This window comes from Bdellovibrionales bacterium, assembly GCA_018266295.1.
Taxonomy (GTDB): domain Bacteria; phylum Bdellovibrionota; class Bdellovibrionia; order Bdellovibrionales; family Bdellovibrionaceae; genus JACMRP01.
The window spans coordinates 1,204,207-1,257,204 of sequence record JAFEAQ010000011.1; the positions used below are offsets into that span (position 1 = coordinate 1,204,207).

The following is a 52,998-nucleotide window of genomic DNA, read 5'->3' on the forward strand; positions in this document are numbered from 1 at the left end:
TTTTTCAGTTCCTCGGTCACGAACCGTATTCGTGAATTCAATAAGCAGAATCGAGTTCTTTTTCACGATACCCATCAAGAGCAATAAACCGATCATCGAATACATATTGATTGACTGCCCCATCGCCCACAAACCGAAGAAAGCTCCACTAAAGCTAAACGGTAAGGCCATCAAGATCGTCACCGGATCGATGAATGAGTTGAACTGACTCGCCAGAACCATGTACGCGACGAAGAGGCCCAAAACCAATGCAAAGATCAAACTTTGGAAAGATTCTTGGAACGACTTCGCGTTACCCCCTTGGGCGATCATGTAACCAGGTTTCAAAACACGCTTGGCGATCTCTTCCACCTTGGTCATCGCCGCTTGCTGTGAAACACCGGTTTTTAAGTTGGCGCTGACCGTGATCGCACGCTGACGATTTGAACGAGAGATCGACTGCAAGCTCTTCTCGGTTTTTTCAGTCGTCACTTGCGTGATCGGGATCAAATTTCCGCGCGCATTACTGATCATCAATGATCGCAACTCTTGTTGCGGCGGTAACTGCGAGTCTAATTTCACTTTGATATCATAACGGTGACCACCCTCTGGATACTCCCCGACTTTGACACCACCGATGAGCGCATTCACAGAGTTACCGATCGCTGCCACACGGATTCCGCGATGAGCTGCTCCGATACGGTCAGGAACGATTTGAATTTCAGGCATACCAAGCAGGTAATCCGAGTCAACGTCGACCATCAAACCTGACTTCGTCATTTCTTCCATGATCTCGTCCGCTGATTTTGCCAGCTGGTCCCAATCAGAACCAAGAACTGTGAATTCCACCGGGAAGCCACGGCCTGAAGAGAATCCGCGCATCGACATATCCATCAAGACCGGACGCACATCAGGAATTTTAGCAATCGCCTTACGGGCAATCTGCATGAATTCGGCTTGCGAAAGTTCGTGGCCTGCTTCCGCATCGATTCCGCGCTGACCTTTTGGCTTCAACGATACCATCATCATAATTTGATTGGAGTCCGAAGAGCCACCGGCCCCGAAACCACCGATCACCGCATAGACCTTCTGCACTTCTTGACGAGCCCTAAACCATTTCTCCGCGGTTTCAGCTTGTTGATTCGTGTATGCCAACGAAGTTCCCACCGGCAGCATCAAGCGCGCCATGAACATGCTCATGTCCTGCGCTGGTGACATCTCTTTATTCAAGTTACGGAGAACTGTGAATGAAGCCGCAACAAACACCAACGAAGCGATGAGAACTTTCTTTGGATGGCGCAAGCAGAACTTCAAAGCACCGGCGTACCAATGAACCGTTTTATCCATCATTAATTCGAAAGCACGGCCCAAACGAGTTGTTCTATGACCCACGTGAACAAAGCTTGCACAACGCATAGGAGTGATCGTCAAAGACTCAAGCAATGACAACACCACCGCGATGGAAATCGTCACACCGAATTGCATGAAGAACTTACCGATGATCCCCTTCATGAACGCCACCGGCAAGAAGATCGCCACAACCGCGGCCGTTGCTGCCATCGCGGCAAAGGTGATTTCGCGGGCGCCGATAATCGCCGATTCGATTTTCCCTCGCCCTTGTTCATTGTAACGGAAGATATTTTCAAGAACCATGATGGCATCATCGACGACGATACCAATCGCGAGAGTCAAACCAAGCAGAGTAAATGTATTCAGCGTATAACCCAAGAAGTAGAGACCGATGAACGCCCCGAGCAACGACGTTGGAATAGATAAGAGAACGTTGAAAGTCGCCGACCAGCTCCCCAAGAACATCCAACACACAATGGATGTCAAAATCACCGCAAGACCCAAGTGCTTCACAAGTTCATGCACCGAATTTTCGATAAACACCGAGGAGTCATAGTTGACTGATAGCTTCATCCCTTCAGGCAACTGCGTTGCGAGTTCCTGCATGCGGGCTTTCACGCCACGAGCGACGGCCACCGCATTCGTGCCACGTTGTTTTTTAATACCCAATCCGAGGGCCGGTGTGCCATTAAAGCGAGAGAATCTGCGCACATCATCTAACCCCATGCTGACATCGGCCACTTGTGACAGACGAACCATATTGGTCGGATCCTGCACCGTTTGTCCACCACGACTGCTGATCACGATGGATTTAAATTCATCCACAGTTTTGGCTTCACCCATCGTACGCACGTTGAAATATTTTTTATCGTTTTCAAGAAAGCCACCTGGAAGCTCTGAGTGCTCGTTTTTAATCGCGTCCATGACGTCATTCACAGAAATATTGTAACGAAGCAGATCTTTAGGACGAACACGAACACGCATCACCGGATCTGTGTAACCACCGAGAGTCAGCTCCCCCACGCCGTCGACAGTCGTCAGACGATCTTGCAGGTAGTCTTTTGCGTACTTCATCAGGAATTCAGAATCGCCTTTATCGTAAGTCAAAGCGAGCCACAGAATCGGCTGATCTTCAGGATTGGTCTTAGAAATTGTCGGAGGATCGAGTTCATCCGGCAATTTTCTTTGTGCAGCAGCCACTTTGGCTTGAACGTCTTGAAGCGCGATATCGATATTGCGATCTAGGTCGAATTCAACCGTTACTGTTGCAGAACCGGATTTGCTGGTTGAAGTAATTCTTTGGACACCTTCCACCGTCATCAAGGCACTTTCGACGACGTCGACAACTTGAGTTTCCATGACCTCAGGTGCGGCACCCGCTAACGACAGAGATACTGTCACGGTTGGAAAGTCGACGTCTGGCAATTGGCTAAGACCCATGCGGCTGAAAGAAATCAGACCGAAGCCGATCAAACCAAACATGAGCATCCAGGCAAAAACAGGATTACGAATCGATAAATCCGAGAGCTTCATACAATACACCCCAATACGGAAACCACTGAGCTTCCACAATTCGGTTGTACGCCTGAACTATGGAAAACGTATGGATAACACTGCGATCGTCCAAGATTTTCTCAGAAAAAAAGCGGACTTTGCAGTCCGCTTTTTAAGGGTGCTGGGTATTTTAATTTCCAGTCGCAAAACTAGACTTTGGCTGTCTTGCTACTAGATTTTGAAGTTTCCGGACTTCGCCATCAAAGATTTCATGTCTTTGATAATAATTTCTTTACCGTTGAGCTCGATCAAACCTTCGTTTTTGAACTCCGTCAGGTGACGCGATAAAGATTCATTGATGGTGCTTGCCAACTGCGCAAACTCGTTGCGAGTTAGTTTCAAATTCAAGGAAATGCCAGCCGGAGTTTGCACCCCGAACTTATCCGCCAACACGACCAATTGGTACGCGATGCGCTCTTGAACTGAAGCCAAGTAGTGTAATTGATTTGTAATTTCGTAACTTTCGATATCAGACACGGCCTGCTGAAGGAGCATTTTCAACAAAGGCGACGCCTGCTGAAGTCCGGTCAAAACCACATCTTTTGGATACAACCAGACGGTTGTGGGCTTGATGGCCTTTGCCATCGAAGACGATGGTGAACCTCTTACAAGGGCTTTGTAACCAAAGAACTCACCAGGTGATACCAGTTTGGTAACATACTCTGGGGATGTTGTTCGGCCACGGGTCAAGTTTCTGTTTACAACCACCTTCACCGAACCACTGTGGACATAGTAAAGACCCTTAGACGTGTCTCCCTCTTTATAGAGGATATCTCCTTCCTTGAGCTGAATGATTTCATAGGGTAGCTCCGAAGCTGTTGAAATCACTGTACTACTTTCTGTATTCCCAATAACTCCGACGGAACCCGCATTAAGAACTGTCTGTGTTTGCATTGCAAACCTCCAATGCTTGCATTGTTTATCCGAGTGTTTACGTAAGTGTAAACTGTAGGGTCTATAAGTAGTCGGGCCCTGTGTGAAAAGCCACGCGCTACCGGCGAAGTTTTTGTTAACTTTCAGAGATAAATTTGGCTTGACCCCCCGAGGCATGAGGGCTAGATTTCCGCGAGATTTAATAAACTTTTCCAATAAAATCAGGAATTTAACTATGTTTAAAAACCTCGTATTGTTTTTTACGATTTTGGTATGTGGCATTGGTTCTTCGACACTTTCTTTTGCGGCTCCTTTAAAGGTCGGTTTGGTTCTCGACAAGGGCGGCAAGGATGATAAGTCATTTAACTCTGCAGCCTACGAAGGCGCTACAAAAGCAGAAAAAGATCTCAAAATTGAATTGAAATATGTTGAGGCCACAGACACGAACGCAATTGAAAATCTGCATCGTGCGTTTGCTCGTAAAAACTTCGACTTGGTTATCGGCATTGGTTTCGCGCAAGCCGAAGCGGTTAAAAAAGTAGCTGCACAATTCCCGAATGTGAAATTTGCCATCGTTGATGGCGACATCACTGCACCGAATGTTCGCTCTTTGTTGTTTGCCGATCACGAAGGTTCTTTCCTGGTAGGAGCAGCAGCTGCTTTGAAGTCGAAAGACGGCAAACTCGGCTTTGTCGGCGGCATGGATATTCCACTGATCCGTCGTTTCCAGATGGGCTACGAGGCCGGCGCAAAACACATCAATCCTAAAGCGACTGTCATCACAAACTACATTGGCGTGACGAGTGAAGCTTGGAACAATCCTGCGAAGGCAAAAGAGTTGGCTTTGGCGCAAATCTCTCAAGGTGCGGATGTGATCTTTGTCGCTGCGGGCGCCTCTGGCTCCGGCGTTTTCGACGCTGTTGAAGAGAAGAAGAAACTCGCGATTGGTGTTGATTCCAACCAAAACTGGATGAAGCCGGGCTTTATCTTGACGAGTATGATGAAGCGCGTGGATGTGGCGGTTTACAACACGATTCAAGATACACAGAACGGTAAATTCACTGCGGGTCCGGTTCACTACGGTATCAAAGACAAAGGTGTTGATTACGCATTGGATGATAGCAACAAAAAGCTTCTCACACCAGATATCACAAAGAAATTAGATGATTTGAAAGCTCAAATCACAGCCGGTAAAATCAAGGTTCCTGACTACTACACTCAAGGGAAAAAGTAATTCCCATGTCAGGCCAGCCTGCTGTTGAATTCACTGGAGTTCTCAAACAGTTCGGAGATTGCATCTCGGTTCAGAAGTTGAGTTTTTCAGTTGCAGCAGGCAGCATCCACGCCATCGTCGGCGAAAACGGTGCGGGCAAATCCACTTCAATGAAAATACTCTTCGGGCTTTATCCGCCCGACGATGGCACTTTGAAAGTGAACGGCAAAGAAGTTCACTTTCACTCTCCGACAGATGCGATGAACCTCGGCATCGGGATGGTTCATCAGCACTTCATGCTGGCAGAACCTCTGAGCGCCTTAGATAATATTCTTCTCTTTCAGAAAAACACCAAAGCCTTTCAAAAGCTCAGCCGTCGTGAACACCGCGCGCGCCTGCAAAAGCTGGCCGAAGAATATCAGTTCGATATCAACTGGGATGTGCCGGTTCATCAGCTGTCCGTGGGAACTCAACAACGCATCGAGATTCTAAAAATTCTTTCGCAGGATTCAAAGATCATCATTCTGGATGAGCCAACGGCCGTGCTGACTCCCCAAGAGATTGATGACCTGTTTAAAAACTTGCGTAAGTTGAAAGCCGAAGGCCGCACAATCATCATCATCACGCACAAACTTAAAGAAGTGATGGCCGTTGCCGACGCCGTCACCGTTCTGCGTGCAGGGACTGCGACCGCAAATAAGAAAATCTCTGAAACCTCTGTTGAAGATCTCGCAGAGCACATGGTTGGCCGTAAGATCAAAAATCTTTCTCAGAGCAGCCGGACTCAATTTGCCAATCAGAACTTCGTCATGAAAATGACCGACGTGAATCAGGCTGACAAGCATGGCTCTTTGACCCACGTGAATCTGCAAGTTCGCACCGGCGAGATTGTCGGCATTGCGGGTGTCGAGGGCAACGGTCAGGATCAATTGATTCAAGCGCTTCTCGATCCGCACAATCTTAAAATCAAAGGTCAGATTGAAATTAAATCTCAATCAACTGTGAAGTTGAATGCCGCTCAGGTGCGCGCTTTGGGTTTAGCGGCGTTTCCAGAAGATCGCTTGCGCTTCGGTGTCATCAGCGAACGCCCGCTTTATGAAAACTTCATCTTGGGCTATCACAACTCTGCAGAGTATGCCCGCTTTGGCTTTTTGAATTTCAAAAATATCTTTGTAAAAACCAAAGCGGCGATGGAAAAATTTGACGTTCGCCCGCGCGATATTCAAATGCAGATTGGGCGTCTTTCTGGTGGTAACCAACAGAAGCTTGTCGTTGCGCGCGAACTGCAGAACAATCCTGATTTTATTTTAGCAGCCAAGCCCACGCGTGGCGTGGATATCGGTGCGATTGAATTTATCCATGAACAACTCTTAGAAGCCCGCAACCGCGGTGCTGGCATTTTGCTGGTCTCTTCTGAACTTGAAGAGTTGATGACTTTGTCAGATCGTATTTTGGTTTTATTCAAAGGACAAATTGTAGCCGAGTTCCTGCGCAACAATCAGTATAATGAGATTGAAATTGGCGCGGCAATGGGAGGTCATGCGTGAAGAAGACTTTTGCAGGCTTCCTCCTCGGACTCGTGATCGCTTTGTCATTGACGTTGCTTGCGGGCGAAAATCCGTTTCATATCGCAGGCATTTTGTTTAACAGCGCTTTTGGCTCCCGTTATGATTTGGGCCTGACTTTGTTCTATACAACGCCGTTGATTTTCTGCGGTCTTTCTGTGGCTCTCGCTTTCCACTCTGGATTATTTAACATCGGTGGCGAAGGCCAGCTGACGATGGCAACGATTACTGCTGCGGCGATTGGCGTCTTCCTGCCAAACGTGCCCTTCCCTGTGGCTCCTATTCTGGCATTGGCGGGAGCTCTGACGATGGGTGCTTTCTGGGGCTTCATTGCCGGTTGGTTGCGAGCGGTTCGCGGCAGCCACGAAGTTATTGTGACTATCATGCTGAACTTCATCGCCGCAGGTCTTGCAAGCTGGTTCACCTTGCGTGTGATTCCAAATCCGAATTCACAAAATCCTGAGACGGCTCTTGTCGGTGCCGGTTATCTTTTAAAAGACTACGATTTGGTGGCGAAGTTCTTCCCGGATACTCCGGTGAGTGCCGCCCTGGTGATTGCGATTTTTGTCGCCATCAGCGTGTGGGTGCTTTTGTGGAAAACGACTTTTGGTTATGAGCTCCGCACTGTGGGCGCAAATCCTGAAGCCGCTAACCGCGCCGGGATCTCTGAAAAGAAAATCCGCATCTGGGCGATGGGCCTTGCCGGCGCGCTGGCGGGCTTTGTGGCTCTGGGTGAAGTGATGGGAAGTGCGGGCCAGTTTAAAGTCGGCTTCTCTGCCGATTATGGTTTTATCGGGATTGCTGTGGCGTTGCTTGCTCAGAACAATCCGATCGGCGTTATTTTCGCCGCCTTCTTGATGGGCGCTCTTCACAAAGGGGCTTCCGACCTGGATCTTGAAACAACAACGATCACTCGTGATTTTTCTAAAATCATTCAGAGCTTGATCATTCTTGGCGTGGCTTCACATGGCTTGTGGGTCTGGAAAGCACGCAACAAGGGAAAGAAGCACCAGTCATGAGTGATACTTTACTAGTTCTTCTTTCTTTGCTGTTAGCGGGCCTTCGTATGGCAACTCCGATGATCTTTGCCTCTATGGGCGGCTTGATGAGTGAACGCTCTGGCGTTGTGAACATCGCGCTTGAAGGCTTTATGCTGACCGGCGCTTTTGCCGCGGCAGTTGTTGCTTATTATTCCCATTCTGCGTGGGCCGGCTGGGGCATGGCTTTAGTCGCCGGCTGTTTGATCGGCGCGCTGTATGCATTCTTTGTCATTGAGCTAAAAGCGGATCAAATCGTCACGGGAACGGCGATTAACATCCTCACTGTCGGAGTGATGCCGTTCTTAACGAAGATTCTTTTTAATTCGACAGGTTCGACTCCGGGGCTTGCACTCGAAGATCGTTTTAGCTTTGAGCCGACAGTGATGGCCTTCGTCCTCGTTGCAGGTGTGACTTACTGGTTCTATCAAACGCACTCAGGATTGTGGCTGCAGTTCGCGGGCGAACACCCTGAAGCCCTTTCTTCTGCCGGTGTCAGCGTTCGCAAAGTCCGTTGGTTCAGCGTCATCACCAGCGGCGCTTTAGCTGCCATGGGTGGTGCGAGTTTATCTACATTTTTGGCGTCTTCTTATTCTCCGATGATGACCGGTGGCCGTGGCTTTATGGCACTGGCCGCTTTGATCTTTGGCCGCTGGAAACCACTGCCGGCACTGGCAGCGTGTTTGTTCTTTGGTCTGACGGATGCTTTGCAAATTCGTTTGCAAGGGGTTGCGATCGACGGCGTGGAAGTGCCGGTTCAGTTTATTCAGATTTTACCTTATGTTGTGACAATCATTGCGCTTGCGGGCTTCTTTGGCAAAAGTGAGGCTCCTAAAGCATTAGGAAAGGTGTTGTGATGAAAACTCTTTTAGCTCTTTTGACAGTCGTAGGACTTTCTTCTCAAGCTCATGCTTGGGGCGGACGCGGGCACGCAGCCATCTGCGAGACAGCCGTGTTCTTGGTCAAAGAACCAGGTCTTAAGGAATACTTAAAAAATAAACCGCAAATGATGGGTCATCTTTGTAATATGCCGGATTTCTACTGGCGTTCATTCCCTTCTGAAATGACGAAGCTTGGAAATCCAACACACTTTATCGATGTTGAGATCACTGGCTTGAAAGTCACTGAAGTACCTACAGATTTCAAACAAATCGTTGAAACTTATACGGGCAAAGAAAACAAATTCAAAAAAGGCGCAACAATCTACAACGTCCCTTCTGAGTTCGGCTCCGTTTGGTGGCGTGCAGATCAGTTCTATCGCCGCTTCTTGACGTTTGGTAAAGACTTGGCAGCTGCTGAGCCACCAAAAAATTCTAAAGAAGAAACTGACGACAACCTTCCGTACAATAAGGCCGCCTACGAAATGGCAGTGAGCCTCGGGTTGATGGGCCACTTTGTTGGTGATGCTTCTCAACCTTTGCACAACACCGCGGACTACGATGGATATGCGACAGGCCACGGTGGCTTGCATGCTTACTATGAAGACCAAGTTGTCAGCGAGTTCGATGGTGATCTTCAAGCCCGCGTTTTGAAAGAAGCCCGTGCGATGAAGAATCCAAAGTTCTTAAAACCTAAAACGGTCGTCGAAAAAATGAAGGTTTTGAGCGAATCATCTATGGATGAGTTGAAACTGATCTTCAAACAAGACCCGGTTAAAAAGCCTTCGACTGTTGTGAATGAAAGAGGCATGGACATCCGCAAAGCGGCGGAACGTGAGAGTGCTGCCGTTGGCTACAAGAAATTCAATAAGATCATCGTCACTGAGTTAGCTCGCTCTTCTGTGTTGCTTGCTCACCTCTGGGATGAGGCCTATGCCGAGGCCGGCAAACCGGCTTTGGCTTCTAGCAAAATCTATAAATATCCACTGACAGTCGAGTTCATTGCCCCTGATTATTTGCCGGCAAAAGAAGAACCTAAAAAAGACGAAGCAAAGGCAGAAAAGAAGTAATCTGCCTTAAATCCTCAGCCAGCCCACGAAGCCTCAAGTCGCAAACGTTCATTCTGGGGCTGGCGCAAGGATAGTTATTTTAAACCCTCTCGGAAAGCTAACCATGAACGGCGCGATTTTCTTTCTTTTGGTCCTGGGGACCGCAACTGCTTATAGTGCAGATAACAACTGCCTGATGAGCGAACATCAGCAGAGCAGCTTGATCCTTTCCGAAGGTCCCAAGGCCTTGCTTTCGCAAACCACATCCGATTGTTTTCAAAGACTCTTCAAGGACGAGCTGGAACTTCTTCAGCGCCACGACTCTCCATTGGCTCAGGACCGCAAAGGTATTATCCAGAAGATGCTTCTTGCAGCGACTCGCGAAGAAGATGCCACAAATACCAACCACGAATAATTAGTAGCTCGCCACCAAGGTCGTCAGGAAAATTGTATCTGTTCTTTCTATCCCCGGCGGCGGTTCGTTCTGATACTTGGCAAGATAACTGACCTTCAAAGCCAACATCTGCGACAGCACCGCCGATACAGAGGCCTCTGCATTCACCAAATAAGCTTTGTTATCCGTCAAATTTGGTAAGTACTCGATCCAAACTTTTGCATAGCTGGTCTTATCGATGCTTTCCTGCATCTCGGTATAGAAGCGGAGAAAACTGGCATAGGTGTTTTCACCGTAGGTGTGGGTTTTGGAGTAACGGTAACCGGCTTCACCAAGCCAGTAAAAGTTGTCGCGCTTTACGAAGTAATACTTACCGCCGAGATCGAGGGAATCACGTTGAATATAGCCTGCGTAAGGATCGGCTTCGGACTTGTAGCCTAGAAACGCCGAGAAGGATTCGGTAATGATGCGGTCATAGCGAAGGCCCGCATCCCACGAAAGAGCGGTCTCAGTATCGTGGTCAGTATTACGAAGATAGCGACCGGCTAGAGTCCACTCATCCTTACCGATCAAATACTTATTCTCGGTCTTTGCGGCAAGACTGTTGGTGCTTGTGTTTCCGCTAGTGGTCGTGTTGCCGAGTTCAGAAGAACCCCGAAAGCCCTGCTTATCTTCTGCGGACTGAGCGTGAACAAAAGTGGTGGTCAGTAGGATGGATAGAATCAGCAACGAACGTTTCAACATGAGGTTCTCCTTTGTTAAGAACCGATATGCCAAAACCCAAAGGACATGACAAAGAGAAGGGCCGGAATTTGCGCAGAAACAAGGACTGAAAAAAACAAAAGGCCCTGTGTTTCCACAGAGCCTTCGTCACTTTAGACTTAAGTTCTTATTAGAACATGTAAGTCAAAGAAGCGTTCGCCATCAAGTTGTTAGCATTGATAGCACCAGTTCCTACAGAAGCAGGTACTGAACCCGCAGCTAATGTAGAATCAAGAGTGAATTTGTTGAACTTCATACCAGCACCAACAGCAACAGTTGTGTTGTTTGCGATGTTTGAAGAAGTTTCACCCGCGTTCACTTTTGTAGAACCCAAGATTACGTTTTGTTTCGCAGAAGCACGAAGAGTCAACCAAGAAGCCGCATCAGCCTCAACACCGAGGATGAATGGCAATTGAGTTTGTTCTTGAGTGAAAGCATTTTGAATCGTTGTATCCAAAGCACCAGGAGTGATGTCTTTCGCTTTAGATTTGAAACCGATGTAAGAAACTCCGTAGAAGAAGTTCATGCCATCAGCTTTCATTGTATCGATTACGCCCACTTCGTATTGAGATTGCTCGATAGTCACTGCAGCAGTTGTAGCTACAGGAGATGTCAAAGCCAAACCTTCCAACTTAGCACCGTCTTGGTAGTAAGTACCGTAGACATACATAGTATTAAACCAGTAGCCGCCAGTTACTTTAAAACCAGTTGTACCTTTGTAAGTAGAATCTGCATTTGCACCAACAGTTGCAATACCGATGTTGTTACCAGCAGTACCAGTTGCGTTGCTGCCAAGACCCAAAGTCAAACCAGCATCCCAGTTAGAACCGATAGCCCCGATACGAACGCCCATTGCGTCTTCTTTTTGTTGGCCGCCAGCAGTTTTTGGCTCAGCTTTAGAGTAGCTAAGAGCAGCGCCCCACTTAAGATCCATAGCTTGGAAACCGTACATAACTTCGATTGGGTTGATTTGACCAGCATAACCCATCAAAGATCTCATTCTTGTAGTGAATGGAGATCTTCTACCCATGTAGAAACCGATTTTGCTGTCGCCGTAAGACTTAACAAAACCACCTTCAGCGTCTGGGCTGTAAAGTGTAATACCTGTTGTTGAACCGTTAGTGATGACGTTCTCTGGAGTGTTCGCACCAGTTCTGTCAACAGTAGCAGAAGTCGCACCCATTTCAAGAGTCGCAAAATCGCCCAAAAGGTATGATTTCGCTGGGTTGTCGAAGATAGATTGCGTGTCAGTTACGCTAGCTGCGTTTTGCAAAGAAGCCATACGTGCTTTAGAAGCAAACGCAGGAGCTGCCATTACCAAAACTGCTGAAGCTGTAATTAGTGATTTAAACATTTCATAGCCCTTTCAAAGTTGTAAACTTTTAGCAAAGTCAAAAGGCCCACTTTTGTGGGCCTTATAGACTGACTATTTATATTAGAAGTTGTAAGTCAAACCAGCGTTTGCCAACAAGTCTGTACCGTTGATTTTACCAGTAGTTTGACCTGCCAAAGAAGCATCAAGCATGAATTTGTTGAACTTGATACCTGCGCCAGCAGAAACTTTAGTGTTGTTAGCCAAAGTAGCTGTTTCGCCTGCAGTGCCTGAAACCGGAGTAGTTTTAGTAGAGCTCAACAATACTGTTTGAGTTACTGAACCACGGAGAACCAACCAAGAAGCTGCATCAGCTTCGATACCCATTGTGAATGGAAGGTTAGTTTCTTCAACTTTGTTAGCTTGCTTGTCGTTTTTTGTATCCATTGAGTAAGCCAAGCCCCAGAAGAACTCGCCGCCGTCTACTTTAGTAGAGTTGATAGCACCCAAAACGATGTTGCTGTTTTCGATGTCATGAGTCGTGTTACCAGCATTTTCTGATTTACCGCCACCCATAGCGTAGCCACCGTAGAAGTACCAAGCATCCATAGTGTAACCAGCGCGAAGATCAGCAGAAGATTTGCCAGTCCATTTAGTTTCAGCACCAGAAGCACCGATTTGAGCTGTATCAGTCAAGCCGAGACCCAAGCTAGCATCCCAAGCTCCCATTCTCATACCACCAGTCAAACCCATAGCAGATTGCTTACCGTTAGTAGTGTCTTTGCTATCGTTGTTTGAGTAGTTCAAACCAAGACCCCAACCGATTTCGCCAGCTTTAGCTGAGTAGAACAAGTTGATTGGGTTGTTTTCGATTGGCAATGTGTTCAGAGCTTGTTGTCTAGTAGTAGTAGCAGTGCCAGTGTGACCTACATAGAAGCCCCAACGTGCATCACCCATAGCGCGAGCAAAACCAGCTTCAGCACTTGGTTGAGTGTTTGAAGTGTAAGTGTTTGTAGCACCAGTTTCGAATGTAGCCCAAGTACCCATCAAGTTAAGATCGGCTGGGTTTACAAAGATAGTTTGAGTGTCAACCAAGTGACGAGAGTCACTCAAAGAAGACAATCTAGCTTTAGTTGCGAAAGCTGAAGTAGAAGCGAGTGTAACCGCTGCAAGAACAAGTAGCTTTTTCATTTCGTATCCTTTCGTTGCAATTATAAATTTATATTTCCTATAAATTTTTAAAATCCATTTTCGGTACACAAAAAGGTTAATAATCAAATAAACCTAGATCAATACAAAAGTTGAACGTCCTTTCTTAAACCTCTTAAAATTGCTGCGTTTGCGAGCAAAAAGGTGTGACGAAAAACCCTCATCTGCGCTCAAAAGAATTTTCTTGCGACTCCGTTTTCAGAATGAAATTTTCAGCATATTTAACGACAAAAGACTTCATTGTCCCCATCATTAAAAAAATCCGCAAACCCGCTGTGCTAGCCACTTTGAACGCTTTCTTTGCACACAAATTTCTTTTTAAAAAATCACACGAATGCTTCCATATTTTGAGTGGAACAAACGGCGGTTAAGAATTTGTCTAAATTTGCATTTGACGCGAAGGAACAAGTCTAGAATTATTGCACTAGATCAAGGTCGAGTTCCGCGGTGCATTTTCGCCAAAATATCCGTAAAAGCTTTCTCTTTTTAAAATCCTGGACCAAGGTCCAGTGACTTTTGACAGGCACATCACCCAGATCGCTTCGTGACTTATGGCTCGACCATCCCCATGATGAAGATAACTATGTTTAAAAAGAAATTCCTCCAAGGCACGATCAAGCGACACCCAGATGGATTCGGATTCTTCATCCCTGACAATCCAGAACACCCCGATGTCTATATTCCCCGCTCTTCCATGGAAGGGGCTATGACAAGCGATAAAGTAATGATCGATGTCACTCCAGAAAGAGGCGGCGAACGCTTCCGCGGCGAAATCATCCGCATTGTCAGCCGTGGCTTCAAGCAAATCGTCGGTGCTTTTCATGTCATTAATGAGAAACAAGCCATTATTAAAGATGAGGGCAAGGGCTGGGGCGAAGATCTCAAGATCGCGCTCACAGATTCTATGGGAGCTAAAGAAGGCCAGCTCGTCACTGCACAGATCCTCACCTATCCAGAAGATGGCAAGAAATTCACCGGCAGAGTCACTGAAATTATCGGCGACGCAATGGATCCGATGAATGACATTAAACGGGTGATTGCCGTCAATAATATCCCGCAAGAGTTTTCACCCGCGACTTTGGCTGAAGCGAAAAAATTTCCAGCGCAACCGAGCGAAGCTGATTTCAAAGGACGCCGCGATTTGCGCCCGCTCAATTTGATTACGATCGACGGCGCTACTGCAAAAGACTTCGACGATGCCGTTTACGTAGAGATGAACGATAAAGGCTTCCTACTATATGTTGCGATTGCAGATGTGAGCCATTACGTCCGTATCGGCACATCTATGGATAAAGATGCTTATGAGCGTGGGACGTCCGTTTACTTCCCGAATTTCGTGGTGCCGATGTTGCCGGAAGCTCTCAGCAATGGACTTTGTTCTCTGAATCCGCATGTTCCAAGACTTTGCCTCGTAGCTGAAATGCAGTTTGATTTCAATGGCAACACACTTCGCACGGACTTTTATGAAGGTGTCATGGAAAGCAAAGCGCGCGTCACCTACGGGCAAGCGCAAGACGTGATCGACGGTATCGGCGACGAGAAATTCAATCACGTTAAAGAAAACATTCTTCGTTGCGCGGATCTCGCAAAAATTCTGATGGCAAAACGTTTCAAAGAAGGCTCGTTGGATCTTGAGATTCCAGAGACAGAACTTGAAATCGACGGCTCCGGCGTACCGATTGATATCATCAAATCAGAGCGCTTGTTTGCTCACCGCTTGATTGAAGAAATGATGTTGGCGGCAAACGTTGCTGTCGCGACGTTCCTCGATAGCCGTAATGTCCCCGCTTTGTACCGTATTCATGAACCACCGAATGAACAAGCCATCAGCGTTCTCGAGAAATATCTTTGGAACTTCGGCGGCAAAACAAAACTCGGTACAGATAAGCTGCAAAAACGTCTGACCAAAGCCCTCGAAGAATTCGAAGGCAAACCTCAGGCACAAATTCTGAATATTCTGACTTTACGTTCAATGAGCCAAGCAAAGTACAGTTCAAATAACGTCGGCCACTTTGGTCTCGGCTTTGAATACTATGCGCACTTTACATCGCCCATCCGCCGTTATCCGGATTTGATTATCCATCGCCTGCTGAAAAATCAGGTAATGCCGAACTCCGGTTACCGCCTGATGAGCGAAGAAGATCTTGTTTCAGCAGGAACGATCTTGTCAGCAGCCGAACAGCGCTCAACAAAAGCTGAACGTCAGGTTCAATCGATTAAAAAAGCCCGCTTCATGCAGAAGTTTGTCGGCCAAGAGCTCGAAGGTATGATCAGCTCGGTCGCGAAGTTCGGTATTTTTGTTCTATTGCGTGAATATGATTGTGACGGCCTTGTTCGCACGGATGATTTGGGCGACGATCGCTTTGAATTCGATGAAGAGCATTTACGCCTCTTCGGAAAACGCAGTGGCAAGGTCTTTAATATCGGCGATATGGTTCGTATTCAGGTGGCGGCAGCAGATCCTGAACTGGGCCAAGTAAACTTCTTGCTCGCGGAGGGCGATAATGCTGAAAAAGGCAAAACCGCCGACAAAGAGAAAGCGGAGCCAAGTCTTCGTCCCCTCTTCAACCGTGGTGATAAGCGCGAAGGGCAGAAACAGAAATTCGAGCCTCGTCGTCCACAAGGTCGTGGCGATAATCGCTCTGAATCAAAACGCGGTGGCCGCCCAGAACGCCGTGGAGCTCCAAGAATAGAGTACAAGCCCGAACGTTCAGATAAAGAAGAAAGCTCTGCGCCTGGAAAACCAAAATCTGGCCGCGAGTTCTTCTTTAAAGGGCAAAACATGTCAGTTCCTTCGTCGGCCCGCTCTCGTAAATTGCAGTTTGCCGATCGTTCAAAACTAAGTTCTAATGAAGTGGTCAGCGACGAGGAAGATTTTGAATCAAGACCTCCTCGTCAGGAGATCAAGGGTGGCCCTTCTAAAAACAGGCAGTCAGATCGGAAAGACTCTCAAAAACGCGGCAAGGCTTCGGATCATCGTGGGGGTGTTCGCAAGGCACGGGTTTCACGGGGTCGCCGAAAAAATAAAGCTCGGTAAGTTCATTGTCGAGCGCCTGAGTGCGTCTTCTGATCTTGAGAAACTGACGATTCCTGAGCGCCTGCGCATGAGCTTCGAAGAACTAGGGCCCACTTTTGTAAAGCTGGGTCAGGTTCTTGCTTCTCGTCCCGATCTTATTCCTGAAGAATACACGACCGAATTCGAAAAACTCCATGACCGCGTTCAAAGCATTCCGTTTGAAGTGGTCGAAGGCGTTTTGAAAGAAGAATTCGGTAATTCGCTTTATCAAAAGTTTTCATTTATTGATCCAAATCCCCTCGGCGCTGCGAGTATCGCTCAAGCTCATTTGGCGAAACTTGCAACCGGCGAAACCGTTGTCATAAAGGTGCAACGTCCTGGAATTATTCAAACCATCAATGATGATCTGAATGTTCTTTATATGTTGTCGGAGCTGCTGACGGCTTATGTGCCCGAGACACGCGCTTACAATCCGACGGGGATTGTCGATGAGTTCTTTAAAACTCTCGAGCTTGAAACCAATTTCATCGTTGAAGCGAACAATATCCGCCGTTTCTCTGAAAATTTTGCGGCCCACGATGATATTAAGATTCCAAAAGTTTACATGGACCTCACCACCGAGCGTGTTCTGACTTTGGAAGCCCTCGAAGGGATTCCGCTTAGTCAAGAAAATGCATTGAACCAAGAAGGTATCAACGCTCAAGAACTCATTCGTAAAGGTCTTCGCGCCTACATGAAGATGGTTTTTGCTGACGGTCTTTTCCATGGGGATCTGCATGCCGGCAACTTCTTTGTCCTTCCGAACAATCAAATTGGTTTGATTGATTTTGGCGTTGTCGGCCGCTTGAACAATAAAACTCAGGCTGCGGTTGCGAACATGCTTCTGGCACTTTCCCGTGAAGATTATGACCGCTTGGCTTATGAGTACGTAGATCTTGCGCCGTTTACCGACAAAGTGAATGTGGACCTGTTTGCCAAGGATTTGCGTGAGCTGATTGCACCTTACTATGGACTGACTTTGAAGAACGTCAACCTTGGACGTATTTTGATGTCCTCTTCTTCGATTGCAGCTCGTCACCACCTGACTCTGCCGACAGAATTGATGCTGTTCTTTAAATCGATAGTTTCAATCGAAGGTATCGGCCGCCGTATCATTCCGGATTTTGATTTCCTGAAGTATGCCATCGAAGTCGCCAACGAACTCGTTAAGCATCAGGTGGATCCAAACAAGATGATGGGGGAAATGGCTCAGGTTCTGCGCGAATCGAAGAACTTCATTCACGCACTGCCTCGCCAAGCCAACTTCTTGTTGAGAAAAATCAATAGCCCGGCCCATGCCTTTCGTTTGAACGTACCTCAGGTTGATGATCTGAAGCGCTCGATTGAGGTTTCTTTCAATTTGCTCTTTTTGGGCGTGATTATCGCCGCATTGATCGTCAGTGCTTCTTATATTTTTACTCAACCCACAGAAAATCACATCAACGGCATGCCGACGATGAGCTTTGTTCAGTATATGTTTGCCCTCGGACTCGGAATCGTCGCATTTTTTAACTATATTAAAAAGTAGGTCTATGCAGCAGCTTTATTACGAACTCAGCGTTTTAGCCAAAGCGATTCACTTTAAAAATCTTTCAGCGGCTGCGATTCACGTTGGATTAAGCCAGCCACAGCTGTCACGTATTATCGCTCGCATTGAGGATGAGTTTAAAGTCATTCTTCTTGATCGTTCGGCAAAAAGAAAATCCAGCTGGACGCCAATTGCTTTTGAAATGGCCGGCATTTTTGACCGCTCCATTCGCCGCCTTGGGACGGAACTTCAGGGGCTGAGCCAGAATAACGCTGTGGCAGAGATTCACATTGGCACTCTCGAAGGGATGGCGGACTTTGCCATCGATACTTCAAAGGTTTGCTTTGAAGATGTCGGTATTAAGAAGATCAGCCTTGATATTTATGACCTCAATGAGCTGGATTCAAATTTCTTGGCTGGCAACTTGGATATGATTTTTACTTCAAAAATCCCGGGCCGTCAGAAATTCCGCTATTTGCTTGAAATCGGCTCTCAGGTCCTTGAGAAAATCAGCAGTAATAAAAAATTCGGCGTGTTCTCGACATTTGAGTTCGGCCGTTCACAAAAGAAAGAGCTCGAAGGCTTTGAGCACCTTTTTATTTCAAACTCGCTCGCGGTTCGTAAAGCGTGGCTTGAAAATGTCGGCGGGGTTGGGTATGTCCCCTCAGAGACTCGCAAAGGCAAAGTGAAAGAACACGAACCGGTCTTCTTGATTGGTTCAGAACTGTTAAGTCCCATACTCTGGGAAAAGCTTGAGTCCGCTCTTTCTAAGAACTAATTGTTTTCATTCAGAAATCTCGAAAAAGAAAAGGCGCTGCTATCAACAGCGCCTTATAGACTTTTAACATTTCGTTCTATCTGGATTGGAGTTTCCTGAGCCCTTCTTGTTACTTTGGAAAGACACTAAAGGAGGAATGATGAATGCCTCTAAAAGTCTTTTTCTCATTCAAGCAGATCAGCTCTTTCACCCTCGCTATCTCAAAGACCACCGTAACGATTTGTTTCTAATGGTTGAAGACCGCGCACAGCTGACGGCCTATAAATATCACAAACACAGACAAGTCTTTTATATATCAGCGATGCGGCACTATGCCCATGAACTGAAGCATTTAGATTTTAATCTGGTCTACATGGAGCTACCGGAAACCAACGGTCTTTCCTATGAAAAAGTTGTAAGTCGTGTTCTCAAAGAAAGTGGACTGCAAAAAATAACGAGCTTTGAAATTGAAGACAAAGAGCTTGAAAAGCGCCTGCAGACATTCTGCCGCCAGAATGGTTATGAACTCGAAGTCAAAACCACTCCGTTATTTTTAAATACTCGCACAGACTTTAAAAACTACTTGGAAAAAAACGTGCGCCCATCGATGAAAAGCTTCTACGAAGAGCAGCGACGTAAGTTCAAAGTCTTGATGGAGCCCAACGGTGAACCCATTGGCGGCCAGTTCCGCTTTGATGATGAAGAACAGTTGAAGTGGTCTCACGCCAACGGCACACCGAAAATTCCTATTTCCGTTCATGACGATATCGACCACAGCGTGATCAAACTGGTTGAAAGAGAATTTCCAGGTCATCCCGGCGAAGCGTTGACCTCGTGGTATCCTGTGACTCGTGAAGCGGCCGAGCAAGCGCTGGATGACTTCTGCAAATACCGCCTGCCTGAATTCGGGCCCTATGAAGAATCGCTCTGCCCCAAGGAGGATTTTCTTTTTCACTCCGTCCTAGGACCCTTACTAAACGTCGGCCTACTGGCCCCGGACGATGTGATCAACAAGGTCTTACAACACTCAAAAGACAATCCGGTTTCGCTGAACTCCCTAGAGAGCTTCGTTAGAAAAATTCTCGGCTGCCGCGAATACGTGCGCGGGATCTATCAGAACTTTGATGAGTTTCAAGAACAAAGTAACTTCTGGAAACACCAACGCCTGCCAAATGAAAACTGGATCAAGGCAAAAACTGGAGTTCCTCCGCTGGATGATGCCATCGAGAAAGCCGTGCGCTTGGGCTACAACCACCATACGGAGCGGCTGAAAATTCTTTGTAATATGATGAACCTTTCAGAGCTACAGCCTAAAAAAGTGTATGACTGGTTCATGTCGATGCACGTCGATTCCGCGGTCTGGGCGATGGGACCTAATGTATATGGAATGGGACTTCATTCGGACGGGGGAATATTTTCAAGCAACTTGCCAATTTGCGGATCGAACTACTGGATGAAGATCAGCAATTACAAAAAAGAAGATTGGTGTCATGAAGTCGATGGACTGTTTTGGCGATTCATTGAAAAACATTATGATTTCTTTGAGAAAAACCCTCGACTCACGATTATGACGACAAACCTAGAAAGAATGCAAAGCGACCGTAAGGAGATGCTTTGGAAAGCGGCCGAAGCCTTCCTAGCCCGAAACACAGTTTATCCATAAAAAAAAAGCCCTGGTTCCCCAGAGCCCTCGAAAAGGTACCAGGTCGCTTTTCCGGGACGCAAAGCGACACGAAACAGGACCTGGCACTTATTATTAGCCCAACAACTTTAAGGCAATTTGCTGTGAGTTGTTTGCTTGTCCTAATACTGAGACACCTGCTTGCAACAAGATATTATTTCTTGTCATCTCAGAAGTCTCGGCAGCAACATCCGTATCACGGATACGAGAGTTTGCAGCAGACAAGTTCTCATCAGCGACTAACAAGTTGTTAGAAGTCGATGTCAGACGGTTTTGCATGGCGCCGAAATTCGCCCGGATCGCATTCACTGAGATCAAGGCGTTATCGACAACGTCCAAGCTCAATTGCGCTCCTTCTTTCGTCGCAGCACTTTCCGCCGTGAGTCCCAAGGCATCGAGTGAGGCATTTGCTGCCGCCGCGTTGAAAGAGATGCGGTCTTTGAATGGATCGTTGTGAGTACCGACTTGGATGTCGATAATTCCACCGGTTCCGTTCAAGAGATCATAACCGTTGAAGTTCGTTGATTCCGTCACACGTTGAATCTCAGATTTTAACTGCTGATACTCCACGTCCAAGAATTTTCTTTCCGTATCGCCGATCGTATCAGAAGCGGCCTGGACTCCCAATTCTCTCAGACGGATGAGCATATTTGAAACTTCATTCAAACTGCCCTCTGCTACCTGCACAAGGGAAATACCATCGTTGGCATTTCGATTGGCTTGGCGCATACCGCGGATTTGCGCTCTGAGGTTTTCAGAGATCGCAAGTCCAGCAGCATCGTCTGCCGCTTGGTTGATCCTCATACCTGATGACAATCTTGCCATCGAAGTATTCATCGATCTTTGCGTGTTGCCCAGATTCTTTTGGGCATTCAGCGCAGCGACGTTCGTAGTAATTCTCATACCCATATTATCCTCCTTGTAACATCTGATCCTCCGGTGATCTTTGCCATCCCTTGGCAATGAGGCACATCCTTGCGCCTGCTAGTTATTTTGTTTTCTTACCAAAAATCAAAAACTCTAAATTAAAACGACAAAACGAAATCTTGGCTTAAGATTTCTTCCGACATCGGAGCACATTCTATGCTTCGAAGAGATGAAAGTTCCTTGCTACGAAATGCGTCCATGCATTTCAAAGAGATAAAAAAGCAAGATCCTTGTATGTACTAACACTCTCAACTTCGGCTCGGTCCAAAAGGCTTCATTCTTAAAGCCAGAGACTTCGCTTCTGCGAGCTCAAATTCATAAATCCATTTTCAATTCTCTATTTCCATTTTCTAAATATGGGGTTGCGTGAGCAACCCCATGCGCAGGAAACAGATTTACAATACAGTCAGCATGTTACGTGTAACAAGCCTGGGCTATTGAGGGTGATCTTGAAGTTATAAAGTCAAGATCGGGAACCTGGGTCTAGCCAGAGTTAATTAATTAACCCTGGAAAGACTTGTTCAAGAGTCCAAGTGCTACGTTAGCTTGCTGATTCGCTTGTGCTAGGACGGATGTACCGGCTTGCAACAAGATATTATTTCTAGTCATTTCAGATGTCTCTTCAGCGACGTCGACGTCTTTAATACGTGAGTTAGCTGCAGACATATTCTCGACGCTGACTTGGATGTTACTAACGGTCGATTGCAGACGATTCTGAATCGCACCGAAGTCCGCGCGCATCGCAGAGACCGACACGATCGCATTATCGATCGCAGCAAGTGCATTCTGCGCTGACGCTTTATCAGCGACGCTTGTGAGATTTACGCCCAGGGCTGCTGAGCTTGCATCTGCTTTCGAAGCATCGAAAGAGATACGGTCAATTTCAGGATTATTTCTAGTACCGACTTGGAAGTCCAAGATCGATCCAACACCTGCTAAGAGTTGAGTTCCGTTGAACTCTGTACCCTCTGCGATACGATCGATCTCTGAAGTGAGCTGATCATATTCCACGTTCAGGAATTGGCGCTCTGTGGGCCCAACAGTATCAGAAGCGGCTTGTACGCCCAACTCTCTGAGACGAATTAAGATCGAAGAGATCTCATTCATCGAACCCTCTGCCACTTGGACTAGAGAGATACCGTCTTGTGCATTTCGAGCGGATTGTTTTAGACCGCGAATTTGAGCTCTGAGGTTTTCAGAGATCGCGAGTCCCGCGGCATCGTCGCCGGCGCGGTTGATTCGGAAACCCGAAGAGAGCCTTTCCATGCTCTTATCGAGACCTAACTTCGTGCCCCACAGAACTCTCTGTGAATTTAACGAAGCTGTGTTCGTATTAATACGCAAACCCATAATTCCTCCTCCTTGAAGATTCACAAGTTTCGATCCTTGAAACTTGGGGTGCCGTCTTAGCACCTGAATGGGTAGTTACTCTTACCTTACTCATCGGAGCCCCTGAAAAATCCTAAAGTGAGATTTTCCATTTTTGAGAAAATCTGGGCTAAAGACCGTTCAGTTTCGTCGTAGGCTCAAATATATGCGTTTTTAGCGCCAAAATAGCTCTGTAAATATCTCCTGAGTTGTCGCAAATCATGACAGTAAATGGCCGCTTCTTCTTAATGAGCGCGATTCTGGTGGTTTTTGGCTCGGCCCGGGCTTTGCTTTATAGGTAGTTATCCCAGGAGGGATATATGGCAACTAAGAGATACTCACCTGCACGACGCACACTCCAAGTTTTGATCGTTTTCATTCTCTCTGCGATCATCAGCAGAACTGCGTTCGCAGCGACATCTAACGTCGAAAGCCGCGCCCAGCAATACTCTTGCTATTCAAATATGTGAGCGGTAATGTGATTTCCCTATGGAAATCAGAGATCCCGTCCACGGCTCCATTTATTATTCCGAACCCGAAGTTGCTGTTTTAGATACAGCTGAATATCAAAGACTCCGCGCTATCAAGCAGCTCGGTTTTGCTGAATTCAGTTTTCCGGGTGCAACCCACAATCGTTATTTGCATTCTGTGGGCGTGGCTCATCTCGCCGGCCAAGCTTTCGATTCCATTTTCAAAGCTCTGCCATTTTCCAAGAACTCTACACGCCTGCGCCTGCGCCAAGCCTTTCGTCTAGCAGCTTTGTTGCATGACGTGGGTCACGGTCCTCTCAGCCATACATCTGAGTTGGTGATGCCACATGTGGAAAGCTTGAACGTCAAAGTCTACGAACAAAGCATAAAACCAGAGATGCATAAAAACCGTCGCGCGAATCACGAGGACTATACTATTAAGTACGTCACGGATTCTCAGATCGCGGAAACCATTCGTCATGGGTTCCACGACCTTTTGCCAATTCATGTGGCTTGCTTGATCGATAAGACTCTGATTTGTCCCGATGACTTCTTTATGGATAACGGGATTGACTATCGCCCGATTCTTTCTCAGCTCGTCAGCTCCGAACTCGACGTTGATCGTATGGATTACCTCGAGCGCGATTCTTTCTTCTGCGGGACAAACTACGGCAAGATTGATCTTGGCTGGATTTTGCAAAACATGACGGCGCGTATGATGGACGGGAAAATGTACCTGGCCCTCAACCGTCGCGCACTTTATGCTTTCGATGACTTTTTGATTTCACGTCATCATATGTATCTGATGGTTTACTTCCATCATAAGAGCATCATCTATGAAGAGATGCTGAACCGTTATTTAACTTCTCCGGACTGCACTTTCGTCCTGCCTTCAGACATTCAGGAATACACTAAGTACAACGACTACAAGTTGCATGAACATTTGGCGTCAGCTCAAAATCCTTGGGCGCAGAGAATTGCGCAACGTAAACCGTACCGCGTGTTGGTCGAGCTTCATAATACGGCTGAAGACGGTCGCGCAGAGAACATCAAAAAGATTTTGGAAGCTGAAGATATTGATACTATTTGGGCGAGCTCGAAAGCACGTCTATCTAAGTACCATACTGCTTCGGCTGAAGACCGCGCTTTGCAAATATACGTGGTCGACCAGTATGACCGCATGGACAAGGCCACTCCGATTGACCAAACGACGGAGATTTTCTCTCGTTATGAGGGAGCACGTATTATCGATCGTCTTTATGTCGATCCGGACAATTATACGCGAGCTGAAAAGCTTCTTGTGGACAAACGAGTCTAAGCAAACAAAGGGGCCACGGAGCCCCTTCTGTTTTTTTATAGAGCGGGGAACGAATTTTTCCTCATTCCCTTTAGTAGTTCCGCAATTATCCCGATCTAGACCTAGGGAGTGCGATGAAACTACGCCGAGCCTTTACTTTTTTGGTAGTGTCTCTTTTTGCGACATCGAATGCATTTGCAGTCGGAAGTGATGCCGTCGCAAGTGGTGCGGCCGCAAAGGGCGGAGGCGCAGCTTCTTCAGGTCCATCCCCTATCGTCGTCAGTGTTGATGCCATCGCCGCGATGGTTCCGGCCGCTGCCAGTGCGCAGGCGATTCTGACGATCCCCGGTCTTGCGCAGATGCAAGCCGGAAAGGCCGAGTTTGCAACCAGCAACCCTGCTTGCGCCGCTCAACAACTCCAAGCTGAAACTATCTGCCGCGAGAAGACGAATCCCGACCTGCAAAAAACGGCGATGGTGATCAACGGTCTTATCTCTGGAATGAATGCGTTGAATGATTCCTGCAGCACAAGTTCAAAAGTGATGGCTCTCGCCTCAGGGGCATTGACGGCTTACACGGCTGCTTGTGGTATGCTCCGCTTCCGCTGCGAGAAAACTTGTACGACGGCGAATGGGGCTCTGGTGAAAATTCAGGAATCCCTTGCGCAATCTGCAACCTGCGCTCCGATGAACCCCGTTGCGGGCGGCGTGTGCGCGGGAATTATTGCCAAGTACACTGCCGAAGCGACGAAACTGAATGCCGCAGTCACTAAAGAACTCAATCCGGCGGATCCAACGGTCACCGGCGGTCGCCTGAAACTTTGCACACATGAATATGCGGGTCTTTTAATTTCGGCGGGCCTCGGTATCATGTCGGTTGCAAAGACTTTTGCGCAAACAAGCAAATGCGATAAAGACACTAAGGCGGATTCCAGTTCGTCATCTTCGGGTGCTGGATCAAGCACGGGTACAGGCAGCAGCGGTTCATCGTCTTCTGCAACTGTGACTCCTTCACCGACTCCAACTCCTGTCGGCACAGTACCACTCTCTTTGGTTGAGCAAACTGGAACCTACGCAGGAACCGCAAGCTCCGGCACCTCTGCAGAAACAGGCAAAGTAGGACTCGCACCATCAGCGATGGCCCAGAAGAGCCGCGAAACCGCTTCAGCGGTCGCAGCGGATTCTCCGTATCGTTCGTACTTACCTGGTGGCGATAAAGATCCATCGAAGGCTGCAGCTGCTACAGGCAATGCGAACATTCAACGTGAGATTACAAGTGCGAATGGTAAAAACAATTTCGAGAAAATTCGCGAAAGCTTCCGTAATCACAGCAAATCGCTCCTCACGAGTCCTTAATCCACCAAGGATCGTTCTCTTTTTTTTGTAATCATCTCGGGAACAATTGTCACTTATGCAGAAGAACAGACTGTTCCTATCTTCTGGGATCAGTTTAAAGATCCCACTTTAGATATCGTTTCGGAGCCGAGGGATTCCGTTGATAAGTCTTCAGCGTTTCAAGTACAGTGCTCTTATGAAAACACTTATTATTCTTCTTATGATTTCTTCCGCAAGTTTCGCACAAGCGGCAGTTCAGTTCTCTGCCGCTAGTCCACTGAGCAAGAATCAGCAACGTGCCCTGACTCGCGCCCTAGAGACTCGCTGCCGAATCCAAAGCTACACGGTTGTCGAAAGCCGCACGCTTTTGGGTAACGGCAATGTCTACTTCACAAACTTCGCAGTTTTGCGCCCCAATGGAGGTATCTTCAGCCAAATTGATACAAGTATCAATTCAGCTGCACGAGTTCTGTGGGTCCGAGGTCCTCTCTGTCCTTAAGAGAGGATCAGGTTTTGTCCGTTGATGGAAGCTCCGAGGGGGCTCACCAGGAACGTGACTGTCTGAGTGATTTTGTCCGGCTCAGTAATTCTGAGCGAAGGATCGATCTGCTTTAGTTTTTCTAATGCTTCTTTAATCGATTTTGCGCCCGGGTCGTGCGCCAAAATATACTCTTCAGTCAAAGCAATCGAAAGTGTGTTCGCAGTAATGTTGAATTCGCTGACCTGTTTTGACAGTGCCGCTGCGAAACCTTTCAGGCCGGAACGAACTGCCTGAACAACAACATCCTCTTTGACTTTCGCAGACGGCGAATCATTCAAAAGATAAATCAAACGCCCGCGCTTGCGATTTTTGAAAAACGCCAGCACGCCTTGGCTCAAATAGAGCGAGCTCTTCAAATGCTTATCAAACATCTGATCCAAACCTTCGAGAGGTTCGTCCAGCTTCATTGGCGTCGGCTGATTGATCATCAAAGCATCGATATACATATCCAAACCGCCAAACACCTGAGAAGCGCGGCCGATCAAATCTTTGATTTGATCTTTGGAAGAAAGATCGCAAGGCAAGAAAGAAGCACGGCCAAACTTGTCGTTGATTTCCCGTGCATCATTGATTTGGTTAATGAATGGTTGTGGAACCGATTTATCTGGATCAAGAATCACGCAATCTGCTCCTAGACGCGTAAGCCCCATGACAATACTCGAGACCGTGCTGCTCATTGGCCCTGCGATCAGAGCCACTCTTTGATGTAAATTAAAACCCGCGTCCACTCTTAGTCCATTCTCTCGATGATAATTGCAATCCCTTGACCGCCGCCGATGCAAGCGCTGCCCAGAGCATACTTTGCTTTACGGCGATGACTTTCATAAACCAAGTGGTTCATGATACGCGTGCCGGAAGCTCCCAATGGATGGCCGACCGCAATCGCACCGCCATTGACATTTGTTTTTTCAGGATTCAAACCAAGTTCTTTTTGCACGGCCAAGTATTGAGCTGCAAAAGCTTCATTCACCTCAACAAGATCCATTTGCTCAAGCTTCAATCCCGCTTTTTGCAAAGCCAAGCGTGAAGCACCGGCTGGGCCGATACCCATGATGCTTGGATCACATCCCACAGACGCGTAAGAAATGATTCTTGCTTTAGGCTTCATGCCGAGCTCTTTGGCGCGTGTCTCACTCATCAACAATGAGCAAGCCGCTCCATCCACGATACCCGAAGAACCGCCGGCGGTGACAAGACCGTCTTTTTTGAAAACAGGTTTCAAAGTCGCGAGTTTTTCAAGCGTCGTCTCTGGGCGAGGGTGTTCGTCTTTATCGACGACCACCGTGCCTTTTTTGCCTTCGATCGTCACCGGGCACATTTCTTCAGCAAAACCGCCGCGGTCCAAGCACGCTTTATAGCGTTGTTGCGATTGCAAAGAGTATTTATCTGCTTCTTCACGGGTAATGCCATACTTCACTGCCAAGTTTTCAGCGGTGATCGCCATCGGAGTTTTTGAGTAAGCGTCCACCAAGGCCGCGGTCATGTAGTCTTCGAGTTCACCGTTACCCATGCGAATGCCACCAAAACGCATGCTGCGAGCCACATACGGAACCTGCGACATCTGCTCAGTTCCACCGGCCAAAACGACACTGGCTTCGCCAGTCTGGATCATTTGCACAGCGGAAGTCCAAGACTGGAAGCCGCTTCCGCAGAGGCGATTCACCAAAAGGGCACCGACATTGACCGGGACACCCGACTTCAAACCGATGTGGCGAGGAATATAAATCGCGTCCGCTCCAGACTGGATGACATTACCAAAAATCACGTGATCAACTTTGTCTGCAGACAAACCAGCTTGCTCTAAAGTTGCCTTAGCCGAGATGACACCCAAATCCGTCGCTGAAAGATCTTTCAGGACTCCACCAAAAGCTCCAAACGGAGTTCTTTTTCCAGAAATAAAAACGATATTTTCCATAGAATTTCCCAGCCTTATACAGAGGTTTAATCAATAGCGTAATGACAAGTCCTAGTGGGGTCAAATAAAGGGGAGGAAATATTATTTTGTTGTGTGTCGCAAATAGCTGTATGGCGAATAAAAAAACTCAGGAACTAGAGTAAAAAATTGATTTTTAGCAAGCAAGTGATTCAATGGATAGAATGACATTACCTCCAGAAAAACCGACTTCTCCTATTGGCAAAGCGATTCTCCGCAAAGAGGGTCCTCGCAAACTTACTGGCCAGGCCAAATACATCGACGATATTGAATTTGATGGTCTCTATGGAATCACTGTTCGCTCAACGGTGGCCCGTGGGAAAATCAAAGACATTCAATTCGGCAAAGGAATTCCTTGGAATGAATTTACCATCGTCACGGCTAAAGACATTCCGGGGAAAAATTATGTCGCATTGATCTTGCAAGATCAGCCGTTCCTCGCTGACGGCATGGTCAATCATCCTGAAGAACCGGTTTTGCTCTTAGCCCACCCAAATAAATACATGCTTGAAAAGGCTCGCCAGGCGATCACGATCGAATACGAGAAACTCACTCCGGTTTTTGACCTGGAAGAATCTCTGAAAGGCACAACCAAAATCTGGGGCGAAGACAATATCTTTAAGTCTTACTTGCTTGAAAAAGGCAATATCGACAGCATTTGGAGCCAAGCCGAACTCATTATCGAAGATGAGTATCACACGGGCGCTCAAGAGCAGCTTTACATCGAAAACAACGGCATGGTTGCCGTCGCCAATGCCAAAGATGGCGTCACGATCTGGGGCTCAATGCAATGCCCTTACTATGTTCACAAAGCTTTGCTGCCTTTGTTTGGAATGAGCGAAGATAAGATTCGTATCATTCAAACCGAAACCGGTGGTGGTTTTGGCGGTAAAGAAGAATACCCTTCAATTATTGCCGGCCACGCCGCTTTGCTGGCATGGAAATCCGGTAAAGCAGTGAAAATCATCTATGATCGGGCCGAAGACATGGTTGCGACAACAAAGCGCCACCCTTCTCGTACTCGTCACAAAACAGCGGTGATGAAAGACGGTCGTATTCTCGGGATGGATATTCAGTTCGTCATTGATGGCGGCGCCTATGCGACTCTGTCGTCCGTGGTTTTGTCGCGTGGAACGATTCACGCAGCGGGCCCTTATCATATTCCGAATGTCCGTATTGATGCCAAAGCGGTTGCAACCAACTCGCCTCCGCATGGGGCGTTCCGTGGCTTCGGGGCACCTCAAAGTATTTTTGCCCTTGAAAGACATCTTGATCAGATCGCTTTGAAATTGAATATGACTCCAGAAGATCTTCGCAAGAAGAATTTCATTAAAGACGGTCAGAAAACCGCGACCGGCCAAACGATCAATGAAGGCATCAGCATGGATGCGCTTCTAGACCGCGCGCTCAAGCACACGGACTATCACGCGAAACGCAAACAGTTCGCGTTGGATAATACCCACAAGAAAATTAAAAAAGGTATCGGCTTTGCTAGCTTCATGCACGGTTCTGGTTTTACAGGCTCGGGCGAAAAATACTTGGCGTCGAAGGTCGGCATCCAAGTCACCGGCAACGGCCGTGTCGAAGTCCTCGCCGCAAGTACCGAGATCGGTCAAGGGACGAACACGGTCTTTTCGCAAATCGCGGCCGACGCTTTGAATGTCAGCCCTGACTTCGTCGAGATCTTCCAGCCGGACACAAAGCACGTACCGAATTCGGGCCCGACGGTGGCTTCAAGAACCACAATGGTGGTGGGTAAACTCGTACAATCTGCGGCGATTGGCTTACGCCAAACTCTGCAGACAGAAGGCTACATTAAAGAATCCTACAGTGAAGAAGAACTTCGCCAAGCCTGCATCAAATACGTCAAGGACAACGGCGACCTCAAAATCATCGTTGAATATCAGCAACCTCCCGGCATTAACTGGAATGATGAAACTTACCAAGGCGATGCTTACGGTTCTTACGCCTGGGCGATTTACGTTGCCGAAGTCAGCGTCGATACAACCACTTGGGAAACCAAGGTAGATCACTTCATGGCTCTTCAAGAAGTGGGCCGTGTGATCCACCCAGTCCTTGCCGCCGGTCAAATCGAGGGCGGCGTAGCCCAAGGAATTGGTTACGCGATTTACGAAAAAGTCCGCTGGAACGAAGGCCGCATGATCAACGGCACGATGACCAATTACATTATGCCGACAAGTAGTGATCTGCCGACGATCGAAGTGCTCTTCGAGGAAGTCCCTTACGAGTACGGGCCGCGGGGTGCTAAAGGGATTGGCGAACTCCCGATGGATGGACCTGCTCCGGCGATCTTAAACGCCGTGGCGATGGCCACGGGCCAACAGATCAAATCCATTCCGATGTTACCTGAAGATTTAATGAGAGCGAGCCTATGAAAGTTGAATTTAGATTAAACGGAAAAGAAGTCAGCGTGGATGCTCCGCCAATGAAACGTCTTTTAGATGTTCTTCGCGATGAGCTCACCAACACCGGTACCAAAGAAGGCTGTGGCGAAGGCGAATGCGGAGCTTGCTCCGTAATGATGAATCAGGTTCTCGTTAACAGCTGTCTCGTACCGGTGGCCCAATGTGCCGGCGCTGACATCCTGACAGTCGAAGGGCTTGGAACCCAAGAAGATCTGCACCCAATCCAACAAGCCTTTCTGGAATGCGGGGGCGCTCAGTGCGGGATCTGCACTCCTGGCATGCTGATGGCAAGCTTGGAGCTGCTGAACAAAAATCCAAATCCAAGCGAAACACAAATTCGCGAAGGTCTGGCCGGAAATCTCTGCCGCTGCACGGGTTATATGAAGATCTTTGATTCTGTGAAGAAAGCTTCGGAGGTTCTGAAATGAGAGCCTTCGTCCCAGAATATGAAATGAAGACGCCTGAAAGCTTGAATGAAACTCTGCAAATCCTGGCGCGCCATCCAGGCGAATGGAAAGTTTTTGCCGGCGGCACGGACCTGATGGTTGTATTTGAAACCGGCAAGCTTGCGCATAAAAAATATCTCAATATCAACCACATTCCGGAGCTGAAAGAGCTTTTGGTGAATGAAGAAGACGTGTTGATCGGCGCTGGTTGCACCTATCGTCAGATCCAAGACAATCCCGTGATTCAAAAAGAGTTCCCCATGCTCGTCGATGCAGCGAAGCTCACCGGGGCTGTGGCTATTCAGAATCGCGGCACCATCGGTGGTAATATCGCCAATATGAGCCCGGCGGCTGATACTCCACCGGCATTGTTGGCGTACGATGCGGATATCATTCTGCTCTCGACAAAGGGCTACCGCGTTTTGTCTTACAAGTATTTCCACCAGGCTTACAAACAAGCCGACCTTCGCCCGAGTGAAATCATCATGGCGGTTCGCTTAAAGCGCAACCAAGGCATGACTCACGATTATTACCGCAAAGTTGGAACCCGCAGCGCCCAGGCAATTTCCAAGGTCTGTATGGCGGCAACCGCTTCTGTAAACCGTCATCGTAAAATCGAGTGGATTCATATTGGCTATGGCAGCGTCGGACCAATTCCTTTGCGCGCCATCAGAACTGAGCACTTCCTTTTCCAGAAAGAGCTGACACCGGAGCTGATCAAAGAGGCCCGCAAACAGATTATGACGGAAGTGACTCCGATCGACGATATTCGCTCAGACGCTGTTTATCGACGCGAAGTTGCAGGCAACTTGCTCGTCGAGTTTTTAGAGAGTATTAAAGTCTAATGTCATGGGATTGGATTTCAGCGCTTCAAGAATTAAAACAACAGGCCGTTCCCGCGGCCCTTGTCACGATTATTAAAGCCAAGGGATCCACTCCCCGCGATATCGGCACGAAAATTCTTGTCACCGATAAAGAGTTCTTCGGCACCATCGGCGGTGGCCAACTTGAGGAACTCGTCATTGAAAAAGCCCGCGAAATTTTGAAAACTCACCAGGCTCCGGAGCGCGTGCCGTTTCCTCTGTGTATTAAAGCCAACCAGTGCTGCGGGGGTTTTGTGGAGGTCTTTATCGAAACCATCAATACCGGGCCGCAATTACTGATTTTCGGCGCAGGCCATGTCAGCCAGGCCATTGCAAAGACTCTGGAAGGCACTCCGTTTCAGATCCACATGATCGACCCGCGCGAAGAGTGGCTGGAAAAAGCTGGGACTTCTGTCAGTAAGCATAAAGACAGCGGGCTTGAGTTTATTGAAAAGCACGCTCACTGGAACCCTGAAAGAACCTACGCCGTCGTGATGACTTACGATCACGATCTTGATCAAGATCTCATCGAGCAGCTTTCAAAGAAAGATATGAAGTACTTGGGGCTCATTGGTAGCAAGACGAAGTGGCAACGCTTTCAAAAGCGCCTCATTGAGAAATCCCATCCTGCAGAACTCCTCAACCGCGTTCGTTGCCCGATTGGCCTGCCTATTGGCGGCAAGTCTCCTCAGGAAGTGGCTATCAGCTTTGCGGCGGAAATTGTGCAAATACAAAATGAAGTTTTGAAAAACTCCGCAGCTTCCGAAAAATCCCATCACATTTCTCAAGAAGACTCCTGGCTGGAGGAGCTGGGATGAATTTTATTCTGCTCGCGGCAGGACATGGGAAAAGAATGGGCGGCAATAAAGCTTTGATGGAATATCAAGGTCAGCCCTGGATCTTAACTCAGCTGAAGCAGATCACCGACGTCGGCTTTCAAAGTATCACCATCGTTACCAATGCCGAGTCAGAAGCTGCTCTGGAAAAACTGGTGGAAAACCATTCACCGGCAGTTATTGTGCTGACAAATCCTCGCCCAGAACTAGGACCTTTTTCATCATTGCAGCTCGCTATTGCCGCGACTCCGGAAGATGCAAGCTTCGTGAGTCCCGTCGATGTTCCCTTAAAAGCGACAACGCTGAAGAAACTCCGCCAAGCATGGCTTCAACATGGGCACCTCGATGCTCTGATTCCTTCGCATCAAGATCGTAAAGGCCATCCAGTCATTCTTTCTGTGTCTTTGCAACGCGAGTTACTGAAGCTCTCACCTGAGAATCCCGAAGCACGTCTTGATTTTATCCTCAAGGCCCTACCGGAAAATAAGAAAAGGATCTTCAATGTCGAAGATCCTTTCATACAACTTAATTTAAATACTCCTGAAGATTTAGCAGCCTTGGCTCGGTGATGATGGCACGGTCGTCGCCGGAGTCGGAGTCACACGCGGAGTCGCCGTCGGTGTTGCCGATGGGCGCGGCGTCGGTGTTGGCGTCGCCGTTGGAGTTGGCGTCGGAGTTGGTGCCGTGCCTGCCGCTCCATACAAATCGACACAACCCGCTACGTCGTCAGCTCTGAGCATCAGCAAATACTGAACGTCGTGATAAGGGTTCGCATACATGATAGAAGCGCTCACATCAGAGTGAGCAAGACCCAACATATGACCTAATTCATGATTCGCAACCGCACGCAACGTCGTTGCATCACGAACCTGAGCAATATTGAAATTCACATCGGACTCGCTGATTGTTGAAGGTGTCGTATTCCCTCTGAAGTAACTGTAAGTGATGCCTGTTGCACCGTTTGCATCACCCCAAGCGACAACGTTCGTACTGTCACCCGTAGATGGCGTGGCCCCCTTCGTCGTTTCACCCATATAGTTGAAATTGATATTACAAACGCTGGTCCAATAGGCCATACTGGATTTGATCGTATCAAGTGCGGTAGAGGCCATGCTCGCAGGAGCGCCCGTTGGATTGTAGTACCAGTTGATCACGTTGGTTTTCCAGCGCGGAGCTTTTGCCGGATCGCCTTGATTGTTGAGATAGAGTTTTTCGCTGAAGTTCGTTGCTTCACTTTCTGGAACCAAAACCTGAACGTGGTAGTCGCCATCTTTGACTTGGGCGACGAGCACATCTGGATCGACTTTGCAGCCTGAAGAAGCTAAATCAGCGGAGTTTTGAACCGCATTGCCAGCATCACGCGAAGAACAGTTATTGAATGCTAAGAGAAGTGTCGCAGTCCCGACTGCCATGCAAGTCAGATACGACTTCTTTCGTAACTCCACTATTCCCCCCAAAAGAACGATGGAAACAAACAAGAATGAATAATTAAAATTTTATCGGAACGTGCAGGAGACTACCAACCCCATTTGATGCCAACTGTGCTGACATCGCCTTTTGCTGAGCTGCTAGTGTGATTAACGAAGAGATCTTTATTGAAAACCTTGTCTGAGAACTCAACCACTGTTTCAGCGGCCTTTGCATCGTAGTTGAACACGGCGTTCAACCAGCCTGTGTACTGAAGCTTCGCCATCGCTTGCAAGGCAAGGATTTGCATCGAGAACTTATGCTCGACACCTTTTGGCTCATCAGATTTTACAGTGATATCCGCTGACATCTTCTTTTGAACAGTCGTTGCCGTTTGACCAATCACGCTGTCTTTAACTTGTGCTGAGTTGAACCAAGTTTGAACGCTACGGTCAGCGATTTTAGCAGCAACTGTGTTCATGTTGTCAGTTTGCGCCATGTCCATTGGAATCACCTTTTGGACATCTTGATCAGTGATCTTATCAGCGGCTTGCTCGTTCTCCATTGGAACGGCCAAAGGCTGTGTGTTGGCAACTGTGAGTTTTGCCAAGGCTCCCTGAGATGCTGCTAAAATTGTGAGTGTCACTATTGCTGTCTTAATCATATACACGTCTCCTTCAAGAGTCGGGCCAGTGTCATTTTGATTTTAAACGCAATTAAACGCTTGTTCGGTCTCAGCTCAAATATAAGGTGACCAGTTTTGTTGCAGTCACTGTTAGTTTTTACAAAACTGTACGAACTGACACCACCACCTCATTGTGAGGCAAAATCCGCTTATTTTTGAGACTTTTCCTCTGAAATCGCGAATTCCGTACTTCAACTTGAGACGCTCTCGATGCTCCTTTTAGAAGTTTGGTCGCAGGGACGTTTTGCTCCCGAAGAGCGTGGCACTGTTTTTGTAATCACCGAAATGCGCTGAACAATCAGCACCACTTACAAGAACCACTAGGGGGAATACAATGAAACTAACAACTGCCGCTTTAACGGCGCTTTGCTTTTTGGCTCTGACGGCCTGTAAAGACTTTTCTGGAAATCTCGTCGTCGATCAAAAATTGACTCTGGTTGACGGTCGCAGCACCGTCGATGTTCAACCGGGCACTTACAATGGCCAAATCAAAATCCAAAGTAAAAAGAAGATCAAATTGGAAGTCGCTCTTCCCCAAGGTAAATCCACTTTCGTATTTAAAACTGCTGAAAACTTGAAAGAACTCCACTCTGGCCAGCGCATCCAAATCGCGTCGAGCGTGAGCGGTCAGCCCTACAATGTGGACGGCAAATACGATGTCGACTACAGCTCTTCTGGCGACTACAACGGCACAGAATCGTGCACGTACTATACAACTGAATACCGTTGCCACGATGTGCGCATTCCAGAGCAATGCGACACCGTGACGGAGTGTGATCCACACAATCCAAGCCAATGTGCCACACGTTCACATTGCAAAGGCGGCGGCTATCGCACCGAGTGTGGCGACGAGCAAGTCAGCCATTACGGTTCACAAAACGTGACTTACAGCTACGACACAACGACTGAATCCGTCACATTGCAATTGCTCTCAGCCGGTGGCCGAGTAGCAGCAACATTCCGCGGATCTGATTCAGATTCTTCAAAGAACTACAGCTACCGCAGCGAGTGCCGCTAGTTTTAGACATAAAAAAACCCGATCGCGAGATCGGGTTTTTATTTTATTCATCCAAGATGAAGTTGATAGGATCCACTGGCGTGCCATTGATCCTCACTTCGTAGTGAAGATGCGGGCCTGTTGAACGGCCCGTATTTCCGACCGCTGCAATGACGTCCCACTTAGAAACTTTTTGACCGACTTGAACGTAAATCTGCGACGTATGACCAAAGCGCGTGCTGACACCGTAACCGTGGTCAATACTCACAAGCTTACCATAACCTTGATCGTAACCCGCGAAGCTCACGACACCATCCGCCGGTGCATAGACCGGAGAACCTGGAGCTGCGGCGATGTCCAAGCCCGCATGCATCGTTGCTTTACCCGTAAACGGTGACACACGGTAACCGAAACGAGAGGTCAACCAACCGCGCGCCGGTTTGATATTTGGAGTCGCATTGATCAAACTTTGGCGCTCAGACAAGCTCTCCCAAAGATCGATCACACTTTGTTCTTTTAGCTGAGTTTCGCGCACCGCTTTATCGATACGAACCACCAAAGACGCGTAATCTTTGGAAGGCGCCGGCTGTTCAGCCACTTCGCCTTTGTTCTCGTTCAAAGTTTGTGGAGCCTCAAAGACTTCATCCTGCTGAGCCATCGCTTCGCCGGAAGGACGTTGCTCCATCGGTTCGTACTCTTCGACCTGCTGACCCGGAGCTGGTTTTGGTCCCATAGAAAGCTTTGTCACGCGATCTTCAGCATCGATGTTGGTGATGAGTTTCAATTTTGTCGTGAAAGTTTTTACGCGCTCAAGGCTGTTTTCAAGTGAGCTGACTTTGCTCTCGACGACTTGGAATTGCTTCACAAGCTGAGCATTTTCACTGCGAAGACGCTTGTTTTCAAGAGACTGAAGGAGCAAGCCGAAGTAGTCGACCATGCCGGCAACGAAAACGAGAATAACGATGGCACCAATGAAGCTCGCCGCTTTCATCCAAACTGACGAGATCACCAACTTTCGGGTCTGCCCAGTCTGATTACTGACGATAAAAAATGTGAACTTCTTGCCTGAACTACTCATGCCAACTCTTAACTACTTCGATTCCTGGAAATTCAAAATCAACACCGTGACGTTGTCATCCCCGCCATTTGCCAAAGCTTGATCTACGCAAGTTTTGACAGCTTTGTCAGGGGAATTCTGATTGAGGATCTGAGAAATTTTTTGATCCTGCACTAAACCCGATAAACCGTCGGAGCAGAGCAGATAACTTTCACCTGCAACGATCTCGCGCTCAATAATATCCGGATGCACTTCGCGCTCGTAACCCACGCTGCGTGTAATCACGTTGCGGGCAACAAACTGGCCAATGTTTTCTTCTTTCAAAACGCCGGCACGAATTTGTTCATTCAAGAGCGAATGGTCTTCAGTGATCTGCCATAAAAAAGGTTTCTTAAATAAATAACATCGTGAATCCCCGACATTCGCGACATAGATATGCTTATCGCGAACATACGCCATCACCATCGTGGTGCCCATACCCGCAAGCTCAGGGTTTTCATTCGCAGCTTTGTCATATATGCGGCGGCTGGCTTCTTCGTAAGCGTAGGTCAGAACTTCCCGCGGCGACATGTCTTTTGCCTCGGGAGCCTTCAGAATTTCTTCCACAGTTTGCACGGCAATTGCGGATGCAACTTCTCCACCGGAGTGTCCACCCATTCCATCGGCTACGATATATACGCCAAAATCTTTATTGATCAGGCAAGAGTCTTGATTTGAATCACGACGCAGACCCTTATCCGTCAAAAACCATGCTTCCGTTTTCATTGAATATATTGTGACTTGCGCGTCTTCATGAGTCAAACTGGACTCACGTCGAATTCTTTCATCTTGTTTAATCCAAAGCTACATTTTGTGTGTCTTAATACCGATAGCAATATTGGCGAGGCTTGCTGATGAAACGTTCTCTTTCCATAGCACTACTACTCTCTCTTGTGCTCCACTTTTTGGTGGTCGGAGGAGTCGCCCTCTATTCTTTCAGCATTCAAAAACCAGCCGCGCCTCAAACTGTGACGGTCGAAATCCTCGACCAACAGCCAGAAGCCCCGAAGGCAGCTAAACCTGAAGTCGTCGTCAAAAAAGATAAAATCAAAATGGATAAGCAAATTGTGGAGCAAGATGAAAAAGCTCTCAATAAAGAGCGTCCTGATGACCAAGCTTTCTTGAGCGCTCACGATCAAAAAGTCGCTAAGCAAACTCAAGCCGTAAATCATGGCGAGTTTCAAAACAAGATCACTAAAAACACCAAAGCCGGCAAACCGGTTGAGTCTAAAAAATCCTCGCCGAAATTGGATCAACTTCTCGCCGCTTATGATCCAATGGCCGCTGGTTTCAAAAAACAAGAAGCTAAAACTAAGCAAGAGGCTGAAGCCGCTCAAAAAGGCGGAGACGTTAGCCAAACGAGTGATTACCTAAAAAACGTGGACCAAGGTATCGAGACCTTGCTCAATACTCGCGAATTCAAATATTACACTTACTACAACCGGATCCGTAAGCAGCTCTCACAATACTGGGAACCGAAAGTGAAAGAAAAAGTGAATACGATGTTCCAACAGGGCCGTAAAATCGCCTCTGCCCAGGACCGTGTTACCAAGCTTTTGATCGTTTTGGACTCTTCCGGGACACTTGTAAACGTACAGGTTCTCTCGGATTCCGGGGTCCGCGACCTCGACGACGCGGCTATAGAATCGTTTAAGGCCGCTGCGCCATTCCCAAACCCTCCGAAAGGGATCATCGAGAACGATGGGACCGTCAAAATTCGCTGGGATTTCGTACTAGAGACCTAACTCTACGCCGCTATTAGTCATGTCTTTGTTCTGAGAGGGCCTGGTGCTAGAAATAGCCCTTCATTCAAGAGGAGAAAACCGTGAGTAAACCATCCGATAAACAAACTCCGAAATCTATTTCCCGTGAAGTGTTGGAATCCATCGCTCGTCGCGCCCATTATTCTGCGACTCAGATGATTTTCCAGGCCAACCATCGCACCGATAAAGAAAAGGGCGATCCAAAAATTGGTGGCCACGCTTCTGCTTCTGCAAGTTCCCTGCACATCATGGGCGCTTTGCACTTGATGGTGAAATCCGGCTTCGATCATATCGCTAACAAACCGCATGCTTCGCCGACAGATCACTCTTACAACTATCTTCTCGATTTGTTTTTGAAACAAGATTTGAGCAAATTGTCTCTTGAAGAGTGCAACACGGCGATGATGGGTCTTCGCAAATACTCTCACGGCGAACCAGTCTTCCAGTCTTATCACTCAGCTTACGATTCTGATAATCACAATTTCTTCCCGTCTGGCACCGTGGGCATTCCACCAGTTGAAGCTGGTTACATGGCGCTGGCTTACCGCTACGCTCGTGAACATGGTTACGAAGTTCCAGATGCTCACTTCTGGGCTCTTTGCGGCGACTCCGAGTTCCGCGAAGGTTCTATGTACGAAGCGGTTCCTGACTTTGCGGAGCGTGAACTTGGATCGTTGACTTGGATCCTCGATTACAATCGTCAATCACTCGATGGTCAGCGTATTACAAATCCAGAGATCATGAACGGAACGGATGCTGACCGCGTGGAGCGCACAATGGCTGCCAACGGTTGGGAAGTCATCCAAGTTCGTCACGGTCAAAAGCGTTTGAATCTTTTCAAAAAGCCGGGTGGCGAAACTTTCCAAAACTTCCTCGAGAAAGAACTCGAAGACTACGAACTTCAAGCTTTGCTCCTTGTGCAAGACATGAAGGCGTTGAAAAAAGGCATCGCGAAAGAACATCCAAACATGAAGAAATTCTTGGACAGCGTGTCTGACCAAGAATTGTATGAAGCCATCCGCGACTTCGGTGGCCACGACATCATGCTTTTGGCTGAAGCGATGGAGCAATCTAAGAAATCCACTCGCCGTCCAACAATCATCATTGCTCACACATTGAAAGGCTGGGGCCTGCGTTGTGCCGCTCAGCCAGGTAATCACTCTCAGTTGCCAACTGAAGATGAATTGGTTGAATTGAAAAACAAGCAAGGCATCACTGGCGACAACTTATTCGAGCGTTTCGCAGCGGGTACGCCAGAAGCGAAATACTTGAAAGAGCGCGGTGAAAAACTTTGGAGCGAAATCAAAGCTCAACATGCTTTGAAGGACAAAAATCAAAAATTCTTCCTCGAGAAGCTCACTCAATGGGGCGAAATCCCTGAGTCTCTTGATATCAACACGAAAATGACGAGCTATCCACACACTCAGTGGATGCTCGGTCAGTTGACTGCAAAGCTCACTCGTATCGCAAACACGCCGCTTGAAGAAAACAAACTGGCTGAGAAGCAAAAACCACTCACAGCAACTGAGAAGCCATTCAAACTCCCTGGTGAGTTGTTCATCTCCATGGCTCCGGATGTTGGTACTTCGACGAACTTGAATCCAGCGATGGATGGTAAAATCTTCGGTGCGCCAGTTGTGACTGAGGATTTGGAAACTGAATTGGGCGTTAAAGACCACAAGCTTCCAGATTTGATTCCTGGTGAAGAGGTTTCCGACCGCTTCTTGCGTTTTGAAATCGCTGAAGGAAACGTGATGTCTTGCGTAGGGGCTTTCGGCCGCATGCGCGACACTCTCGGCATTCCTTTGATTCCGTTGATGACCGTTTATGACTTCTTCATCAAACGCGCCCTCGATCAGTACTTCTACAACTTGTACTGGAAGAGCTCATTCATCTGCGTAGGGACTCCGTCAGGTGTGACATTGTCTCCAGAAGGCGCTCAGCACGGTTGGAAGTCTGATATTCAGATCCCGAACCAAATCACTTGGGAACCGTTCTTCTGCCAAGAGTTGGATTGGATCCTCTGCGAATCTATCAAGCGTCATGTCTTGAACAACAACGCCGGCCGTTCTGGCGTCTTGCTCAGACTTGTGACTCGCGGTGCGGAACAAAAAGACATGATGACTTACCTGAAGAAGCAAGCTCGCTTCAAAGGCGACATGAACTCTAAACTCGCTCGCGCGGAATTCCCAGTTGCTGGTGGCGTGAACGAAGAAGAAATTGCTTCGTTAGACGATGCTCAGATCTTGCGTCAAGTGCGTGAAGAAGTTCTTCAAGGCGCTTACTACTTGATCGACTACCGCGGTTACGCTGGCTATGAGCCCGGCGACAACGTGGTGAATATCTTCGCAATGGGTTCACTTGTGACTGAAGGTATCAAGGCGTCTGAGACTCTTCTCGGCCACGGTATCTATGCAAACGTGATCGTGGTGACTTCACCAGACTTGTTGGTGGGTATTCAGGCTCATGAGAACGACTATGCCTACTTGAAACACGGCCTCGGCATTAACTCGGACTTGTATTTGAGAAAATCCGAAGAAGTCAGCACAGGCGATTTGATCACAGTGGCTGGTAAGCGCGTTCCGGTTGTCAGCGTTCACGACGGTGAAGCAGGCTTGTTGGATAACATCGGTTCTGTCATCGGTGTACGCCAAGAATCTTGCGCTGTTAGAAAGCACTCTAAATGCGGTCGTCCATCAGAAATCTATGCATTCCATGGAATTGATGCTGACAGCGTTGTAGATGCTTGCGGTAAAGTATTGGCTGAAACAGCTTTGGAACAAGTCATTGTCCCAGAATCTGCTTTGGAACAAACACAACACGCGGGCAAAACAGCAAGCCACTGGACAGACCTGTGGCCTTCTAAGAGCTCTGTGAAACATTAGGATTATCTTCAATGGAATCAGCAACGGTCTCTTTCCCTTACGAGGGTCGACTTTTTAAATCGAGAAATAAAAAGTTCGAAGAGACCCTTTTGCTGGTTCCTTTTTTTGGCTCTGAACAACGTGAACTCGCCCGTCACGTCAAATTCCTGAATGATCTTGGTTACGACGTCGCGCTCTTTAGTCTGCAAAAGACACCGGCGATTCTTGATTTCTCTCAAGGCCTTCTAACTCCATTGAAAAAGTGGAAAGAAATCAAAGACACTCTGAAACTGCCCATCAGCTCGCAGCTAAAATTCGGTCTGAAACATGTCTATGCCGATCAGATCGAGAACATGCTGAATCTGCTACCAGGCAAAAAAATCGTCTTCGCGTTCTCAAATCCCGGTGCTGCTGCGATTGAAGCTCTGGCTCGCCGTAAATGCGTCGACGTCGTCGGCGCTGTTTTCGATAGTGGTCCTTCCGGTAAATTCGTGGATTCTTTTGCGAATCTTGCAAAGTACGACTGGAAGATCAACTCTTTGGCTTTAAGACATATTTTGGCTCCGTTGCTTTCGTATGGGTGGAGCCCTTACTTGCACAAAGACACGCAAGAGGATCTCAATCAGTTTCCAAAAGGCTTTAAAATTCTTTCGATTCGTGGCTGGAAAGATCGTTTGATTCCTCCGGATCACATTGATGCGATCTTTGATCCCCATCCAGATTTGGATTGGCGCAAACTAAGCTTGCCTGAATCAGATCACCTCGTGGGTCTTCGCGACTATCGCAGCGAATATGCCCCTGCGGTTGAAAAATTCCTTCAAGAAATCTCTACTTCTCTATAACATTAGGCTCTATGGCGAATTTCATTCTGATCTTTGTTTGCTTTCTGCTCGGTATTTTCTTCCGCCGCTATAAGTTTTTCCCACCAAATGCCCCCCTGGCCCTGAATCGCTTTGTGATTTATGTGTCGCTGCCGGCTCTGACATTGGCACAGATTCATCGTCTCGATCTCAATAGCAGTAGTTTGCTGATCCCGGTTTCGATGCCGTGGTTAACCTACATCATGGGTTTTGGTTTCTTTTACCTTGTGGGCAAGAAAACTCAGATGCCCAAGAAAACCATCGGCACACTGTCACTGACTGGCTCACTGGGAAACACTTCATTCGTCGGCTTTCCCTTGCTGGAAGCGCTTTACGGCGCAGGCGCCATTGCTGTCGGCATTCTGGTTGATCAGCCGGGAAGCTTTCTGATCGCGGGCACACTCGGTGTTGCGACGGCTGCTTATTATGCGGGTGGTTCTGTTCACCCGAAATATATTCTTAAAAAGATCTTCGCCTTTCCACCGTTTCTGTCATTGCTCGTGGCTTTTCCTCTGCGGGCGATCGAATTGCCGCCAGAGGCGTTTCAGGTTTTAGATCGTCTTGGCGGCACTCTCGTCCCGTTATCCCTTGTTTCAGTCGGCATGCAGCTGCATTTTCATCCCGAAATGATCAAAGCCAATTTCAAAAACCTATGCTGGGGTTTGGGCTATAAGCTATTTTTAGTACCGCTGATTTGTACGGTGATTTATCTCGGCATATTCAAACAGTTCAATCAAACAACACTGATCACTTTAGTTGAAGCTGCGATGGCACCCATGATTACATCTGGAATTATCGCTGCGGAATACGATTTAGATGTCGAGCTTGCGAATCTGATGATTGGCTTGGGAATCCCGATTTCACTGGCGACAGCGCCCGCCTGGGCGTGGGTCCTAGGCCACTGGTTTTAGTAACCCCTGAACATGATCGGCACATTCGGAATCACTGCGACGGCCGTTGAACAGCCTGGCGTCAGAGCTCCGGAGGAAGCCTGAACATAGATCGTACCACTTGCACTATAACGAACGTTACTGAACGTCGCGACCCCCGATGTAGTCGTCGCCGAACCATTCATCGTGCCACTCGCAGCACTGCTACAACCTGAGTCCGTGAAAGCGGCCAGACCGATAGCCGTATTATATGTCGACACCAAGTTACCATAGGCATCGACAGCTTGAACCACCGGCTGAGTTTTAAAGTTCACTCCCGTCACTGCAGATGATGACGGCTGAGTTGAGAATGTCAGCGTACTTGCAGCGCCCGCTGAGACAGTCACTCTTGCCGAGCAATCGGAAGTTAGACCCGACGATGTTACCTTAATGTAGAGGTTTCCTGCCTTCGTATAGTTCTGACCGCTATAAGCCGCCACGCCTGAAGTCGTTGTTGCAGAACCATTCAATGTTCCAGTTCCAGCAGATGTACAGGCCGCATTTGTGTATGCTGTCTGGGTAATCGCTGCGGAGGAGGTGGTGATAACATTATTGTTATTATCCATGACAGCGACAACCATCTGCTGCGCAAAATCCACGCCCGCCGTCGCTGTGGACGATGGTTCGGTTGTAATGACCAGCTTCGAAGCAGCTCCCGGAGAAATCACAATTGCACTCGAACAAGCTGTAGTCAGACTGCCTGATGAGGCCTGCAGATAATATGTGCCCGACTTCGTATAGCGAACTCCACTGAAAGTCGCAGCCCCCAGATTGAAACTGTTGGATGTCGAGTTGCTCAAAGTCCCACCACTGGCTGCTGTCGTGCAGGTCGCATCGGTGTAGACCGTCAGTGTGATCGTTGTTGAATAAAGATAGTCTGCAGTATCCGAAGCATCTCGGGCTGTCACAACCGGTTGCTGAGTGAAGTTCGTCCCCGCAGTTGCGGTCGATGACGGCTGAGTTGTAAATGCCAATTTCGTCGCAGCAGCACCACCGACCGCGATGGCCGACGAGCACGCCGATGTCAATGCACCGGAAGTTGCTTTCAAATAGATTGTTGTCGACTTAATAGAATAACTGACTCCCGAGAAAGTCCCCGTACCATAGACTGTTGAAGCCGTCGTACTTGTCAAACTTCCTCCTGCGGCTGTTGTACAAGTCGCATCTGTGTAGGCCGCCACCGTGATGGTGCCAGAATACGTCGGTACAACGTTGCCGTTGCTGTCTTGAGCCGAGACCGCCGGCTGAACCGGGAAGGCTTCACTCACTCGCACGGATGTTGAAGGCTGTGTCGAGAAATAAAGTTTCGATGCCGCACCCAATGGGCCCATCACAACAGTACCAACTGCCGCTGTTCCGCCATAACCTGAACCTGCCGTTGCCTGGGCTGTTCCAGAGAATGTACTTGTATTATAAGCCCCGGCGACGCGACCGCCGCCACCACCGCCGCCACTGCTCGAATAACCATTACTACCGTTGGCACGAATCGTTCCCGCGCCGGCGAGAGTTCCGGTGTTAATCCAGACACTACCACCGGAACCACCACCACCCCATACTGGAGCCGTACCGCCATTTGCAGAAATAATTCCATCAACAGTCAAAGTGCCAGAGACAATCAAGCGAATCGCGCCACCACCTGGAGCACCACCGTTACCTCCACTACCGCCACTCGAACCAAGATCGATAGGATTGATCGAAGAACCGTAAGTAGAGCCTCCTGGTGCACCGCCATTACCCGCTTTACCAGCGCCGCCGTAACCGCCGCCGGCCCCGTAAGAACCACTGCTACCTCCACCCGTCACATTTCCGGATGTATATCCCTGGCTATCGGCTGAAATCGATGAGGTTGAGTCAATCGACATATTCGCAGCAGAAATGACATAGCCATAACCGGTGATGGTATTACCTAGCATCACGATTTGAGCCGATGTCGTTAACGAAACATTTCCCGAGGCAGTGAGATTGCCATTCAACGTCAGGACGGTACCACTTCCAGTCACCGTAACTGCATTCGTAGAAATATTTCCGTTGATGGTTAACTTACAACCGCCCGAAAGAGCAATATTACCGACAGAGCCCGAGAAATCAGACGCATTCACAGAATAATTATAAGATGAACTACACGTCAGATCATTCGTCGAAGAATTTATAACGACGACGGAACCCGCCGTACCGGCGATATAACCTGTCCCGGCAGCCGCAGTCATTGTGCCGTTAAACGTGTACGAACTAGAATAGTCGACATACACACGGCCACCACCACCACCGCCAGCGTTCCCGGCACCACTACTACCATTCGCAGCAATAGTCCCACTGCCGGCAAGAGTTCCCGCGCTGACCCACAGACTTCCGCCCGAGCCACCACCACCCCAAGTCGGAGGTGTACCCGCATTAACAGTTAAGCTTCCATTCACGGTCATTGTGTTTGAAGCAATAATTTTAATGGCGCCACCGCCTGTGCCACCGCCATTACCACCGTTACCGCCACCGGATCCCAAAAGTGTTGGTTTAATCGGTGAACCATAAGTTGAGCCTCCGATCGAACCTCCAGATGCACCACCGCCGGCACCGCCATAGCCAGCGCCCGCACCGTAACTGCCGCTGCCACCGCCACCGAGACCATTGCCCGTGGTATAACCTTGGCCATTACTATTAATATTTGAAGTGGCGTCGATTGAAATACTCGCGGCAGAAATAGTGTTACCAACGCCGCCGACAGTATCGGCATCCGCGATAATACTTGCCGAAGTAGTCAGGTTGATACTTCCGGTCGTCGTCGTCATATTTTTGAAAATCGTCAAAGCACTACTGGTGATCGTCGCTGTACCACCGAGAGTTATATTGCCACTCACACTCTGCGTGCTTGAACTCAGCATTGAAAGATTATTGACACTTAAATCTCCGCTGACCGTTACGGCCGCGGAAGAACTTAAATTCATATCTCCGCTCGTGGTTAAGTTTCCGTTCGCTGTCAGCGTGCTCCCTGAGCCGGAAACTGAAATTGAACCAAACGAGCTATTTCCGATGATCGTAATTTTACAAGCCCCAGAGATTGTCAACACACCCATTGGGCTCGCAAGATCGGAACTGTTAACCGAAATGGCGCTGGGATTGGTACAGGCGAAATCATTTGTGGCAGAGTTTAAAAGAATAACCGTTCCGACAGAGCCACCACTACCGCCGGTCCCTCCGGATGCAGATAGTGCACCGGTATAGCTATTCGCACTCGAGTAAGTCACATAGACGCGGCCACCACCACCGCCGCCGCCGCTTGAAGTCCCGTTACCACCATTGGCACGAATCGCACCCGCACCGGCAAGTGTGGCCGTCGCTAACCAAACGCTGCCTCCAGAGCCACCACCACCCCAAGTTGGTCCCACAGCACCATTTGCTGAGACAGTTCCATCAATCGTCATGGTGCCAGACGCGGTGATTTTAATTGCGCCACCGCCACTACCACCGCCGTTACCACCGTTACCGCCACCCGAGCCTAAGTTCGTTGGTCCAATCGCATTTCCATAAGTCCCACCACCAGGGCCGCCACTATTTGCATCACCACCAGGGCCGCCATAACCGGCACCGCCACCGTAGCTTCCGTTGATACCTTTTCCCGTGCCTGCGTTAGTGCCATAACCCTGACTATTTGCACTGATTGTCGAGGTCGAATCGACAGAGACATTCACCGCCGTCATCGTCGAGCCAACACCAGTACTTGTATTTCCAACAAATGTTACAAGTGCCGACGTCGTCAAACTCAAGTCACCTGTTAAATCCAAACTGCCATAAACACTGAGTACCGATCCACTGCCAGTCACAGTTGCACTCGCCGCACTCAAAGCCCCGGTCAAGTTCAATACACAGGCATTGGAAAGTGAGATAGCGCCAAGCGGACTCGGTAAATCACCCGCGCTAACAGCGATCGTTTGAGAGACGTTACAAAGGATATTGTTAGCCGCTGAATTACGAATGAAAATCGTTCCGTTATTTCCGTTCGCATAGCCCGTCCCGCGGGCAACCGACGTCGTACCGGTAAAATTATTTGTTGAGCTGTAATTTATGGAAATGCGGCCACCACCGCCACCACCACCGCTGGAAGTACCATTGCCACCGTTTGCACGAAGAGTGCCCGCACCATTCAGAGTCCCAACATCCAGCCAAATACTTCCGCCGGAGCCACCACCACCCCAGGTCGGTCCGACAGCCCCGTTCATAGTGATGGTTCCCGAAACGGACATAGTGCCACTCACAACAAACTTAACGGCACCCCCGCCTTTACCACCGCCACTGCCTCCGCTACCGCCTCCGGAGCCGAGCATCGTTGGAGAAACTGCCGAACCATAAATACCGCCGACATTAGTGTTTGAAAGAGCTGCACCGCCGGTACCGCCATGGCCTGCGCCAGTACCATAAGATCCACTAGTACCAGCGCCGCTTCCGGCTGCCGTGTTAAACCCTTGCGAGTCACCGCTGACAGTACCGCTAATATCGACACTGCCCGCATTGATGATAACACCCGTGTTCGTGCCGGTGTTTCCTTGCACGGTCAGGGTAAAACCTGAGCTCACGACAAGAGATGAAAATGTAAATGTACCGGGCTGAAATGTGACCGCACCACCGATGGTGACAATTCCACTCGAAGTATAGTCTCCGGGGGCGATTGTTCCAGAAGTCCAAGTCACGTCAGCGAGCGATGTCTCAACAGACAACAAGAGCAGGGAAGCAACCAGCCCTTGTTTAATCCATCGACGTGAGGTTTGGATTTTTTGGAGCTTCACTGCCGCTGCTCCTAGTTTTGGAATCCACTGTTCCACTGAACGTAGACCTTAGAACCTACGCGCATAAATGAGAAGATAGCATTACTGCCACTCGGAATACTGTTGGCAGGTAAGAAGTAGAAATTGCCTGATCCAGGAGTACCGGACAGAGTATCCGGTGAAGTCTGACCGAATGTACAGTTCGCAGAGAAAGTTCCTGTGATCGCGAGCGTGTAAACACCGCCATCACGCATATTCGAGAATGTATATTGAGTACCAGTACATCCTGCAGCCGTGTACTGGGTATTGCCCTTACTCCAATCGATGGTCGTACTAGAAGCATTATCCACGGAGGTACCACGGATCGTACCGGCAACTGCCATGGTATCTGAGTTTGCAGTCCCTGAGATGGTGACTTTGGTTGCAGGGGCTCTATCCGCCGTGCCTGTCGTACCAGAAGATGCCGTTTGCAAGAGAATTTGTGAACCACCCGTACCTGTTGAAGTACCACTCGACAAAGTTAAAGTACCACCGGCCAAGTTTGTACCACCGCTGTAAGCACCACCGGCAGTAATCGTGAAATCAGAGCCCGCAGTTCCTGACGTTGTGATTCTCTCAACACCCACTTTTTGCGCTGATTGTCCTGAGAATGACAAGTTGTTGTTGATCGTTGAAGTGCCGATACCAACACCGCCGGCAGAGTTAATACGCATCAACTCGCTGGGTGCAACGTCGGCAGTACTGTTACGAGCACCGAAGACCAAGTCCCCTTTACCGGAACCAGCCACGCTGGTTTGAACGAGACCCATATAAGCATTTGGATAAGCTTCAGAAGAGTAATATCCAAATCCGATTACTTGATAGCCACCGCTAGTCTGCTCCGTACCACCAATATGAAGGTATTCATTCGCGACCGTCACTGACGTCGGTGCCGAGCCTTTGATATGAACTTTCGCAGCAGGAGAAGCCGTTCCAACACCTAAGTTACCGGCATTCGAAAGCGTCATCTGCGTGGCATTGTTTGTTTTGAAACCCAAATTGTAGTTGTCATTCAAACCGATCGTGGCATTGGCACCGTAACTATTGCCGCCGTTTACATAACTAGAGCCACCACCGCCACCAAGAGCCGACCAAGTAGAGCCGTTGTTGAACTCAACAACATTGCTTGTCGTATTGTAACGAATCTGACCCGCTGTATTCGCAGGACGTTGAGCATCGGTCCCCGCTGGCAAGCGGATAGAATCCGTGCGAGAACCAATATCCAAACTAAATTGCGGATTCGTACCGATACCCACGCGGCCATTCACGTCGAGTGTCATCACGATAGCGCCTGAAGTACCAAAGTTTAAGTAGCTCGAAGCGCCACCCGTCCCGTTAACGAATGAGTAAGCAGACGTACCAAACATCAAGCTCTTGCCAGATGTCATAGTGAAATCACCTGCTGTAGACATATTCTGCGAAGTATCGAGTGTCAGGGCTGTGGTGCCATTGGTTTTCAAAGTCAAAGCATTGCCGTCATTCGTACCAAGACTTGTCGCCGCACCAAAGGAATTACCGCCGTTGACGAAGGCTCCCGAAGAACCTGAAGAAGTCGCAAGGACTGACCAGCCAGAACCGTTATTGTATTCGATATTATTATTAGAAGTATTATAACGAATCAGACCCGCGGCATTGGCAGGTTGTTGAGCTGTCGTACCACGAGGAAGTCTTAAGGCATCTGTGTTTGTACCAGCATCAATACTGTAAGAAGGAGCACCACCGGCACCGATCTTACCAGTCGTTGTGTAGATGTTGCCATAGGATGAGGAAATACTACCGTTAGCAGTCGCAATGGTACCGGTACTTGCAACGTCAATACTACCGCCAGCAAGCAGAGCAAGCTTGCTGTTCGTACGGTCGAATTTCATTTTACTAGCGTCACCAAAGCCGATGTCGCCGCCCCAGTAGTTCAAATAAAGAATACTGTTAGAGCCACCGTTGTAAGCTTGAACCGAGTCAAAGTCGATACCCACATGGGCGCCGGCATTTGTACCGATGGTCAGCGGTGAATAGCTAGAGCCTGTCGCATTGGTATCAGCGATGTGAAGAGCCGCTTGCGGACTCGTCGTGAGGATACCGATATTGCCATTACCTGTGAATGTCATACGAGTCGCATTGTTGGTTTTGACGCTCAAATTATAAGCGTCATTCAAACCGATGGTCGCATTTCCAGCAAAGCTATTACCACCATTCACGTATCCTGAGCCGGTGCCTGTCGCCAGAGCCGTCCAGGTTGAACCATTATTAAATTCGATATTGCTGTTTGTGGTATTGTAACGAATCAATCCCGCCGCCGCTGTTGGCTGCTGAGCTGTCGTACCTGCCGGCAAGCGAATGGCATCTGTTCTGCTATTAAAATCCAAAGAGTACTGCGGATCTGATGTACCGATACCGACCTTACCGGTTTGTTCAAGGCGCAAACCTTGAGTCCAAGCGACTCCACCCCAGTAGCTAAAATCTAAATCATTGGCATCAGAAGTTCCGTAAGAATTCCCGTAAGCCGTCATTGCCCAACCACGGTTATTTGAGGTCGCACCTAGCACATTGCCATCAGACCAAGTCATCAGGTTTACTTTGGCTTTTTCCGAATTGCCAGAGCCCGCCACTCCGATGGTCACTGCATTATCCGCATTGGCAGTGCTATAAACGTGTAGTTTCGAAGCCGGAGTGGCTGTGCCGATACCGAGTTTACCAGAACTATCTAACGTCATCTGAGTTGTGTTGTTCGTTTTAAACCCAAGAGTGTAAGCGTCATTGAGACCAATGGTTGCATTGCCTGAGAATGTATTGCCACCGTTAATGTACGCGGAACCTCCGCCAGAAGAGAGCGCAGTCCAAGTCGTCCCGTTATTAAATTCCACGTTACTGTTTGTTGTGTTGTAACGAAGCAGGCCAGTAGCGTTTGTTGGGCGCTGAGAAGTGTTCCCTACAGGGATGCGCATAGCATCTGTTTTATCCTGCATATCTAATGAATAAGCTGGAGCCGAAGATCCCACCCCGACTTTACCGTCTTGAGCGATACTTAAAGCCACGTTGCCAAGATTAGACCCATTAGGCACAGTCACTAAACTAATTTTTGTCCCAGAAGCTGAAGCCGTGTGATTCTCAGTTGCATCAAAACGAAGATAAGCCCCGAGTCCATTGGTGTGATTACTTGAGCGAAGAGCTCCTAATGTATCCCCATTCTGAGCATAAGTTGGCGAAGCTCTCGTACCACGAGCATAGGTTAAGTTAATTTGTGGGTTCCAGTAGTTACCACCGCTACTTCCGTAACCAGAAACTGTGAACTCAGGCCAAGAATCTTGACGGCTGACTTCCACATTGCCTTCGTTGACTTGAAGGTTTGCTCCGCCAGCAAATGGAGCAATACCCACCTCGCCTGTTTTTAAGAAACTAAAGCGAGTCGCACCGTTTGTTCTTACATTTAAATCATAATTATCGTTTGTACCAAGACTCGCTGTCGCACCAAACGAGTTTCCACCATTAACATAGCCGGAGGTTGACGTCAGAGCTGTCGCCCATGAGAGGTTCCCTAAGGCATCCGACTGCATCACTTGGTTTGCGGCTGGAGTGGTTGCAGGTAATTTTAATGAGTAGTTGGCAGTTGTCGCAGCCGCTTGCAAAGTCACAGTGCCAGAAGTTGCACCCTTCACGCCAACGCCGTAGACGTTTGCGACACCTGTGCCGTCGAGAGATAAGATCGTGTTACTAGCACCTGTTGTAGTTTTATTAACTACTACGGAGCCTGAGTTAGACACTGAAGCCACATCTCCAGATAAACTAAACGCTTGCGCAACACCTGATGCGTTACCAACCCACATTTGGCCTGCCGCCAAAGTATTGGATTGTTTTGCCATCATCGAAGCATAATCGGCGTTGCTGATAAGACCGGCAGTCACGGAGCCAGAAGCCGAAGCCATTGGGATATCGAGTGTGTGAGCCGAACCAGCAGAAGTAATCGCAGGAGCGTTACCTGCAGAACCTACTACAAAGGATTGAACATTCGCTGTTAAGCCATTCAAGCTTGTAATACCAGAACCCGCAACACCGAGTGATTTTACCGTAGTTCCATCAAAATATTTAATGACGCCTGAGTCATACCACATCTGACCGGCCACTGTTCCCGCAGTGGATCCTGAGCCAAGACCCAAATACTGACCAGCAGCAAGCATCAAACTGCCAGACATAGTATCGCCAGCTTTATTTACTGGAGTGTAACCAAGAGAAGAACCTACGGTGACCCAAGCAGAACCGTTGTTATACTCGACAACATTGCTTGTTGTATTATAACGTATGAGGCCTGTCGCATTTGCAGGGCGCGTTGCATCTAATCCTGAAGGCAGGCGAAGCGCATCTGTTCTAGAGCCCAAATCCAGAGTATAGCCCGGAGCCGACGTACCGAAACCAACATTGCCCGTGGGCCCAATAACCATTCTGTAAGTGGGGATACTTTGATCATAGATTCCGAAGAAACCAGCACCCGTAGAGTTTGCCGAACCGGTAGAAAGCAACATGTACTCGTGGCCACCAGCGCCTGAAGCCTTCAGAGAAAGGTTGGCACCGGCATTACCGAGATTCTCAAGCATAATTCCATCGTCACCAGAGTTCATGGTATATTGCAGATGCAATTTTCTGCCTGGAGTTGCAGTGCCGAGGCCCAAATTGCCACTTGAATCGAGAGTCATTCTTGTCGCGTTGTTTGTTTTAAACCCTAGCGTATAAGCATCATTCAAGCCAATCGTCGCATTACCACTAAATGTATTACCGCCATTCACGTAACCAGCCGCCGCCGCGTCCGCCGGAGTATAACCAAGAGCCGCCGTGACATCGCCAGAAGCAAGGGCAGAACCTGAAGTCACACGACCTTGAGCATCTGTAATAACCTTAGTATATGTACCAGCAGTGCCTGTATTTTTAAGTGAAAGAAGACCTGCATTCGTGATCGTTGCATCCCCTGACATTGTTAC

The 52,998-nt window shown here is 48.3% G+C and carries 39 protein-coding genes (1 of these 39 only partly in view); 24 read left to right on the forward strand and 15 right to left on the reverse strand.

Features of this window, described 5'->3' with window-relative positions:
- Both JSU04_14605 and JSU04_14610 read right to left on the reverse strand, forming a co-directional pair.
- Positions 1–2,862 carry the 5' portion of an efflux RND transporter permease subunit gene (locus tag JSU04_14605; protein MBS1971538.1) on the reverse strand. The gene continues 291 nt to the left of window position 1, outside the view, so the window shows 2,862 of its 3,153 coding nt (coding positions 1–2,862); the start codon lies at positions 2,860–2,862; its stop codon lies off the left edge, out of view.
- A gap of 192 nt (positions 2,863–3,054) precedes the next feature.
- Entirely contained in the window at positions 3,055–3,777 is a 723-nt protein-coding gene (locus tag JSU04_14610; GenBank protein ID MBS1971539.1) for a Crp/Fnr family transcriptional regulator, read from the reverse strand.
- 214 nt (positions 3,778–3,991) lie between these two features.
- Between JSU04_14610 and JSU04_14615 the strand changes: the two genes are divergently transcribed.
- The 6 genes from JSU04_14615 (at position 3,992) to JSU04_14640 (ending at position 9,913) form a co-directional block, all read left to right on the forward strand.
- Positions 3,992–4,990: a BMP family ABC transporter substrate-binding protein gene (locus JSU04_14615; GenBank protein MBS1971540.1), complete on the forward strand. Its 999-nt coding sequence runs from the start codon at positions 3,992–3,994 to the stop codon at positions 4,988–4,990.
- Between the two features lie 5 nt (positions 4,991–4,995).
- Positions 4,996–6,516, forward strand: a complete 1,521-nt coding sequence (locus JSU04_14620; GenBank protein MBS1971541.1) for an ABC transporter ATP-binding protein — start codon at positions 4,996–4,998, stop codon at positions 6,514–6,516.
- Positions 6,513–7,553, forward strand: a complete 1,041-nt coding sequence (locus JSU04_14625; protein ID MBS1971542.1) for an ABC transporter permease — start codon at positions 6,513–6,515, stop codon at positions 7,551–7,553. Before JSU04_14620 ends, JSU04_14625 begins: the two co-directional genes overlap by 4 nt.
- Positions 7,550–8,428: an ABC transporter permease gene (locus tag JSU04_14630; protein MBS1971543.1), complete on the forward strand. Its 879-nt coding sequence runs from the start codon at positions 7,550–7,552 to the stop codon at positions 8,426–8,428. The genes JSU04_14625 and JSU04_14630 overlap by 4 nt, the downstream gene beginning before the upstream one ends.
- A complete protein-coding gene (locus JSU04_14635; GenBank protein MBS1971544.1) occupies positions 8,428–9,519 on the forward strand; it encodes a hypothetical protein in 1,092 nt (363 codons plus the stop codon). The genes JSU04_14630 and JSU04_14635 overlap by 1 nt, the downstream gene beginning before the upstream one ends.
- A gap of 103 nt (positions 9,520–9,622) precedes the next feature.
- Positions 9,623–9,913, forward strand: coding sequence for a hypothetical protein (locus JSU04_14640; GenBank protein MBS1971545.1), 291 nt, complete (start codon positions 9,623–9,625; stop codon positions 9,911–9,913).
- On the opposite strand, the gene JSU04_14645 is transcribed toward JSU04_14640, so the two are convergent.
- The 3 genes from JSU04_14645 to JSU04_14655 form a co-directional block, all read right to left on the reverse strand.
- The gene (locus JSU04_14645) at positions 9,914–10,636 is read right to left on the reverse strand and encodes a DUF481 domain-containing protein (GenBank protein ID MBS1971546.1); all 723 of its coding nucleotides are present in this window, start codon (positions 10,634–10,636) and stop codon (positions 9,914–9,916) included.
- A 148-nt stretch (positions 10,637–10,784) separates the two neighbouring features.
- Positions 10,785–12,008 (reverse strand): hypothetical protein, encoded by a 1,224-nt coding sequence (locus JSU04_14650; protein MBS1971547.1) that lies wholly within the window; start codon positions 12,006–12,008, stop codon positions 10,785–10,787.
- Between the two features lie 81 nt (positions 12,009–12,089).
- The gene (locus tag JSU04_14655; protein ID MBS1971548.1) at positions 12,090–13,157 is read right to left on the reverse strand and encodes a hypothetical protein; all 1,068 of its coding nucleotides are present in this window, start codon (positions 13,155–13,157) and stop codon (positions 12,090–12,092) included.
- 601 nt (positions 13,158–13,758) lie between these two features.
- Between JSU04_14655 and rnr the strand changes: the two genes are divergently transcribed.
- The 4 genes from rnr (at position 13,759) to JSU04_14675 (ending at position 20,178) form a co-directional block, all read left to right on the forward strand.
- On the forward strand, positions 13,759–16,212 hold the full coding sequence (rnr, locus tag JSU04_14660; protein MBS1971549.1) for a ribonuclease R: 2,454 nt from the start codon (positions 13,759–13,761) through the stop codon (positions 16,210–16,212).
- Positions 16,213–16,279: 67 nt separating this feature from the next.
- A complete protein-coding gene (locus JSU04_14665) occupies positions 16,280–17,758 on the forward strand; it encodes an AarF/ABC1/UbiB kinase family protein (protein MBS1971550.1) in 1,479 nt (492 codons plus the stop codon).
- Positions 17,759–17,762: 4 nt separating this feature from the next.
- Positions 17,763–18,536, forward strand: coding sequence for a LysR family transcriptional regulator (locus tag JSU04_14670; GenBank protein MBS1971551.1), 774 nt, complete (start codon positions 17,763–17,765; stop codon positions 18,534–18,536).
- A 136-nt stretch (positions 18,537–18,672) separates the two neighbouring features.
- Positions 18,673–20,178, forward strand: coding sequence for a cryptochrome/photolyase family protein (locus tag JSU04_14675; GenBank protein ID MBS1971552.1), 1,506 nt, complete (start codon positions 18,673–18,675; stop codon positions 20,176–20,178).
- A 93-nt stretch (positions 20,179–20,271) separates the two neighbouring features.
- Here JSU04_14675 and JSU04_14680 read toward each other — a convergent pair whose 3' ends face one another.
- Together JSU04_14680 and JSU04_14685 are read right to left on the reverse strand one after the other, a co-directional pair.
- A complete protein-coding gene (locus JSU04_14680) occupies positions 20,272–21,105 on the reverse strand; it encodes a flagellin FliC (protein MBS1971553.1) in 834 nt (277 codons plus the stop codon).
- A gap of 519 nt (positions 21,106–21,624) precedes the next feature.
- Positions 21,625–22,473, reverse strand: coding sequence for a flagellin FliC (locus tag JSU04_14685; protein MBS1971554.1), 849 nt, complete (start codon positions 22,471–22,473; stop codon positions 21,625–21,627).
- Positions 22,474–22,811: 338 nt separating this feature from the next.
- Between JSU04_14685 and JSU04_14690 the strand changes: the two genes are divergently transcribed.
- From JSU04_14690 to JSU04_14705, 4 genes are all read left to right on the forward strand, one after another.
- Positions 22,812–22,961: a hypothetical protein gene (locus tag JSU04_14690; GenBank protein MBS1971555.1), complete on the forward strand. Its 150-nt coding sequence runs from the start codon at positions 22,812–22,814 to the stop codon at positions 22,959–22,961.
- Positions 22,962–22,980: 19 nt separating this feature from the next.
- Positions 22,981–24,279 carry an HD domain-containing protein gene (locus tag JSU04_14695; protein ID MBS1971556.1) on the forward strand — a complete coding sequence of 433 codons (1,299 nt, stop codon included), beginning with the start codon at positions 22,981–22,983 and terminating at the stop codon, positions 24,277–24,279.
- Positions 24,280–24,392: 113 nt separating this feature from the next.
- Positions 24,393–25,613 (forward strand): hypothetical protein, encoded by a 1,221-nt coding sequence (locus JSU04_14700; protein ID MBS1971557.1) that lies wholly within the window; start codon positions 24,393–24,395, stop codon positions 25,611–25,613.
- 175 nt (positions 25,614–25,788) lie between these two features.
- Positions 25,789–26,091 carry a hypothetical protein gene (locus tag JSU04_14705; GenBank protein MBS1971558.1) on the forward strand — a complete coding sequence of 101 codons (303 nt, stop codon included), beginning with the start codon at positions 25,789–25,791 and terminating at the stop codon, positions 26,089–26,091.
- Here the strand turns inward: JSU04_14705 and JSU04_14710 are convergent.
- Positions 26,088–26,810, reverse strand: a complete 723-nt coding sequence (locus tag JSU04_14710) for an SDR family oxidoreductase (protein MBS1971559.1) — start codon at positions 26,808–26,810, stop codon at positions 26,088–26,090. The genes JSU04_14705 and JSU04_14710 overlap by 4 nt on opposite strands.
- Before the next feature lie 53 nt (positions 26,811–26,863).
- On the reverse strand, positions 26,864–28,048 hold the full coding sequence (locus tag JSU04_14715; GenBank protein MBS1971560.1) for an acetyl-CoA C-acetyltransferase: 1,185 nt from the start codon (positions 28,046–28,048) through the stop codon (positions 26,864–26,866).
- Between the two features lie 173 nt (positions 28,049–28,221).
- On the opposite strand from JSU04_14715, the gene JSU04_14720 reads away from it, so the two are divergent.
- The 5 genes from JSU04_14720 to JSU04_14740 are packed head-to-tail and all read left to right on the forward strand — an operon-like array spanning position 28,222 to position 33,206.
- Positions 28,222–30,462, forward strand: a complete 2,241-nt coding sequence (locus JSU04_14720; GenBank protein ID MBS1971561.1) for a xanthine dehydrogenase family protein — start codon at positions 28,222–28,224, stop codon at positions 30,460–30,462.
- Positions 30,459–30,920: a (2Fe-2S)-binding protein gene (locus JSU04_14725; GenBank protein MBS1971562.1), complete on the forward strand. Its 462-nt coding sequence runs from the start codon at positions 30,459–30,461 to the stop codon at positions 30,918–30,920. The genes JSU04_14720 and JSU04_14725 overlap by 4 nt, the downstream gene beginning before the upstream one ends.
- Positions 30,917–31,783 (forward strand): xanthine dehydrogenase family protein subunit M, encoded by an 867-nt coding sequence (locus JSU04_14730; protein MBS1971563.1) that lies wholly within the window; start codon positions 30,917–30,919, stop codon positions 31,781–31,783. Before JSU04_14725 ends, JSU04_14730 begins: the two co-directional genes overlap by 4 nt.
- A complete protein-coding gene (gene xdhC, locus JSU04_14735; protein MBS1971564.1) occupies positions 31,783–32,619 on the forward strand; it encodes a xanthine dehydrogenase accessory protein XdhC in 837 nt (278 codons plus the stop codon). Before JSU04_14730 ends, xdhC begins: the two co-directional genes overlap by 1 nt.
- Positions 32,616–33,206, forward strand: a complete 591-nt coding sequence (locus JSU04_14740; protein MBS1971565.1) for a nucleotidyltransferase family protein — start codon at positions 32,616–32,618, stop codon at positions 33,204–33,206. Before xdhC ends, JSU04_14740 begins: the two co-directional genes overlap by 4 nt.
- Here the strand turns inward: JSU04_14740 and JSU04_14745 are convergent.
- Positions 33,186–34,082: a matrixin family metalloprotease gene (locus JSU04_14745; GenBank protein ID MBS1971566.1), complete on the reverse strand. Its 897-nt coding sequence runs from the start codon at positions 34,080–34,082 to the stop codon at positions 33,186–33,188. The two genes, JSU04_14740 and JSU04_14745, sit on opposite strands and share 21 nt — an antisense overlap.
- A gap of 71 nt (positions 34,083–34,153) precedes the next feature.
- The gene (locus JSU04_14750; GenBank protein ID MBS1971567.1) at positions 34,154–34,708 is read right to left on the reverse strand and encodes a hypothetical protein; all 555 of its coding nucleotides are present in this window, start codon (positions 34,706–34,708) and stop codon (positions 34,154–34,156) included.
- A gap of 355 nt (positions 34,709–35,063) precedes the next feature.
- On the opposite strand from JSU04_14750, the gene JSU04_14755 reads away from it, so the two are divergent.
- A complete protein-coding gene (locus JSU04_14755) occupies positions 35,064–35,747 on the forward strand; it encodes a hypothetical protein (protein ID MBS1971568.1) in 684 nt (227 codons plus the stop codon).
- Positions 35,748–35,790: 43 nt separating this feature from the next.
- Here JSU04_14755 and JSU04_14760 read toward each other — a convergent pair whose 3' ends face one another.
- Both JSU04_14760 and JSU04_14765 read right to left on the reverse strand, forming a co-directional pair.
- A complete protein-coding gene (locus tag JSU04_14760; GenBank protein ID MBS1971569.1) occupies positions 35,791–36,804 on the reverse strand; it encodes a M23 family metallopeptidase in 1,014 nt (337 codons plus the stop codon).
- Positions 36,805–36,816: 12 nt separating this feature from the next.
- Entirely contained in the window at positions 36,817–37,548 is a 732-nt protein-coding gene (locus JSU04_14765; protein MBS1971570.1) for a Stp1/IreP family PP2C-type Ser/Thr phosphatase, read from the reverse strand.
- A 128-nt stretch (positions 37,549–37,676) separates the two neighbouring features.
- On the opposite strand from JSU04_14765, the gene JSU04_14770 reads away from it, so the two are divergent.
- The 4 genes from JSU04_14770 (at position 37,677) to JSU04_14785 (ending at position 43,220) form a co-directional block, all read left to right on the forward strand.
- Positions 37,677–38,567 (forward strand): TonB family protein, encoded by an 891-nt coding sequence (locus JSU04_14770; GenBank protein MBS1971571.1) that lies wholly within the window; start codon positions 37,677–37,679, stop codon positions 38,565–38,567.
- Positions 38,568–38,740: 173 nt separating this feature from the next.
- A complete protein-coding gene (locus JSU04_14775) occupies positions 38,741–41,470 on the forward strand; it encodes a pyruvate dehydrogenase (GenBank protein MBS1971572.1) in 2,730 nt (909 codons plus the stop codon).
- 11 nt (positions 41,471–41,481) lie between these two features.
- Positions 41,482–42,291 carry a hypothetical protein gene (locus tag JSU04_14780; protein MBS1971573.1) on the forward strand — a complete coding sequence of 270 codons (810 nt, stop codon included), beginning with the start codon at positions 41,482–41,484 and terminating at the stop codon, positions 42,289–42,291.
- Between the two features lie 11 nt (positions 42,292–42,302).
- On the forward strand, positions 42,303–43,220 hold the full coding sequence (locus JSU04_14785) for an AEC family transporter (protein MBS1971574.1): 918 nt from the start codon (positions 42,303–42,305) through the stop codon (positions 43,218–43,220).
- Here the strand turns inward: JSU04_14785 and JSU04_14790 are convergent.
- Both JSU04_14790 and JSU04_14795 read right to left on the reverse strand, forming a co-directional pair.
- Positions 43,217–48,013 carry a hypothetical protein gene (locus tag JSU04_14790; protein MBS1971575.1) on the reverse strand — a complete coding sequence of 1,599 codons (4,797 nt, stop codon included), beginning with the start codon at positions 48,011–48,013 and terminating at the stop codon, positions 43,217–43,219. The genes JSU04_14785 and JSU04_14790 overlap by 4 nt on opposite strands.
- 11 nt (positions 48,014–48,024) lie before the next feature.
- A partial coding sequence (locus JSU04_14795) for a hypothetical protein (GenBank protein ID MBS1971576.1) occupies positions 48,025–52,998 on the reverse strand: 4,974 nt, incomplete at its 5' end.

Coding starts and splice junctions, on each gene's coding strand:
- JSU04_14765 (MBS1971570.1), bottom strand. CDS start 37,548: ATGAAAACGGAAGCATGGTTTTTGACGGATAAGGGTCTGCGTCGTGAT.
- rnr (MBS1971549.1), top strand. CDS start 13,759: ATGTTTAAAAAGAAATTCCTCCAAGGCACGATCAAGCGACACCCAGAT.
- JSU04_14665 (MBS1971550.1), top strand. CDS start 16,280: ATGAGCTTCGAAGAACTAGGGCCCACTTTTGTAAAGCTGGGTCAGGTT.
- JSU04_14720 (MBS1971561.1), top strand. CDS start 28,222: ATGGATAGAATGACATTACCTCCAGAAAAACCGACTTCTCCTATTGGC.
- JSU04_14760 (MBS1971569.1), bottom strand. CDS start 36,804: ATGAGTAGTTCAGGCAAGAAGTTCACATTTTTTATCGTCAGTAATCAG.
- JSU04_14635 (MBS1971544.1), top strand. CDS start 8,428: ATGAAAACTCTTTTAGCTCTTTTGACAGTCGTAGGACTTTCTTCTCAA.
- JSU04_14610 (MBS1971539.1), bottom strand. CDS start 3,777: ATGCAAACACAGACAGTTCTTAATGCGGGTTCCGTCGGAGTTATTGGG.
- JSU04_14730 (MBS1971563.1), top strand. CDS start 30,917: ATGAGAGCCTTCGTCCCAGAATATGAAATGAAGACGCCTGAAAGCTTG.
- JSU04_14770 (MBS1971571.1), top strand. CDS start 37,677: ATGAAACGTTCTCTTTCCATAGCACTACTACTCTCTCTTGTGCTCCAC.
- JSU04_14655 (MBS1971548.1), bottom strand. CDS start 13,157: ATGAAAAAGCTACTTGTTCTTGCAGCGGTTACACTCGCTTCTACTTCA.
- JSU04_14700 (MBS1971557.1), top strand. CDS start 24,393: ATGAAACTACGCCGAGCCTTTACTTTTTTGGTAGTGTCTCTTTTTGCG.
- JSU04_14630 (MBS1971543.1), top strand. CDS start 7,550: ATGAGTGATACTTTACTAGTTCTTCTTTCTTTGCTGTTAGCGGGCCTT.
- JSU04_14690 (MBS1971555.1), top strand. CDS start 22,812: ATGGCAACTAAGAGATACTCACCTGCACGACGCACACTCCAAGTTTTG.
- JSU04_14705 (MBS1971558.1), top strand. CDS start 25,789: ATGAAAACACTTATTATTCTTCTTATGATTTCTTCCGCAAGTTTCGCA.
- JSU04_14620 (MBS1971541.1), top strand. CDS start 4,996: ATGTCAGGCCAGCCTGCTGTTGAATTCACTGGAGTTCTCAAACAGTTC.
- xdhC (MBS1971564.1), top strand. CDS start 31,783: ATGTCATGGGATTGGATTTCAGCGCTTCAAGAATTAAAACAACAGGCC.
- JSU04_14740 (MBS1971565.1), top strand. CDS start 32,616: ATGAATTTTATTCTGCTCGCGGCAGGACATGGGAAAAGAATGGGCGGC.
- JSU04_14750 (MBS1971567.1), bottom strand. CDS start 34,708: ATGATTAAGACAGCAATAGTGACACTCACAATTTTAGCAGCATCTCAG.
- JSU04_14615 (MBS1971540.1), top strand. CDS start 3,992: ATGTTTAAAAACCTCGTATTGTTTTTTACGATTTTGGTATGTGGCATT.
- JSU04_14780 (MBS1971573.1), top strand. CDS start 41,482: ATGGAATCAGCAACGGTCTCTTTCCCTTACGAGGGTCGACTTTTTAAA.
- JSU04_14775 (MBS1971572.1), top strand. CDS start 38,741: ATGATTTTCCAGGCCAACCATCGCACCGATAAAGAAAAGGGCGATCCA.
- JSU04_14685 (MBS1971554.1), bottom strand. CDS start 22,473: ATGGGTTTGCGTATTAATACGAACACAGCTTCGTTAAATTCACAGAGA.
- JSU04_14670 (MBS1971551.1), top strand. CDS start 17,763: ATGCAGCAGCTTTATTACGAACTCAGCGTTTTAGCCAAAGCGATTCAC.
- JSU04_14785 (MBS1971574.1), top strand. CDS start 42,303: ATGGCGAATTTCATTCTGATCTTTGTTTGCTTTCTGCTCGGTATTTTC.
- JSU04_14715 (MBS1971560.1), bottom strand. CDS start 28,048: ATGGAAAATATCGTTTTTATTTCTGGAAAAAGAACTCCGTTTGGAGCT.
- JSU04_14645 (MBS1971546.1), bottom strand. CDS start 10,636: ATGTTGAAACGTTCGTTGCTGATTCTATCCATCCTACTGACCACCACT.
- JSU04_14710 (MBS1971559.1), bottom strand. CDS start 26,810: ATGAGCAGCACGGTCTCGAGTATTGTCATGGGGCTTACGCGTCTAGGA.
- JSU04_14755 (MBS1971568.1), top strand. CDS start 35,064: ATGAAACTAACAACTGCCGCTTTAACGGCGCTTTGCTTTTTGGCTCTG.
- JSU04_14650 (MBS1971547.1), bottom strand. CDS start 12,008: ATGTTTAAATCACTAATTACAGCTTCAGCAGTTTTGGTAATGGCAGCT.
- JSU04_14680 (MBS1971553.1), bottom strand. CDS start 21,105: ATGGGTATGAGAATTACTACGAACGTCGCTGCGCTGAATGCCCAAAAG.
- JSU04_14640 (MBS1971545.1), top strand. CDS start 9,623: ATGAACGGCGCGATTTTCTTTCTTTTGGTCCTGGGGACCGCAACTGCT.
- JSU04_14695 (MBS1971556.1), top strand. CDS start 22,981: ATGGAAATCAGAGATCCCGTCCACGGCTCCATTTATTATTCCGAACCC.
- JSU04_14725 (MBS1971562.1), top strand. CDS start 30,459: ATGAAAGTTGAATTTAGATTAAACGGAAAAGAAGTCAGCGTGGATGCT.
- JSU04_14675 (MBS1971552.1), top strand. CDS start 18,673: ATGATGAATGCCTCTAAAAGTCTTTTTCTCATTCAAGCAGATCAGCTC.